The organism is Paenibacillus sp. oral taxon 786 str. D14 (assembly GCF_000159955.1).
GTDB classification, from domain to species: domain Bacteria; phylum Bacillota; class Bacilli; order Paenibacillales; family Paenibacillaceae; genus Fontibacillus; species Fontibacillus phoenicis.
Map to the genome: position 1 here is coordinate 17,229 of NZ_GG695993.1, position 45,245 is coordinate 62,473.

The following is a 45,245-nucleotide window of genomic DNA, read 5'->3' on the forward strand; positions in this document are numbered from 1 at the left end:
AAGCCGGCTCGGCTGCTGCCGCCGCTCGCCCTCGCCTACATCGGCGACGCCGTCTACGAGGTCGCCGTCCGCCAGCACGTGATGGCCCGCCCGAACTTGCGACCCCATCACCTGCATGGCCAATCGACGAAGTACGTCTCGGCCAAGGCCCAGGCGCGGCTGCTGGAGCGAATCGAGCCGCTGCTCACAGAAGAAGAGAAAGACGTTGTCCGCCAAGGGCGCAACGCCAAATCCGGCACGGTGCCGAAGAACGCCAACGTGCAGGATTACCGCCTTGCCACCGCTTTTGAGAGCTTGGTCGGTTATCTGTATTACACCGGAGCGCATGACCGCCTCCGCGAGTTGATCGCCCACGGGTTTGCCGATTTGGAGGACAATCGGGACCGTGACTAACAACGCGTTACCATTGCATAGGAGGATTCCGATGGAGGAACAAGAATGGATTGGCGGCAAGCATTCGCTGCTTGAAGCGCTGCATGCCGGCCGCACAATCAATAAAATATGGGTAGCCGAAGGCGCCCAGAAGCATCTCACCCAGCCGATCGTGGCTGAAGCGAAAAAACACGGCATTGTCGTGCAATTTGTGGACAAGCGCAAGCTGGACCAAATGGCGCCGGGCTTGCAGCATCAGGGCGTGGTCGCTCAAGTTGCCCCTTACGCCTACGCGGAAGTGGACGATTTGCTAGCCCGTGCGCAGGAACGCGGGGAACCGCCTTTCTTGCTGATTCTGGACGAGATCGAAGACCCGCATAATCTGGGCTCGATTCTCCGGACGGCAGAGTGTACCGGGGTGCATGGAGTGATCATTCCTAAACGCCGCTCGGCGGCGGTGACTGCCACCGTATCGAAAACCTCGGCAGGAGCGGTGGAGTACGTTCCCGTGGCACGAGTAACGAATTTGGTTCAGACCATGGAGCAATTGAAGGAAGCAGGCGTATGGATCGTTGGTACAGACGTAGGCGCAAAAGAAGAGATGTACCGCAGCGGCAACGTGCTGACTGGGCCGGTGGCGATCGTCATCGGCAATGAGAACAAAGGTATGGGACGCCTCGTTCGGGAAACGTGCGACGTCCTGGTCAAGCTCCCGATGAACGGACGGCTCAATTCCCTGAACGCCTCGGTTGCCGCCGGGGTCATTATGTACGAAGTGCTGCGCAGACGACGCGCTGAAGGATAAAGGCATGCGCGATGTGCGCGATGTGCTATTGGTTGACGGATACAATATGATCGGCGGCTGGCCCGAGCTGGCGGAACTGTCCAAGCAGGATCTGCAAGCCGCAAGGGACAGGCTGCTTGAGCGGCTCGCCGATTATCAAGCTTTTTCCGGGAGAAAGGTGATCGTCGTCTTTGATGCTTATCGGGTTCCGGGGCTGGGAAAGTCCTATACCCAAAACAAGGTGGAGCTGGTATTCACCAAGGAGAAGGAAACGGCGGACGAATGCATTGAACGTCTGGTCGGCGAGCTGAGCCACCGTCGCCGGCAAATCTATGTTGCCACGAGCGATATGGTGGAGCAGCATGTGATTTTTGGACAGGGCGCACTGCGGATTTCGGCCAGGGAACTCTTGATCCAGGTGGAGCAAAGCGAGAAGGAAATCCAGGCCAAAATCGCTGAGCGCAGCGCCAATTCCAGCCGCAATACGCTGGATGCCAAGCTAAGTCCGGAGCTGAGACAGTTGTTTGAACGATGGCGTAGGGAATGAAAGGGCATTCTCGAGTTCTACTACCATATACCCTTGACAAAGTTCGACTTTACATCTTTTGGTACTTTTGCGGTTGACGCTAGTATGCACCTTCATATATACTGTTCGTATTACTTGAATGAGTGACGGGGAACCGTGCGTTGCGGCCGGAGGGATTTGTGGTGAGTGTCAAACTCGATACATGGGTAAGGTTTGACTATGAGATCCAAAGTGACGAAGACATTGTCGAGGCGGTTCGGGAAGGCGACAGTGAAGCGTTGGAATACTTGATCAACAAGTATCGGAGCTTCGTGCGTGCTAAGGCTAGGTCTTATTTTCTCATCGGTGCCGACCGCGAAGATATCATACAGGAAGGCATGATCGGACTCTACAAATCGATCCGGGACTTTCGGGGGGATAAGCTTGCTTCGTTCAAAGCGTTCGCGGAGCTGTGCATTACGCGCCAGATCATTACCGCGATCAAGACGGCAACGAGGCAGAAGCATATTCCGCTGAATTCGTACGTTTCCTTGGACAAGCCGATCTACGATGAGGAATCGGACCGAACGTTGCTCGACGTCATTTGCGGCTCTCAGGTGAGCGATCCGGAAGAATTGATCATCAATCAGGAAGAGTTTACCGGCCTGGAGGACAAGATGTCCGAGATCCTCAGCGATTTGGAGCGCAAAGTGCTGATGCTCTATTTGGACGGAAGGTCCTATCAGGAGATCGCGGTGGATTTGAATCGCCACGTCAAATCGATCGACAACGCCCTGCAGCGCGTCAAGCGCAAGCTGGAGCGTTATCTGGAAGTTCGCGACGGCGGTATCTGAACTTATTCTTTTCATCGTAACGCTACATACCATTCAATAAGCAGACCCAAGGGTGACCTGGTTGCAGGGAACCCTTTTTTTACCACGACGACACGGTTCTTTACTTCCCCCACCAGAGGCGAAGCCGCACGGATTCGCTTGATACATCTGCTTTTTCTCCTTCACTTTGCTGAAGGGTTGTCCCCATCGATTTCTCTCCCCAGGGTTTATCTTCCAAAATCGTGAGCTATACTGTAAATAATCGTAGAGCATTAGCAGGATGCCTCGTTGACACGGGTTGTGCCATATGATAAAGTGTTTTAGGTAGGCCTAATTTTGTGTTTCCCTTTTTTAGGTGGCGAACATTCGATTTTAGGTCAATATAGAGACAGCTCATTAAAGAATGTCTTCGGGAGGTGCACATCATGCGGGTAATAATTACGTTGGCTTGTACGAATTGCAAACAAAGAAACTACACGACAACGAAAAACAAGCGTAACCACCCCGACCGCATGGAGATGAAGAAGTATTGCAAGTTCTGCAACGAGCAAGTTCCTCATCGCGAAACCAGATAGTCCTTGGAGGTGTAGTCGCGCATGAAACGTAGTTTCAAGTCGTTGTTTTCTTTTTTCTCTGAGAGCTGGGCTGAGCTTAAAAAGGTTCGCTGGCCTAATCGTAAAGAGCTGACTAATTATACGCTGATTGTGCTCGGTACAATTACCGTTGTCGCGATTTATTTTTGGGTTCTGGACATCGGCATTTCTGCTGTGATCGAAGCGATAATTTAAGAAGGGTCCCTAGGTGGCTTGATATGGAAAAAAGATGGTACGTCGTTCATACCTACTCTGGGTATGAGAACAAAGTCAAAGCCAATTTGGAAAAACGCGTCGAGTCCATGGGCATGGAAGACAAGATATTCCGCGTTCTTGTTCCGATGGAAGAAGAAGTGGTGAACAAAGACGGTAAGAAGAAGACTGTCATGCGTAAAGTTTACCCCGGTTACGTCTTGGTGGAAATGATCCAAACCGACGATTCTTGGTATGTTGTTCGCAACACGCCGGGAGTCACCGGGTTCGTCGGCTCTACGGGTTCCGGTTCCAAGCCAACGCCGTTGCTCCCTGAAGAAGTGGATCAGATTCTGGCGCATATGGGCATGGAGGAACCAAAGCCGGTCATCGAATTTGAGCTCAAGGAAAATGTGCGCATCAAAGTTGGTCCATTTGCCAATTTTGTAGGCTCAATTGAGGAAATTCTGACCGACAAGAGCAAGGTTAAGGTTCACGTCAACATGTTTGGACGAGAAACCCCGCTTGAGCTGGATTACTCTCAGGTGGAGAAGATATAATTTTGCAGCTTCTAAAGGTTTCTTAGGGTTTCAAAGTGGGAGGGGCCGCAAGGCTTCCGTTTACCACTATTAGGGCAAGGAGGTGTTTTACATGGCGAAAAAAGTTATCAAAGTGGTAAAACTGCAAATTCCTGCGGGGAAAGCGAACCCTGCACCTCCGGTAGGTCCGGCGCTGGGTCAAGCAGGTGTCAACATCATGGCATTCTGTAAGGAATTCAACGCACGTACTGCCGATCAAGCAGGTTTGATCATTCCGGTTGAAATTTCGGTGTTTGAAGACCGCTCTTTTACATTCATCACCAAAACTCCACCGGCGGCCGTTCTGCTTCGTGTTGCAGCGAAGATCGAGAAAGGTTCTGGCGAACCGAACAAGAAGAAAGTGGCTACCGTGAAACGCGACACCGTTCGTCAAATCGCGGAGCAAAAAATGCCTGATCTTAACGCAGCATCCGTTGAAGCGGCTATGCGTATGGTTGAAGGTACTGCCCGCAGCATGGGCATCGCGATCCAAGACTAATCTTGGTCGAATGGATGAAATTTCTTAATCTGAATTCACGTGATTAAATTTCATCCTCGGATGGAGTTTTATAGATGAGCGAAGCTTGTTTATATGACCCATCAACAGTGGGAGGAATTTCCGCTAATACCACATAGGAGGACGAATTCATGGCTAAACACGGTAAGAAATACCTGGAAGCCGCTAAGCTGATTGACAGCGAAGCGACGTATGAGCCTTTGGAAGCCGTTGAACTGGTGAAGAAGGCAGCGACTGCAAAATTCGACGAAACCGTTGAAGCTGCAGTTCGTTTGGGCGTAGACCCTCGTAAACAAGACCAAGCCGTTCGTGGTGTCGTTGTTCTGCCGCATGGCACGGGCAAAACCCAACGCGTATTGGTATTCGCCAAAGGCGACAAAGCGAAGGAAGCAGAAGCAGCCGGAGCAGATTTCGTCGGCGATCAAGACATGATCAACAAAATCCAACAAGGCTGGTTCGAGTTCGATGTCTGCGTAGCTACACCGGACATGATGAGCGAAGTTGGTAAACTCGGCCGTCTGCTCGGTGGTAAAGGCCTTATGCCTAACCCGAAAGCAGGCACAGTTACATTTGACGTAGCGAAAGCCGTTCAAGAAATCAAAGCCGGTAAAATCGAGTACCGTCTGGACAAAGCGGGTCAAATTCATGCGCCAATCGGTAAAGTATCCTTTACTGCCGAACAATTGAATGAGAACCTCAAGGCTCTCATCGACGCATTGAACCGGGCTAAACCGGCCGCTGCGAAGGGCGTTTACTTGAAGAATATCGCGATTTCTTCGACCATGGGCCCAAGCGCTCGCGTAAATACAGCTGCTTACAGATAATACCTTTCGTTCTTGACGGAACGGGGATTGACACCACGGTGTCGCCTTGGTATACTGAAACAGTTGTTTTGAAGTGAGACTTAAATATGAATATGCTTACCGTAGACAGTAGGTGCCGTGAGGCTTAATTTCCTACCGAGGTGTTGTGATAGAACGTCGCTGTACACAGCTGGGCTGTGTGCGGATGATCCATCAAAGCCTTCGTGATTCTGCGGAGGCTTTTTTCAATGCCTTGCGGAAGTAGCAAGAGGCTCATGAATCTAATAGGAGGTGTGCAGTTTGGCAAACGCAAAAGTCATTCAAGCAAAACAAGAAGCCGTTGAAGCTGTAACGTCCAAATTGCGCGAAAGCGCAACGACCGTCGTTGCGGATTATCGCGGATTGAATGTTGCTCAAGTTACCGAACTCCGCAAACAGCTTCGTGAAGCTGGCGTGGAATTCCAAGTGCTGAAGAACACGCTCATTCGCCGCGCTACGGCTGCTGCGGAATTGACCGAGCTGGACGAAGTGTTGACCGGTCCTACGGCCATCGCGTTCAGTAAGGAAGATGCAGTAGCTCCAGCGAAAATCTTGAGCGAATTCGCCAAGAAGAACGATGCTCTGAAAGTGAAAGGTGGCGTGGTTGAAGGCCGTGTAGTTGGCGTCGACCAAATCAAAGCGCTCGCGGATCTTCCTTCCCGCGAAGGTCTGCTTTCGATGCTCCTCAGCGTACTTCAAGCACCTGTTCGCAACTTCGCACTGGCTGTCAAAGCCGTTGCCGAGAAAGAAGAAGCAAGCGCGTAAGTTAGCCTTGCGGATGCAAGTTATCTGATTCGCAACAAACAAACTATTATATAATGGAGGTTCTACCATGAGTAAAGAAGCAATCTTGGAAGCAATCAAAGGTATGACCGTTCTTGAACTGAACGATCTCGTTAAAGCAATCGAAGAAGAATTCGGCGTAACTGCAGCAGCTCCGGTTGTTGTAGCTGGCGGCGGTGCAGCTGGCGGCGGCGCAGCTGAAGAACAATCCGAATTCGACGTAATCCTGACTAACGCTGGTGCTTCCAAAATCAACGTTATCAAAGTGGTTCGCGAAATCACTGGCCTCGGCTTGAAAGAAGCCAAAGACCTGGTTGACAACGCTCCAAAACCGCTGAAAGAAAAAGTAGGCAAAGAAGAAGCAGACAGCATCAAAGCAAAACTGGAAGAAGCAGGCGCAACTGTAGAACTGAAGTAGTAGCTTGTTTCTCGATCACAAACCCCTTGAATTTGATTCAAGGGGTTTGTTGCCTTTCTCCCCTTACATGAATATGTGGAAATGGATATAATAGGGGACGAGTACAGATAGATGACTAGATGCTAATGGAGGGAAACAAGAAAACATGGCGGATCACTACTACGCAAGCCAACCGACTGCGGCGCATGATCGGAAAACCTGGGATACAGTGTTGCGGGGGCAAAGCTACCGCTTCGTCAGCGATGCCGGCGTTTTTGCTAAGGGAGGCGTTGACTTCGGCAGTCGTACCTTAATTGAAGCCATGGATATTCCAGAGGATGCGGAGGTACTGGATGTAGGCTGCGGATATGGACCGATCGGACTGGCAGCGGCGAGGCTGGCGACCAAGGGTCATGTGACGATGATCGATGTGAACTCCCGAGCTGTTGAATTAGCGAAAGAGAATGCTGCTGCGAACGGTGTGAACAACGTCACCGTGTTGGAAAGCGATTTGTTCTCGGCGATAGAGAATCGGAAGTTCGACGTGGTGTTGACCAATCCGCCGATTCGGGCTGGTAAAGCTACGGTGCATGCCATTTTTGAAGGTGCCTATGAACGGTTGCGTTCTGGAGGATCGTTATGGGTGGTTATTCAGAAGAAACAAGGGGCGCCGTCGGCGAAGGAGAAGTTGGAGTCGCTGTTTTCCCGAGTGGTGGAAGTGACCAAGGACAAGGGGTACCGCATTTATCGGGCGGTTAAAGACGAAGGTTGACTTGACAAATCCGATATGTTATTATTATAAAATGTCAGCATTAGGATGCCCTCTGTGGCTTTAGTTTGCTGAAATGTCAATAGTTTTACGGGAACAATGCATAAAAATGTGTCGTTCTACGTATAATATGCACATTTTGGATAAACTAATGATTATGAGGACATCAGAGCAGAAACAGACACGGATAAATGATGCTCTTTTTTCGAAAGCATTCGATAAGGGCTTTTCTTTATTTGTGGATGAATCCGTATGGGTCTATTATAAGGGCACAAACACGGGTTCGCAATGTATTTTTAAGTGAGTAGACATGAGGGGTGAGTTTAAGTTGGCAGGACATCTTGTTCAATATGGTCGACGCACTCGGCGTAGTTATGCGCGAATTAACGAGATACTCGAAGTACCGAACCTGATCGAAATCCAACAGAAATCCTATGAGTGGTTCTTGGAAGAAGGTCTTCGGGAAATGTTCCAAGATATCTCGCCAATTCAGGATTTCACCGGAAATCTGGTGTTGGAGTTTATCGATTACAGCCTGGGCGAACCGAAGTATACGGTGGATGACGCGAAAGAACGCGACGTTACCTATGCGGCGCCGCTTCGGGTAAAAGTCCGGCTCATTAATAAGGAAACCGGCGAAGTCAAAGAGCAGGAAGTGTTCATGGGAGATTTCCCGCTGATGACCGAAACCGGTACGTTTATTATTAACGGTGCGGAACGGGTTATTGTCAGCCAGTTGGTTCGCTCTCCTAGCGTCTATTTCAGTACGAAAGTGGATAAGAACGGTAAGAAAATGTACACCGCAACCGTTATCCCTAACCGCGGCGCTTGGCTCGAGTTGGAGACGGATGCGAAAGATATTATCTACGTGCGGATCGACCGCACCCGCAAAATTCCGGTAACCGTGTTGCTGCGTGCGCTTGGCTTCGGAACCGATGCGGAAATTTTGGATTTGCTCGGCAACGACGAGTATATCCGCAATACGCTGGATAAAGACAATACGGATTCGACAGAGAAAGCCTTGATCGAGATCTATGAACGTTTGCGTCCGGGTGAACCGCCGACGCTTGAGAATGCGAAGAGCTTGCTGGTAGCGCGCTTCTTCGATCCAAAACGTTACGATCTGGCGAATGTCGGTCGTTATAAAATCAATAAAAAGCTGCACATCAAGAATCGCTTATTCAACCAACGTCTTGCTGAGACGCTGATTGATACGACGACGGGTGAAATTATCGCCGAAGCCGGTCAAATGGTTGACCGCCGCTTGCTGGATGAAATTTTACCGTACCTTGAGAACGGCGTTGGCTTCAAGAACTACCATGTTGCCGGCGGCGTCCTTGACGTAGATGATGTGCCGCTGCAAACTATCGACGTATTCTCCCCGATTGAAGACGGTAAAGTGGTTAAGGTAATCGCGAACCGCAATATCGATAAATCGGTGAAGCATATTACACCTGCTGATATTATTTCTTCGATCAGCTATTTTATCAATCTGCTGCACGGCATCGGCAGCACGGACGATATCGATCATCTGGGTAACCGTCGTCTGCGCTCCGTTGGTGAGCTTCTGCAGAACCAATTCCGCATCGGCTTGTCCCGGATGGAACGTGTCGTGCGCGAAAGAATGTCGATTCAGGATGCGAACGTGATTACGCCGCAGGCGCTCATAAATATCCGTCCTGTCATCGCATCGATCAAAGAGTTCTTCGGCAGCTCGCAGCTGTCTCAGTTTATGGACCAAACGAACCCGCTCGCTGAACTGACGCACAAACGCCGTTTGTCTGCGCTCGGTCCAGGCGGTTTGACTCGGGAACGTGCCGGCATGGAAGTGCGTGACGTTCACCCGTCCCACTATGGCCGGATGTGTCCGATCGAAACGCCGGAAGGTCCGAACATCGGTTTGATCAACTCCCTGTCTACTTATGCGCGAATCAATGAGTATGGCTTCATCGAAGCGCCGTATCGATGGGTTGATCCGAAGACGGGAACCGTTACGGATCAAGTGACCTACCTGACGGCCGACGAAGAAGACAACTATGTCATTGCGCAAGCGAACGCGAAGCTGACGCCAGACAACAAGTTCGAAGACGAATTCGTCATCGTTCGTTACAACAAGCAATCGGATAACATCTTGACGATGCCAAGCAGCCGCGTAGACTACATGGATATTTCGCCGAAACAGGTTGTATCCGTCGCTACAGCGCTGATTCCATTCTTGGAGAACGACGACTCTAACCGTGCGCTCATGGGTTCGAACATGCAGCGTCAAGCGGTGCCGTTGCTTGTTCCTAAAGCTCCGCTTGTTGGTACGGGGATGGAACACAAGGCTGCGAAAGACTCCGGCGTCTGCATCGTGTCGAAATATGACGGGATCATCGAACGGTCGGAAGCGAACCAAATTTGGCTTCGCCGTATCGAAGTCGTAGACGGGAAAGAAGTCAAAGGCGACCTTGTGAAATATAAGTTGCACAAATTTATGCGTTCTAACCAAGGAACCTGTATTAACCAACGTCCGATCGTCAAACGGGGCGACATTGTTAAGAAGGGTGACATCCTGGCGGACGGTCCATCGACGGAACTGGGCGAATTGGCACTGGGCCGCAACGTGGTCGTTGCCTTTATGACTTGGGAAGGTTACAACTACGAGGATGCGATCCTGCTGAGCGAGAAGCTGGTGAAGGAAGACGTATATACTTCGATCCATATCGAGGAATACGAATCCGAAGCCCGCGACACGAAGCTGGGACCGGAAGAAATTACTCGCGACATCCCGAACGTCGGCGAAGAAGCGCTGCGTAATCTGGATGAACGCGGTATTATCCGCGTTGGTGCGGAAATTGCTGCCGGCGACATCCTGGTTGGTAAAGTAACGCCTAAGGGCGTAACGGAACTGACGGCTGAAGAGCGCTTGCTGCACGCCATCTTTGGTGAGAAAGCTCGCGAAGTTCGTGATACTTCCCTGCGTGTACCTCACGGTACCGACGGGATTGTTGTTGACGTGAAGGTGTTTACCCGCGAGAACGGCGACGAATTGCCGCCAGGCGTTAATCAGCTCGTTCGGGTGTACATTGCGCAGAAACGGAAAATCTCCGAAGGCGACAAGATGGCCGGACGCCATGGTAACAAAGGGGTCGTGGCTCGGATTTTGCCGGAAGAAGATATGCCATTTATGCCAGACGGAACGCCGGTACAGGTTGTCCTGAATCCGCTGGGCGTACCTTCGCGGATGAACATCGGGCAGGTGCTGGAGATTCACTTGGGTATGGCCGCCCTGCAGATGGGGATTCACGTGGCAACGCCAGTATTCGACGGCGCCAATGAAGAAGACGTATTCGATACGATGGAAGAAGCCGGCATGCAGCGGAACGGTAAAACGATCCTGTACGATGGCCGCACAGGTGAACCGTTTGAACGTGAAGTTACCGTTGGTGTCATGCACATGATCAAGCTGGCGCACATGGTTGACGATAAGATCCATGCTCGCTCGACGGGTCCTTACTCGCTCGTTACGCAGCAACCGCTGGGTGGTAAAGCTCAGTTCGGTGGTCAGCGTTTCGGGGAGATGGAAGTATGGGCGCTGGAAGCTTATGGTGCTGCTTATACGCTGCAAGAGATTCTTACCGTCAAATCGGATGACGTGGTGGGTCGGGTGAAAACCTACGAATCCATCGTTAAAGGGGAAAACGTGCCTGAACCGGGCGTGCCTGAATCGTTTAAGGTCTTGATCAAAGAGCTGCAAAGCTTGGGTATGGACGTCAAGATCTTGACCGAAAACGAAGAAGAGATCGAGATGAAAGAAATCGACGACGAGGACGATGCGTCGGGCGACAAGCTCAGTCTCAATCTGGAAGGCGCAGAAGTCGGCGTAGAATAGAGCGTTATACAGTCAAATCAGGACTTGGTTAAGGAGGGATGCTCCTTGTTGGACGTCAACAACTTCGAGTTTATGAAAATTGGGCTTGCTTCCCCAGATAAAATTCGTTCTTGGTCCCGCGGAGAAGTAAAGAAACCGGAAACGATCAACTACCGCACGTTGAAGCCAGAGAAGGAAGGGCTGTTCTGCGAAAAGATTTTTGGTCCGACCAAAGACTGGGAATGTCATTGCGGTAAATATAAACGCGTTCGCTACAAAGGCGTTGTCTGCGATCGCTGCGGCGTTGAGGTCACTCGCGCGAAAGTACGCCGCGAACGGATGGGGCATATCGAGTTGGCTGCTCCGGTATCCCACATTTGGTATTTCAAAGGGATTCCGAGCCGGATGGGTCTTGCGCTCGACATGTCGCCGCGTTCCCTGGAAGAGATTATTTATTTTGCATCTTATGTCGTAACCGATCCAGGCGAAACGCCGCTGGAGAAAAAGCAGCTTTTGTCCGAGAAAGAATATCGCAGCTACCGTGAGAAATACGGATACGGATTCCAAGCCGGTATGGGTGCGGAAGCCGTGAAGAAGCTGCTTCAGGATCTCGATATCGACAAAGAGCTGGAATTCCTGAAAGAAGAATTGCGCACGGCTCAAGGTCAACGCCGCAACCGTGCAATCAAACGTTTGGAAGTCATCGAAGCGTTCAAAAGCTCCGGCAACCAGCCGGAGTGGATGATCCTCGACGTGCTTCCGGTTATTCCGCCGGAATTGCGTCCGATGGTTCAACTCGATGGCGGCCGTTTCGCGACGTCCGACTTGAACGATCTGTACCGCCGCGTCATCAACCGGAACAACCGGTTGAAACGTCTGCTTGACCTTGGCGCGCCGGACATCATCGTACAGAACGAGAAACGGATGCTTCAGGAAGCCGTTGACGCCTTGATCGACAACGGTCGCCGCGGTCGTCCCGTAACAGGTCCGGGTAACCGTCCGCTGAAATCTTTGAGCCACATGCTCAAAGGGAAACAAGGTCGTTTCCGGCAGAACCTGCTCGGTAAACGGGTTGACTACTCCGGTCGTTCCGTTATCGTCGTAGGTCCATATTTGAAAATGTACCAATGCGGTTTGCCAAAAGAAATGGCGCTGGAACTGTTCAAGCCTTTCGTTATGAAAGAACTGGTTAACAAAGGTCTGGCCCATAACATTAAGAGTGCAAAACGCAAAGTAGAACGTGTAAGCCCAGAAGTTTGGGATGTTCTTGAGGAAGTTATTAAAGAGCATCCGGTTCTGTTGAACCGTGCTCCTACGCTTCACCGTCTCGGGATTCAGGCGTTCGAACCGATCCTGGTGGAAGGTCGCGCTATCCGTCTGCATCCACTCGTATGTACGGCGTACAACGCTGACTTCGACGGTGACCAGATGGCCGTGCACGTACCGTTGTCCGCGGAAGCTCAGGCGGAAGCCCGCATCCTGATGCTGGCGTCCGGTAACATCCTGAACCCGAAAGACGGTAAACCGGTCGTTACGCCTTCACAGGATATGGTCCTCGGCTCCTACTATCTGACCATGGATAACAAGGAAGCCAAAGGTACCGGTATGATCCTGTCTTCGGTTAATGAAGCCGTATCGGCTTATCAACGCGGCACCGCTTCGTTGCATGCACGGGTAGCCATTCCGGCGAAAGCGCTGGGCAAAACCAGCTTTACGGAAGCACAGCAAAACGCTTTGCTGATTACGACCGTTGGTAAAATTATTTTCAACGAGATTTTCCCGGCCAGCTTCCCATATATTAATGAACCAACACGTGCGAACCTGTTCCAAGGCACTCCGGATCATTACTTTATTTATGAGAAGGGCGCCAATGTTGTGGAACGGATCATGGCTGCACCGCAACCAGGCGGTGTGGGCAAAGAATACCTCGGCGAAATCATCGGCCGCTGCTTCGAAATCTACCAAACGACGGAAACCTCCGTTATTCTGGACAGAATCAAGCAAACCGGCTTTACTTACTCCACGCGTGCCGGCGTAAGTATTGCGGTGGCGGACGTTATTGTTCCGAAGGAAAAGCAAGAAATCCTTCGGGAATCCGAGGAGAAGGTACGGGTTGTTACCAACCAATACCGCCGCGGTCTGATCACCAACGAAGAGCGTTACGACCGCGTTATCGATATCTGGTCCAAGTGTAAGGATCAAATTACCGACATCCTGATGAAGTCGATGGATCGCTACAATTCCATCATGATGATGGTCGACTCTAAAGCGCGGGGTAACAAATCGCAGATCACCCAGCTGGGCGGTATGCGCGGCCTGATGGCGAACCCGGCGGGCCGGATCATCGAATTGCCGATCAAATCGAACTTCCGCGAAGGCCTCACGGTCTTGGAATACTTTATTTCGACGCACGGTGCCCGGAAAGGTCTGGCGGATACCGCGTTGCGGACTGCGGACTCCGGTTACTTGACCCGTCGTCTCGTCGACGTGGCCCAAGACGTCATCGTACGCGAAGAGGATTGCGGTACGGATAAAGGCTTTACCGTTGGCGTTATCCAAGACGGTAAAGAAGTGATCGAAAATCTGTACGACCGGATTGAAGGCCGTTACTCGTTCGAAACGGTGCGCCATCCGGAAACCGGCGAGATCATCATTCACCGGAACGAGCTGATCGATTCCGACAAAGCGCATGAAATCGTCAACGCAGGAATTACGAAGCTGCAAATCCGCTCCGTGCTCAGCTGCCGCGCCCGTCATGGCGTGTGCAAGAAGTGCTACGGACGCAACCTGGCTACGGGTAAACACGTGGAGATTGGGGAAGCTGTCGGTATCATCGCAGCTCAATCGATCGGTGAACCAGGGACCCAGCTCACCATGCGTACGTTCCATACCGGGGGCGTTGCGGGTGACGATATTACCCAAGGTCTTCCGCGGATTCAGGAGCTCTTCGAAGCTCGGAATCCGAAAGGTCAAGCAACGATCAGTGAGATTGACGGCGTAATCAAAGAAATCCGCGAAGCGAAGGACCGTCGCGAAATCGAGGTTCAAGGCGAAGCGGAAACGAAAGTATACTCCGTCACTTACGGTTCTCGTCTGCGCGTTAGCGAAGGCGACGAGATCGAGGCCGGCGATGAACTGACGGATGGTTCCATCGACCCGAAAGAAATTTTGCGCATCAAAGGGATTCGCGGTGTACAGAACTATATTTTGCAGGAAGTACAACGCGTATACCGGAACCAAGGCGTAGAAATCAACGACAAGCACGTTGAGGTTATGATTCGTCAAATGCTGCGCAAGATCCGGATCGTGGATGCCGGCGATACACCGCTTCTGCCAGGATCATTCGTCGACTTGCATGAGTATGAAACGGCCAACAAAGAAGCGATTCTGTCTGGCAAAGAGCCGGCAGTGGCTAAACCGGTCCTGCTCGGGATTACGAAAGCGTCGCTGGAAACCGACTCCTTCTTGTCCGCCGCTTCCTTCCAGGAAACAACGCGGGTGCTTACCGACGCTGCGATCAAAGGCAAAGTCGACAAGCTGCTCGGCTTGAAAGAGAATGTCATCATCGGTAAGCTGATTCCGGCCGGTACCGGCATGAGTCGCTACCGCAACATTCAATTCGAAGAGCCGGAACAAGACGAAGTTACGGAAGAAAGCTTGGAGCCTGTTTCGATCGAATAACGACGAAGGTGAAGATAAGCCGGCGCGACCCTGAAGCGAGTTTGATCCGGGGCGCGCCGGACTTGTTTTTTCTATGAAAATTCCGCTGAATATTTCGCTTGACACCTACTATAGCGGAGTGATACTATATCATAGTGCGTGAGTACGGATAACCCTGTGCTTTGGAGGACGTTATGATGTCTAATGATAAAGGACTACGGGACGCACCAATTAAGGTCGGCACCAAGCAGACCATGCGAATGGTTGAACTTGGACGGGCCGAGGAAGTTTATGTTGCTGAGAATGCAGATCCACGCCTTACGTCAAGGATCGTCGCCTTATGCAACCAACATGCCGTGAAAGTCACCTTTGTAGATACGATGGCGAATCTCGGCAAGGCTTGTGGGATTGAAGTAGGAGCGGCGATGGCTGTGATCGTAAAGTCATAGTTGATCGAAAATGTTTTTGCTAATGAGGAGGACTCTTTGGCAAAAACATTTCCTTTGTTCTTTTATGAGCCGCCTGGGTCTGTGGGCTTAAACAAGTGGTTTGTAAATGGATTTGAACTCTGAGGAAGGGGGTGGCAACAACATGCCAACAATTAACCAATTAGTACGTAAAGGACGCCAAGATAAGGTGTACAAATCCAAATCGCCAGCGCTGCAAAGAGGGTTTAACGCTCTGAAACGCGAAGCTACGGATTTGAGCTCTCCGCAAAAACGCGGCGTCTGCACTCGTGTAGGTACGATGACTCCGAAGAAACCGAACTCCGCGCTTCGTAAATATGCCCGTGTTCGCTTGACGAACCGTGTAGAGGTGACGGCTTACATTCCGGGTATCGGACACAACCTGCAAGAGCACAGCGTTGTACTGATTCGCGGCGGCCGGGTCAAAGACCTTCCGGGTGTCCGTTACCATATCGTGCGCGGAGCATTGGATACGGCTGGGGTTAACAACCGGATGCAAGCTCGTTCCAAATACGGCGCGAAACGTCCAAAAGCGAAGAAATAAGATCGCTTGGAATTTTAAATGGGAGTTCAAAAATCGGGTTTTCAGCACCGAGGAGGTTGGATAAAGCTAGGGACTGAGTAGCGGAGCGTAGACAGTTCTACGTGAGCAACGGAAGGTCCGGCTGAATTCAAGATTCGAAGTCGAACCAGCATCATGATGTGCATGGTGATCAAAAGACGGTTTTTGAACAACTACTACTAGGATTGAATTTTTACTGAAAGGGGGATAACAAACTATGCCACGCAAAGGTCCAGTTGCTAAGAGAGACGTGTTGCCAGATCCAGTGTATAACAGCAAATTGGTTACTCGCTTGATCAACCGCATCATGCTCGACGGTAAACGCGGCGTTGCTCAAAGCATCCTTTATAATGCGTTCGACATCATCCGTGAACGTACGGGGAATGACCCAATGGAAGTATTTGAAGCAGCGATCAAAAATATTATGCCTGTACTGGAAGTTAAAGCTCGTCGTGTCGGCGGTGCAAACTACCAAGTTCCGATCGAGGTTAAACCAGAGAGACGTACATCCTTGGGATTACGTTGGCTCGTAAACTATTCCCGCACTCGCGGTGAGAAGACAATGGAAGAACGTTTGGCTGCCGAGATCATCGACGCATCCAACAACACAGGCGCTTCCGTTAAGAAACGTGAAGATACGCATAAAATGGCGGAAGCGAACAAAGCGTTCGCGCACTACCGTTGGTAGGATAACGCCCGTATTTCAAAATTTATATTTTGAAGGGAGACAGATTCATGGCAAGAGAGTTCTCCTTGAAAAATACACGTAATATCGGGATCATGGCGCATATTGACGCCGGTAAGACAACCACGACGGAACGGATCTTGTTCTACACAGGTCGTACGCACAAAATCGGGGAAGTTCACGAAGGTGCGGCAACGATGGACTGGATGGAACAAGAACAAGAGCGCGGAATCACGATTACATCCGCTGCGACGACCGCTCAATGGAAAGGTCACCGCGTAAATATCATCGATACCCCGGGACACGTCGACTTCACTGTTGAAGTCGAACGTTCCCTGCGTGTATTGGACGGGGCTGTAGGCGTGTTTAGTGCGAAGGAAGGCGTTGAGCCGCAGTCTGAAACCGTTTGGAGACAGGCTGACCGCTATGGTGTTCCTCGGATTGCCTACGTCAACAAAATGGATATCATCGGTGCGGATTTCCTGAACGTCGTTAAAGATATGCGCGATCGTCTGCAAGCGAATGCAGTGGCTATCCAACTGCCAATCGGTGCGGAAAATGATTTTGTCGGGATTATCGACATCATCTCTCAAAAAGCGTATATCTACAGAGACGATCTGGGACAACAAATCGATGAAGTAGAAATTCCTGCTGAATATGCTGCACAAGTTGAAGAACTTCGTGCGGAATTGGTAGAGAAGGTTGCTGAACTGGACGAAGACTTGACGATGAAATACCTCGAAGGCGAGGAAATCACCGTTGAAGAACTGAAAGCAGCGCTTCGTAAGGGCGTTTGTGAAGTTAAAATCTTCCCGGTTATCTGCGGTTCTTCCTACCGTAACAAAGGGGTTCAGCTGATGCTGGATGCCGTCATCGATTACTTGCCATCCCCAGTTGATGTACCAAGCATCAAAGGTCATCTGGAAGATGGTACAGAAGTTGAACGTCACTCTTCTGACGAAGAGCCGTTCGCGGCACTGGCATTTAAAATCATGACCGACCCTTACGTGGGTAAACTGACGTTCTTCCGCGTATACTCCGGTATTCTGCAATCCGGTTCCTACGTGCTGAATGCAACGAAAGGTAAACGCGAACGGATCGGCCGGATCCTGCAAATGCACGCAAACCACCGTCAAGAAATCAACGAAGTTTACGCCGGTGACATTGCTGCAGCTGTAGGTTTGAAAGACACCGGGACAGGTGATACACTGTGTGATGAGAAGGCACCGGTTATTCTTGAATCGATGAACTTCCCAGAACCAGTTATCGAAATCGCGGTTGAACCGAAGACAAAAGCCGACCAAGACAAAATGGGCGTTGCACTTGCGAAGCTGACGGAAGAAGACCCAACGCTTCGTGCACATACAGATGAAGAAACGGGACAAACGATCCTTGCAGGTATGGGTGAGCTTCACCTGGATATCATTATCGATCGGATGCGCCGTGAATTCAAAGTAGACACGAACGTAGGTAAACCTCAGGTTGCTTATCGTGAAACGTTCCGCGTTCCGGCTCGCGTTGAAGGTAAGTTCGTACGTCAGTCCGGCGGTCGTGGTCAATACGGTCATGTCTGGGTTGAATTTGAACCGCTCGAACCAGGTTCAGGCAACCAATTCGACAGCAAAATCGTCGGCGGTGCTGTTCCAAAAGAATACATCGGACCTGCTCAACAAGGTATCGAAGAAGCAATGCAGAACGGTGTTCTAGCAGGCTTCCCGGTTGTTGACGTTAAAGCGACGATCGTCGATGGTTCCTACCATGACGTCGACTCCAGTGAAATGGCGTTTAAGATCGCTGGTTCGATGGCTCTGAAAGCAGCAAAAGACAAATGTCAACCTGTTCTGCTTGAGCCAATCATGAAAGTTGAAGTAACGGTTCCTGAGGAGTACATGGGTGACGTTATGGGTATGCTGAACTCTCGCCGTGGCCGTATCGAAGGTATGGATTCCCGTGGTGGTGCGCAAATTATCCGTGCGAAAGTGCCTCTCTCCGAAATGTTCGGTTACTCGACGACCCTTCGCTCCGGTACACAAGGGCGCGGCGTGTTCTCGATGGAACTCTCCCACTATGAAGAAGTTCCGAAGAACATCGCTGAAGAAATCGTGGCCAAGCATAGAGGGGCCGAATAATTTAATGTAATTGCCGGTCGAAGGGCTTGTTTCTTTGATCGGTCACACATAACAATCCATATTTTAAGGAGGAACTGTTTAAAATGGCAAAGGCTAAATACGAACGTACAAAACCGCACGTTAATATCGGTACGATTGGTCACGTCGACCATGGTAAAACAACTCTGACTGCAGCCATCACGACTGTATTGTCCAAAAAATACGGCGGTGCTGCTGTAGCTTTCGATCAAATCGACAAAGCTCCAGAAGAACGCGAACGCGGTATCACCATCTCGACGGCACACGTTGAGTACGAAACAAACAACCGCCACTACGCACACGTTGACTGCCCAGGGCACGCCGACTATGTTAAAAACATGATCACCGGTGCTGCTCAAATGGACGGCGCAATCCTGGTTGTATCCGCAGCTGACGGCCCAATGCCGCAAACTCGCGAACACATCCTGTTGTCCCGTAACGTAGGCGTTCCTTACATCGTTGTATTCTTGAACAAATGCGACATGGTTGAAGACGAAGAGTTGCTTGAACTGGTTGAAATGGAAGTTCGCGACCTACTGAACGAATATGAGTTCCCAGGCGATGACACTCCAATCATCCGCGGTTCCGCTCGTGAAGCTCTGCAAAACCCAGAGGGCGAATGGGCTCAAAAAATCGTTGAGATGTTCGAAATCATCGACGAGTACATTCCGTTGCCTGAACGCCCAATCGACAAACCGTTCCTGATGCCAGTCGAGGACGTATTCTCGATCACTGGCCGCGGTACAGTTGCTACTGGCCGTGTAGAACGCGGTACGGTTAAAGTCGGTGATGAAGTTGAAATCGTGGGTATCGTTGAAGAAACGAAAAAATCCGTCGTTACCGGCGTTGAAATGTTCCGTAAATTGCTCGACTCCGCTCAAGCGGGCGACAACATCGGTGCACTGCTTCGCGGTATTGACCGTAAAGAAATTGAACGCGGTCAAGTATTGGCTAAACCAGGTTCCGTTAACCCGCATACTGAGTTCACCGCTCAAGTATACGTATTGACGAAAGAAGAAGGCGGGCGCCATAAACCGTTCTTCTCCGGCTACCGTCCTCAGTTCTACTTCCGTACAACGGACGTAACTGGCATCATCAACCTGCCAGAAGGAACTGAAATGGTTATGCCTGGCGACAACATCGAAGTTACCGTTCAACTGATCTCCCCAATCGCGATCGAAGAAGGTACTCGCTTCTCCATCCGTGAAGGCGGCCGTACAGTTGGATCCGGTGCCGTTGTTTCCATCAACAAATAATTAGGCTTAACCGCCTGATCGAAAGAGCTGCTCTCCGATTTCGGAGCGCAGCTCTTTTACTTTATTTAGGGAATGAAAAATTACGAATTATACTTGCATTCTGCCTACCTTTTCTATATAATTGTGAATGTTGTTCTGTGACGTTGCGATGATGTGGGAGGTTACTGACACACCCGGCCCCTTTGCCATGGGAGGGTGGCCAGAAAATTTCCACGGAGTATGTCCGATACTAAATTGGGCGATAGAAGGAGGGACTAAAATGGCAAAGCAAAAAATTCGTATTCGTTTGAAAGCTTACGACCACAGAATTCTTGATCAATCCGCAGAGAAAATCGTTGAAACGGCAAAACGTTCGGGTGCAGGCGTATCCGGGCCGATCCCGTTGCCAACTGAGAAACAAGTGATTACTATTCTCCGTGCGGTGCACAAGTACAAGGATTCACGGGAACAATTCGAACAACGTACGCATAAGCGTCTGATCGACATTGTGAACCCGACTCCACAAACTGTGGATGCCTTGATGCGCTTGGACCTGCCGTCCGGTGTAGATATCGAAATCAAATTGTAATACCTACTATTGTAAGGTAACCAGGAAAGGAAAAGAGGTGTCAACATGAAAGGTATCTTAGGGAAGAAACTTGGTATGACTCAAGTGTTTACTCCGGAAGGGAATGTCATTCCTGTAACGGTGATTGAGGCTAGCTCTAACGTAGTTCTGCAGAAGAAAGACCTGGAGAACGACGGTTACGAAGCGATTCAGCTTGGCTACTCCGATAAGAAGGAAGCTAGAGCGAATAAGCCTGAAGTTGGGCATGCAAAGAAAGCAGGCACAACGCCTAAGCGCTACGTTCGCGAAATTCGCGGTGTTGATTTGGCAGGATACGAGGTTGGCCAAGAGGTCAAAGTCGATATTTTTGCTGAAGGCGAATTTGTTGACGTAACAGGTATTTCGAAAGGTAAAGGGTTCCAAGGCGTAATCAAACGCTGGGGACAAAGCCGCGGCCCGATGGCTCACGGTTCCCGTTACCATCGCAGACCAGGTTCTATGGGTTCCATCGCAGCAAACCGCGTATTTAAAGGTAAAAACCTGCCTGGACATATGGGACATGAAACTGTAACGATTCAAAACCTTGAAGTTGTTAAAGTCGATGCAGAACGCAACGTCTTGCTCGTGAAAGGTTCCATTCCTGGACCGAAAAACAGCTTCGTTAAAGTAAAACAAACTACTAAGAAATAATTAACCCTCAGGAAAGGAGGAACAACAAATGCCAAAAGTAGCACTTTTCAATATTAGCGGTAGCCAAGTGGGCGAAGTAGAATTGAACGATGCCGTATTCGGGATTGAGCCGAACACTCATGTTCTTCATGAAGCTGTAGTAATGCAGCGCGCTTCCCTGCGTTTCGGTACGCACAAAGTTAAAGGACGCTCCGAAGTTCGTGGCGGCGGCCGTAAACCTTGGAAACAAAAAGGAACAGGTCGTGCGCGCCAAGGTTCGATCCGCGCTCCTCAATGGAAAGGCGGCGGTACAGTATTCGGACCAACTCCGCGCAGCTATTCCTATAAACTGCCTAAGAAAGTTCGTCGTTTGGCGATCAAATCGGCGCTTTCGTCGAAAGTAATCGATCAGGACATCATCGTATTGGATGCACTTGCGATGAACGCTCCGAAGACGAAAGAATTTGCAGCGATCTTGAACAACCTGAAAGTGGAACGTAAAGCTCTGGTTGTAGCTCCTGACTATGACGACAACATTGCGCTTTCCGCTCGTAACATTCCAGGCGTGAAGTTCGTGGCAGCCGACGGCATTAATGTTCTTGATGTGCTGACGCACGACAAACTGATCATTACGAAAGAAGCAGTTCAGAAGGTAGAGGAGGTGCTCGCGTAATGAAGAATCCTCGCGATATTATCAAACGCCCGGTGATTACGGAACGTTCCACGGAATATATGAACGACCTGAAATATGTCTTTGAAGTAGACATTCGCGCGAACAAAACGGAAATCAAACAAGCTGTTGAGTCCATTTTTGGCGTGAAGGTGAAGAACGTAAACACCCTGCGTGTTCCTGGGAAGCTGAAACGTTACGGACGCTACTCCGGATACACTCCAGAATGGAAAAAAGCGTTTGTTACATTAACACCTGAAAGCAAACCGCTCCAATTTTTTGAATCGGTATAAAATCGCTTGAAGTAAGGAGGGAAATCTCGTGCCAATCAAAAAGTATAAACCGACTTCCCCGGCAAGACGTGCGATGAGCGTGTCGACCTTCGAAGAAATTACGACGGATAAGCCGGAGAAATCTTTGCTTGCGCCGCTGAGCAAAACGGCCGGCCGCAACAACCAAGGTAAAATCACTGTTCGTCACCATGGCGGCGGACATAAACGTAAATATCGGATCATCGACTTCAAACGGAACAAAGATGGAATTCCAGGCCGCGTTGCTACGATCGAATACGATCCAAACCGGACTTCCAACATCGCTTTGATCCACTATGCCGATGGTGAGAAACGCTACATCATCGCTCCTAAAGGCTTGAAAGTGGGCGATGTGATCGAATCTGGCGCAGGTTCCGACATCAAAATCGGTAACGCATTGCCGCTGGAGAACATCCCGGTAGGTACCGTGATCCACAACATCGAGCTGAAACCAGGTAAAGGCGGACAATTGGTTCGCGCTGCTGGTACAGAAGCTCAGTTGCTCGGTAAAGAAGACAAATACGTAACGATCCGCCTGTCTTCCGGCGAAGTTCGTAAAGTTCTGAAAGTTTGCCGCGCTACGATCGGTTCCGTAGGTAACGGTGACCACGAGCTTGTGAAAATCGGTAAAGCCGGACGCAGCCGCTGGCTGGGCAAACGTCCAGAAGTCCGCGGTGTCGTCATGAACCCGAACGATCACCCGCACGGTGGTGGTGAAGGTCGCGCTCCGATCGGCCGTAAATCTCCGTTGTCTCCTTGGGGCAAACCAACCCTTGGTTACAAAACGCGTAAAAAAGGCAAAGCTTCTGATAAATATATCGTTCGCCGTCGCACGAAGTAATCCGCATCCTGCGGATCACTTCGCGGCATGAACGAAGCGTAACTTGCAGCGCATTGTGAAGGGAGGATAAATGAATGAGTCGCAGTCTGAAAAAGGGACCTTTTGTCGATGGGTACCTGCTTAAGAAAGTGGAAGAAGCGAGCGCTTCGAACAAGAAGGTCGTGATCAAAACTTGGTCCCGTCGCTCCACGATCTATCCGCAATTCATTGGTCATACGTTTGGTGTCTATGACGGCCGCAAGCACGTACCGGTGTACGTAACCGAGGATATGGTCGGACATAAACTGGGCGAATTTGCTCCAACCCGGACCTACAAAGGTCATACGGATGACGATAAGAAAACGAGACGTTAATAACGATAAGTTCTTCGTTTGAGAGGAGGTAATACTACATGGAAGCTAAAGCACATGCAAGATCGATTCGTATTGCTCCCCGCAAAGCTCAACTCGTGGTTGATCTGATCCGCGGTAAGCAAGTTGGCGACGCGATTGCAATTCTGCGCCATACGCCAAAAGCAGCATCCCCGATCGTGGAGAAGCTGTTGAACTCGGCGATTGCCAATGCTGAACATAACTATTCTATGGATGTAAATAAATTGGTGATTACGCAAGCCTACGTTAACCAAGGCCCGACGATGAAACGTTTCCGTCCGCGGGCAATGGGACGTGCTAGCCGGATCAACAAACGCACCAGCCACATTACTTTGGTGGTATCCGAAAAATAAGGAGGGAAAACGTGTGGGCCAAAAGGTAAATCCGGTCGGATTACGAGTAGGGATTATCCGTGATTGGGAATCCAAATGGTACGCAGGCAAAGATTTCGGTGATCTTTTGCTGGAAGACGTAAAAATTCGTGAACACCTGAAAAATAAACTGAAAGACTCCGCGGTATCTCGGATTGAGATCGAGAGAGCGGCAAATCGTGTGAACGTGACGATCCACACTGCTAAACCGGGCATGGTTATCGGTAAAGGCGGTTCGGAAGTTGAAAACCTGCGCGGTGAAATTACGAAAATCGCAGGCGGCAAAAAGGTTCACATCAACATTTCTGAAATCAAACACCCTGATCTTGACGCAATCTTGGTTGCTGAAAGCATTGCACAACAATTGGAACGTCGTGTTTCTTTCCGTCGTGCGTTGAAACAAGCAATTCAAAGAACGATGCGTTCGGGAGCGAAAGGGATTAAAACGGCAGTCAGCGGTCGTCTCGGCGGTGCTGAAATTGCTCGTACGGAAGGCTACAGTGAAGGAACTGTTCCACTTCATACGCTCCGCGCCGACATCGATTACGGTACGGCAGAAGCGCATACGACTTATGGCCGCATCGGCGTAAAAGTATGGATTTATCGTGGAGAGGTTCTTCCTACGGCTAAGAAACAACAAGCTGCTCAGGAAGGAGGCAACTAATCATGTTGGTACCAAAACGCGTAAAACACCGCAAGCAACAACGCGGTAATATGAGAGGCCAAGCAAAAGGCGGCACCGAACTGAACTTCGGTGAATACGGCCTGCAGGCTCTGGAGCCGACTTGGATCACGAACCGTCAAATCGAAGCAGCGCGTATCGCGATGACTCGTTACATCAAACGTGGCGGTAAAGTATGGATTAAGATTTTCCCTGACAAGCCGATTACTCAGAAGCCTCTTGAAGTCCGGATGGGTAGCGGTAAAGGTAACGTAGAAAAATGGGTCGCAGTTGTGAAGCCGGGCAAAATCATGTTTGAGCTTGCCGGGGTATCGGAGGAAGTTGCACGCGAAGCTATGCGTCTTGCTGCCCACAAACTGCCGATCAAAACGAAGTTTGTGAAACGTGAAGAATTGGGTGGTGAAGCAAATGAAAGCTAATGAACTTCGCAACTTAACCACTGCAGAAATCGAACAAAAAATCGCAGGTTTTAAAGAAGAACTCTTTAACCTCCGTTTTCAGTTGGCTACCGGCCAACTCGATAATCCGACTCGGATCCGCGATGTGCGTAAGGAAATAGCTCGTGCTAAAACCGTTATCCGTGAAAGAGAACTTGGGATTACTAGTTAAGAAGCGCTGAGCGAATCTAGCAAAGCGCCTAAGTCCAGGAAGGAGGCAAACCATGAGCGAACGTAACAGCCGTAAAGTGCAAATTGGTAAAGTTGTCAGCGACAAGATGGACAAAACGATCGTTGTAGCTGTTGAAACTTACAAGAAGCATGACTTGTACCATAAGCGCATTAAATACACGAAGAAATTTAAAGCGCATGATGAGAACAACACCGCGAAAATCGGTGACATCGTTAAAATCGCCGAAACTCGCCCGCTGTCCAAAGACAAACGCTGGAGACTCGTTGAAGTCGTTGAAGAAGCGGTTATCATTTAATAGCACGGTAGCTTAGACCGAAAGGAGGAAATATCCATGATTCAACCATTTACACGTTTGCAGGTTGCTGACAACTCCGGCGCGAAGGAACTGATGTGTATCCGCGTTTTGGGTGGTACGGGTCGTCGTACGGCACAAATCGGAGATCTGATCGTTTGCTCCGTCAAACAAGCAACACCAGGCGGCGTTGTCAAAAAAGGGGATGTCGTTAGAGCGGTAGTCGTTCGTACGAAACGTTCCGTTCGTCGTAAAGACGGTTCCTACATCGCATTCGACGAAAACGCAGCAGTTGTTGTTAAAGAAGATAAGAGCCCACGCGGAACGCGTATCTTCGGACCTGTTGCCCGTGAACTTCGCGACAAGGACTTTATGAAGATCGTTTCCTTGGCTCCGGAAGTTATCTAAGAACACCCCATAACCCAACGGGGAGCCCGATTTAACAGGAGGTGTAAACCAAGTGCCTAGACTGAAGAAGATTCTTGAATCTCATAACAATAAGCTGCACGTCAAAAAAGACGACACGGTGATCGTGATTTCCGGTAAAGACAAAGGCAAAAAAGGCCGCGTCATCGCCGCATATCCTCGTGAAAACCGCGTGCTTGTGGAAGGCGTGAACATGGTTAAGAAACATCAAAAACCTAACCAACTGAACCCACAAGGCGGCATCATCGAGAAGGAAGCTCCGATTCACGTTTCGAACGTTATGCACGTTGATCCGAAGAGCGGAAAAGTAACCCGTATCGGTTACAAAGTATTGGACAACGGCAAAAAAGTTCGCGTAGCGAAGAGATCTGGAGAAGTAATCGACTAATCGAGAAACGTTAAGAAAGGAGGTCCATGATTCATGGCAGCAAGATTGAAAGAACGCTTTTTGAACGAAGTAACACCTGCTTTGATTCAAAAATTCAACTATACAACGGTAATGCAAGTGCCGAAGATCGAGAAAGTGGTTATCAACATGGGTGTTGGTGACGCTGTAGCGAACTCCAAAGTACTTGATTCCGCAGTGAACGATATGCAACTGATCGCTGGTCAAAAGCCAGTTATCACTCGCGCGAAGAAATCCATCGCTGGTTTCAAACTGCGTGAGAACATGCCGATCGGTGTGAAGGTAACTCTTCGCGGTGACCGCATGTATCATTTCCTTGACAAACTGTTTAACGTAACGCTTCCGCGTGTCCGTGACTTCCACGGGGTATCGACGAAAGCATTTGACGGTCGCGGTAACTATACGCTGGGCCTGAAAGAGCAACTGATCTTCCCTGAGATCGAATACGATCAAGTGGATAAAGTACGCGGTATGGATATCGTCATCGTAACGACGGCTAAAACCGACGAAGAATCCCGCGAGCTCTTGAGCGGGCTCGGCATGCCGTTTGCTAAGTAATTCGTCTATTTTCTCCGAAACTATTTAGGAGGTGTCAGGCTAAGTGGCTAAAACTTCGATGAAAGTTAAACAACAACGTACACCTAAATTCAAAGTTCGGGCTTATACCCGGTGTGAACGTTGTGGTCGCCCACATTCGGTATTGCAAAAGTACAAAATTTGCAGAATTTGCTTCCGTGAATTAGCTTATAAAGGCCAGATTCCTGGCGTGAAAAAAGCAAGCTGGTAATTAATCAACAACGGGAAGGAGGTTTACACGTATGACTATGTCAGATCCAATTGCAGATATGCTTACTCGTATTCGTAACGCCAACACGGTGCGTCACGAGACGGTTGAACTGCCTGCGTCCACGATCAAGAAACAAATCGCTGAGATCCTGAAGCGTGAAGGCTTCATCCGTGACGCTGAATATATCGATGATAACAAACAAGGGATCATCCGTATTTTCCTGAAATACGGCCCGAACAACGAACGCGTTATCTCTGGACTTAAGAGAATCAGTAAACCAGGCCTTCGCGTGTACACGAAAAGCAACGAAATTCCTCGTGTCCTCGGCGGCTTGGGTATCGCGATTATCTCCACTTCCAAAGGTGTCATGACTGACAAGGAAGCTCGTCAGTCCAAAGCCGGCGGCGAAGTCCTCTGCTACGTTTGGTAATTTACGTCTTATAACAAGGAGGTGCAATACATGTCTCGTATTGGTCGCAAACCAATCACAGTACCAAGTGGTGTGGATGTCACACTTGATAATAGCGTCATTACAGTTAAAGGTCCGAAAGGTACTTTGACTCGTGAGCTTCACAAGGACATCAAGGTAACGGTTGAAGGTAACGTTATTACCGTTGAACGTCCTTCTGACAATAAATTACATCGTTCCCTGCATGGCACGACCCGTTCCGTTGTCAGCAACATGGTCAGCGGGGTAACGGAAGGTTTCTCCAAATCGCTCGAGCTGGTTGGTGTCGGTTACCGCGCAAGCTTGTCCGGCAAAAAACTGGTTCTGAACGTTGGTTACTCCCATCCGGTAGAAATTACGCCGGAAGAGGGCATCGAATTCGAAGTACCTTCGAATACGAAGATCATCGTTAAAGGGATCAATAAAGAACGCGTAGGCGAATATGCCGCTAAAATTCGTTCTGTCCGTGAGCCTGAGCCATATAAAGGCAAAGGGATCAAGTATGAAGGCGAACGCATTATTCGCAAGGAAGGTAAAGCCGGTAAGAAGAAATAAGTTTCTTCTTAACGTGCCTAGCCTTCTGGCGTCTTGAAACGAAATGTCCGATAGCGGTAAACCGAAGGGAGTGAAATGGAAGTCATGATTACAAAAGCTGATAAGAACAAAGCACGTCTGAAAAGACATCTGCGTGTACGTAAGAAAGTCCAAGGAACGGCAGCTCGTCCAAGACTGAACGTATACCGTTCTTCCAAACATATCTACGCTCAACTGATCGACGACGTAGCAGGCGTAACGGTGGCTAGCGCATCGACGGTCGATAAAGAACTGAGCGGTTCGATCGGTAACGGCGGCAACGTGGAATCCGCTCGTAAAGTGGGCGAATTGATCGCAAAACGCGCACAAGCGAAAGGATACAAGAGCGTTGTTTTTGACCGTGGAGGATATCTGTACCATGGACGGATTCAGGCGCTGGCTGACGCAGCCCGCGAAGCAGGCCTGGAATTCTAAAAATCATCACTAAAAGGAGGTTAACGACTTGCGTGTAGATCCGAACACTTTAGAACTGACAGAAAGAGTTGTAAACATTAACCGCGTAGCTAAAGTAGTTAAAGGCGGACGCCGTTTCAGCTTCAGTGCACTCGTGGTTGTCGGCGACGGCAAAGGCTGGGTTGGCGCTGGGATCGGTAAGGCAGGCGAAGTACCTGACGCGATCCGTAAAGGCATTGAAGATGCGAAGAAAAATCTTGTGCATGTTCCGCTCGTAGGTACTACGATCCCTCACCAAGTAATCGGGCATTTCGGAGCTGGCCGCGTTCTGTTGAAACCGGCATCCGAAGGTACCGGGGTTATCGCCGGCGGTCCAGTTCGTGCGGTTCTTGAACTGGCTGGCGTAGGCGACATTTTGACTAAATCTTTGGGTTCTTCGAATTCCATCAACATGGTCAACGCGACTTTGGAGGGCTTGTCCCGTCTGAAACGTGCTGAGGATGTTGCGAAATTGCGCGGTAAAACCGTCGAAGAACTTCTCGGTTAAGGAGGGAATCTCATGGCTAAACTGCAAATTACCCTCGTGCGTAGTTTGATCGGTCGTCCGGAGAACCAACGTACTACCGTGAAAACCTTGGGTCTTCGCAAAATTAACCAATCCGTTGTTCACAACGATAACCCAGCCATTCGCGGCATGGTGAATCAAGTGAGCCACCTGGTTTCGGTTAAAGAAATCGAAGGCTAAGGATAGCGTAAGCTTATTAATTGCCAACAATAAATAAGGAGGTGCAACGAACGATGAAGTTACATGAGCTTTCCCCAGCTCCTGGTTCCCGCCACACGCGCAAACGTGTCGGCCGCGGTACAGGCAGCGGTATGGGTAAAACATCTACTCGCGGTCACAAAGGTCAAAACGCTCGTTCCGGCGGTGGTGTGCGTCCGGGCTTCGAAGGCGGTCAAAACCCGCTGTATCGTCGCTTGCCAAAACGCGGGTTCATCAATCCGACGCGGAAAGAGTATGCGATTGTGAACATCGAAGATTTGAACAACTTTGCGGCGGATACGGAAGTAACTCCTGAGCTGTTGTTTGAACAAGGAATCGTGAAAGACGCGAAGAGCGGCATCAAGATTCTCGGCAACGGTGAAGTTACTGTCAAACTGACAGTTAAAGCGAATAAGTTCTCCCAATCTGCGGTAGAGAAAATCGAGGCTGCCGGCGGTAAAACCGAGGTGATCTAATGTTTAAAACCATTAAGAACATATGGCATGTTCAAGACCTTCGCAACCGCATCTTGTTTACGTTGTTTATCTTCCTCATTTACCGGATCGGTTCCTTCGTTCCGGTTCCGGGCGTTAATAAAGAGGTCTTTGAGGCGACAAACAACGCAGCAGGAAACAACTTGTTAGGGCTCTTGAACACCTTCTCGGGCGGCGCCCTGAAGAACTTCTCGATCTTTGCCCTCGGGATCATGCCTTATATCACGGCTTCCATCATCGTACAGCTCTTGTCGATGGACGTCATTCCGAAATTTGCGGAATGGGCTAAGCAAGGGGAACACGGTAAGAAGAAAATGGCCCAAGTGACCCGTTACGGAACGGTCATTTTGGCCCTCATTCAGGCGTTTGCTACGTCGATTGGTTTTAACCGTTTGTACGGAACGGAAATGGTGCCGAACGCAACCTTTGGCGACTATCTCGTGATCGCCATCGTGTTGACAGCCGGTACTTCTTTCCTGATGTGGTTAGGTGAGCAGATTACCGAAAGAGGGATTGGTAACGGGATCTCGCTGATTATCTTTGCCGGGATCGTTGCCTCCATCCCTACGCACATTACGACGATTGCGCAATCGGATTTTATCATTGAAGGCCAGCCTTTCATCAATGTGGTGAAATCCATCGCGATTCTCTTGGTGTGCATCTTGATCGTCATCGGTGTTATCTACGTACAACAAGCGATCCGGAAAATCCCGGTCCAATACGCAAAGCGTGTGGTAGGTAACAAAATGTATGGCGGGCAGAATACGCATATTCCGCTCAAGATCAACGCTGCCGGCGTGATTCCGGTCATTTTTGCAGTTTCCTTGCTGCAATTCCCGGTCGTGATCGCCAGCTTCTGGTCGACGCACGCTTGGGCGCAGTGGATTACGACCCATTTGTCTACCAACCGTCCGCTTGGGATGGTGCTTTATGTGATCATGATCATCGGCTTTACGTTCTTCTATACGTTCGTGCAGATGAACCCGCAGCAGATGGCTGAGAACATGAAGAAAAACGGCGGCTACATTCCAGGGATCCGTCCTGGTAAAGCGACGGAAACCTATTTGACTCGGGTGTTAACCCGTTTGACGATGACCGGTGCGCTTTTCCTTGCTGCCATCTCCATTCTCCCTATGGGATTGGGGGCTATCGCAGGGTTGCCAAGCACGGTCTTGATCGGCGGTACATCGATCCTCATCGTGATCGGCGTTGCGCTGGATACGATGAAGACGATTGAAGGCCAATTGATCAAACGTCACTATAAAGGTTTTATCAATAAATAGTCGGTAGGTACCAGGAACAGAGGACGTGCAAACGTCCTTGCCTGGCACCTAACTGAGCTATTTCTTGTTGTAGAGAAGTGTTGGAGGGAGTGAGAAACATGAACCTACTATTCATGGGGCCTCCCGGAGCAGGAAAAGGAACACAAGCCGAGACAATCGTTAACGAATTCGGTATTCCTCATATCTCTACCGGCGACGCATTTCGCCTGGCAATCAAACAGGGAACACCTGTGGGGATGAAAGCGAAGGAATATATGGATCAGGGACTGCTCGTGCCTGATGATGTGACAGTGGGGATCGTTCGCGAACGCTTGCAGCAGCCCGATTGCGAAAAAGGTTTCTTATTGGACGGTTTTCCAAGAACCCTTTCGCAAGCGGAATCGCTGGATGAGCTGCTTGATAGCATGGGTCGCAAGCTGGACCACGTCATCAACCTGAAAGTGGACCGGAACAAGCTGCTGGCGCGGCTGACGGGACGCCGGATTTGCAAATCCTGCGGCGCCACTTATCATGTGATCTTTAATCCTCCGGGGCAGGAAGGTGTTTGTGATAAATGCGGCGGCGAGTTATACCAACGCTCGGATGATAACGAAGAGAGCGTAGGAACTCGTTTGGACGAATATATCAACAAAACCGCACCGCTTCTGAAGTTCTATGAAGATAAAGGCCTGTTGCGTCAGGTAGATGGTGAACAGGAAATCGATGCGGTTTCGAAGGAAATCGTGTCACTACTGCGAGGTTAGGTGTAATGATCATTTGTAAATCCGAAACGGAACTAGGCTTTATGCGAGAAGCTGGGCGGATCGTCGCGGAAACGCACAGGCTCATGGCCCAAGCGATTGAGCCTGGAATTACGACGGGAGAACTCGATCAACTCGCCGATAAATACATTCGCAGTCAGGGCGCCGTGCCGTCCTTTAAAGGTTACAACGGTTTTCCTTACAGCATTTGCGCTTCGGTCAACGAAGAATTGGTACACGGATTTCCCGGCAAACGCAAATTGAACGAAGGCGATATCATTACATTGGATATCGGCGCGGAGTACCGTGGTTTCCATGGGGACTCGGCGTGGACGTATCCGGTAGGTAAAATTTCGGAGGAAGCCAAGCGACTCTTGGAGGTCACCGAAGGTTCCTTGTATGCGGGCCTTGCGCTCGTTAAACCGGATGTTCGATTGTACACGATCTCGCATGCAATTCAGCAATTCATCGAAGCTGCCGGTTTTTCCGTCGTTCGGGAATATGTGGGGCATGGCATTGGCGCGAGCTTACATGAAGAACCGCAAATTCCGAATTATGGCTTGCCCGACCGGGGCCCGCGGCTTAAGCCGGGGATGGTCCTGGCGATCGAACCGATGGTTAACATGGGGAAGCGATATGTAAAAACGCTGGAAGACAACTGGACAGTGGTTACGGTGGATGGCTCGTTGTGCGCTCACTTTGAGCATACGGTAGCTGTTACACCGGACGGGATGGAAATTTTCACGAAGCTGGATGCGTAGGTGATGAACGTGAAAGAGCGCTCAGCGCCGCAAATCGGTCAGTTGGTGAAAGTTCTCAAAGGCAGGGATGCCGGTGCGATTTATGTGATTGTCGGGATTCTGGACGACAAATTCGTCTGGATCGCGGACGGAAACAAACGGAAGTTTGATGGACCCAAACGTAAAAATGCCCAGCATCTTGAACTACTGCCCATAGTTAGCAGCGAGGTTGTTCATAGTTTGCAGGAAAGCGGACGGGTGACGAACGGGAAACTGCGGCATGCAGTTCTTGCTTATCAGAAGTCCGCCAATTCTATGGCTGAAGAGAAAGGAGACTGACTGTGGCTAAAGAAGATGTCATTGAAGTCGAAGGTACGGTCATTGAACCGTTGCCGAATGCAACCTTTAGAGTAGAGTTGGAGAATGGTCATCAAATTCTCGCTCACGTTTCCGGGAAGTTGCGGATGCACTTTATCCGCATTTTGACGGGAGACAAAGTGGTCGTTCAGCTTTCGCCATATGATTTGACGAAAGGCCGGATCACTTACCGCAAATAGACTATACCCATTACGGTAAAGTTGTGGTACAATATTCAGGTTGAGTTGTTTCAGAGAGTAGTTTATGATTAGAATGCGTGCGATTGGATTTTTGCTTTCGCAAAATAAGAACGTATGCTTTCGATCCCAGTTTTACTTCTGTAAAACTTTTAGGAGGTAATCAGCATGAAGGTAAGACCTTCTGTAAAGCCGATTTGCGAAAAATGCAAAGTCATTCGTCGCAAAGGCAATGTCATGGTGATTTGCGAAAATCCGAAACACAAACAAAAACAAGGTTAATTGAAGGGGGTGTAGCGTAAAATGGCACGTATTGCTGGTGTGGATTTGCCACGTGATAAACGCGTTGAGATCGCCTTAACTTACATTTTCGGAATCGGTAAAACGACTTCCCAGAAAATCCTGAAAACAACAGGCATCAATCCGGACACTCGTGTTCGTGATTTGACGGAAGATGAGGTTAGCAAACTACGCGAAACGATCGACAAAACGGTCAAGGTTGAAGGTGACCTGCGTCGTGAAATTTCCTTAAATATTAAACGTTTGATCGAAATTGGCTGCTACCGCGGAGTGCGTCATCGTCGCGGCTTGCCGGTTCGCGGACAACGTACGAAAACGAATGCCCGTACTCGTAAGGGTCCTCGTCGTACTGTAGCGAACAAGAAGAAATAAGAAGGGGGGATAACAGACAATGGCTAAACCAAAGAAAGTCGTACGTACGAAACGTCGTGACCGGAAAAATATTGAATCTGGTGTGGCTCATATCCGCTCCACGTTCAATAACACGATCGTCACCATTACGGATCCACACGGTAACGCGATTTCCTGGGCGAGCTCCGGCGGTCTTGGATTCAAAGGTTCCCGTAAGTCGACTCCGTTTGCTGCGCAAATGGCTGCTGAATCTGCTGCCAAAGCTGCGATGGAACATGGCATGAAAACCGTTGAGGTTATGGTTAAAGGCCCTGGTGCCGGCCGTGAGGCCGCTATCCGCTCCTTGCAAGCGGCAGGCCTTGAAGTCAACATGATCAAAGACGTTACTCCAATTCCTCATAACGGCTGCCGTCCTCCAAAACGCCGCCGCGTTTAATGAAGCCGCGCTGAAGCCGTGGTATAACACCAGCGTCAATTGGGAACAATGGATGTTTAGGCATACTACGTTACGAACTTCAGCATCTTAGGCAGATTGAAAGGAACGACGTTTTGAAGGAGGGGTACTTTCGTGATAGAAATCGAAAAGCCAAAAATCGAGACCGTAGAAGTTAACGATGAAGGCACCTATGGGAAATTTGTAGTAGAACCACTTGAACGTGGGTATGGCACCACACTGGGCAACTCGCTTCGCCGGATTTTGCTCTCTTCTCTGCCGGGTGCTGCGGTAACCTCGGTCCAAATCGATGGAGTTCTGCATGAATTCGCAACCGTACCGGGCGTTATGGAGGACGTTACGGAGATCATCCTGAACCTGAAAGCACTCTCGCTGAAAATTCATTCGGATGAGGAGAAGATCCTCGAAATCGATGCAGAAGGCGAAGGCGTTGTTACGGCAGGAGATATCCGTGCGGACAGCGATGTGGAAATTTTGAATACGGATCTGCATATTGCTACGCTTGAACCGGGTTCGAGACTTCACATGCGCATCTACGCAGGCCGCGGACGTGGTTACGTTCAGGCAGATCGAAATAAACGAGATGATCAACCGATCGGTGTCATTCCCGTCGATTCGATCTATACCCCGATTACTCGGGTCAATTACGTGGTAGAGAATACCCGGGTTGGCCAAGTGACCAACTACGACAAGCTTACGCTTGAAGTGTGGACCGATGGCAGTATCAGACCTGAAGAAGCGGTAAGCCTCGGCGCGAAAATTTTGACCGAGCATCTCTTCTTGTTCGTAGGCCTTACGGACGAAGCGAAAGACGCGGAAATCATGGTCGAGAAGGAAGAAGACAAGAAAGAAAAAGTGCTTGAAATGACGATTGAAGAGCTTGATCTCTCCGTTCGTTCCTATAACTGCCTCAAACGTGCCGGTATCAATACGGTACAAGAGCTTACGACGAAAACCGAAGAAGATATGATGAAGGTACGTAACCTTGGTCGCAAATCTTTGGAGGAAGTTCAAGAGAAGCTCCAAGAGTTAGGTTTGGGATTGCGCACTGAAGAATAAGTTGACTTGAATCGTTCTAGCGAAGGAGGGAAAACTCATGGCATACCAAAAGTTGGGCCGCGATTCCAGCGCACGTAAAGCATTGTTCCGTGACCTGGTAACCGACCTGTTCTTATACGAACGCATCCAAACGACGGAAGCGAAGGCGAAAGAAGTTCGTTCGATCGCTGAGAAGCTGATCACCAAGGCAAAACGTGGTGACCTGCATGCCCGTCGTCAAGTGGCAGCTTACGTTCGTCGCGAATCGATCGATGGCGAGCAGGATGCAATCCAAAAGCTGTTCACCGAACTGGCAACTCGTTATTCCAGCCGTCCAGGCGGATACACTCGTATCCTGAAGCTGGGACCTCGCCGCGGCGACGCTGCTCCTATGGTTTATCTGGAACTGGTAGATCGCGCGTAATTCGGGGATTCCCCAATCTAGCGTGTAAAACTCTCTGTCGGCTCGCCTTACGGCTAAGCTTTCGGAGAGTTTTTTTATTGAGAAAATGTGTGGCCTTGAGAAAGGAAGGGACCGATGCGCAACTTGCTGATGACCGTCAGCTATGACGGAACCAACTATTTCGGCTTTCAGACCCAACCGGGCGGAAATACGGTTCAGGATCATATTGAGGGAGCCATCCGCCAATTAACGGGAGAAACGGTGAAAATCCATGGCTCTGGACGAACCGACGCCGGGGTGCATGCCAGGCAGCAGCCATTTCACTTTCACACCGATTCGCGTATTCCCGTGGAACGTTGGTGTTTGGCGCTTAATGCGCGTCTTCCTTCCGATATCCGCGTGTTGACGGCTCGGGAGGTCCCTCTGACCTTCCATTCACGGCATTCGGCCAAGCGGAAAACCTACCGCTACACCATTAATACCAACCGATTCCCGGATGTGTTCCAACGGAACTATCAGTTTCATCATCCCGGACAACTCAATGTTGATGCTATGCAGGCAAGTCTGCCGTATTTGGTTGGTACCCACGACTTCACTTCGTTCGCCTCGCGTCAGTCCACGAAGCTAAGCCATGTTCGTACGATATATGATGCCCGGATCGTGGTGGATTCATTAGCAAAAATACCTGGAACAACGGGCCAGGGGATCGTCCATTTTTATGTCACGGGGAGCGGATTCCTGCAGCATATGGTCCGAATCATCGTTGGCACCTTAATCGAGATCGGTGAAGGCAAACGTACGCCTGAATCGATCCAGGCGATTTTGGAGGCGAAAGACCGGACTGCCGCAGGCCCAACGGCCGAGAGCAAAGGGCTGATGCTCTGGAGTGTGGAATACGAAGAAGAAGATTTGTGTGATTGAAGCGGTTGCGGCTGGAAGCTTGATTTTTTCGGGATAACCTTTGAAAAAGGCTTGCGTATTAACTTGGCTTCCTGTAAAATAAAAGTTGTGTTTTCTTGATGGCTATCCCACAGCCCCCAGTCAAGAAAGCCGCTTAAACAAGAATTTTATGCTTGCTAAACATGAATGAAACGATCGAAGATAAATCTGCTGACTTTGGTCAAGCGACCCGAAGAGCATGATCGTGTTCAGCAGGATGAACCATTTCGGACGAATTTGAAGGAGGATCTTTACATGCGTACCACTTATATGGCGAAGCCAGGCGAAGTAGAGCGCAAATGGCACATCATCGATGCCGAAGGCAAAACGCTGGGCCGCTTGGCTAGCGAAGCTGCAGCTCTTATCCGCGGTAAACACAAACCACAATTTACTCCACATGTTGACTGCGGCGACTTTGTGATCGTCATCAACGCGGAGAAAATCGCCCTGACCGGCAAAAAGCTCGATAACAAAAAATATTATCGTCATTCCCTGCATCCGGGCGGTTTGAAAGTGACTGTTGCCAAGGATTTGCTGAGAACGAAACCTGAACGTGTAATTGAGTCCGCCGTTCACGGCATGCTGCCTAAAACTCGCCTTGGCGAGAAAATGAAGCTGAGACTGAAAGCTTACGCGGGCACTGAGCATCCACATGCGGCACAAAAACCTGAAGTTTACGAACTTCGCGGATAATTAAAAGGGAGGACAGTTTCATGGCACAAGTACAATACTATGGGACAGGTCGTCGTAAACATTCGGTAGCTCGTGTTCGCCTTGTACCGGGTGAAGGACGCATTGTCATCAATAAACGCGACATCAACGATTATTTTGGTCTGGAAACGCTGAAGCTGATCGTAAAACAACCGCTGACTTTGACGGAAACGCTGGGTAACTACGACGTTATCGTCATCGCTCATGGCGGCGGTATCTCCGGTCAAGCTGGCGCAATCCGCCACGGGATTTCCCGTGCACTGCTCAAAGCAGATCCGGAACTCCGCCCTGCATTGAAGAAAGCAGGCTTCTTGACGCGTGACCCACGGATGAAAGAACGGAAGAAATACGGCCTCAAAGCAGCTCGCCGTGCTCCTCAGTTCTCGAAACGTTAATCTTTATATTGCATACGAAAGTCCCTTTCCGTTTTGGAAAGGGGCTTTTTTGCGTTTATATTGAAGGTTTCTTCGGACTTTTTTTCATTTTGGATTTTTTAGTATTGACTTCTAGGGGGAATGCCATATACTTTTAAATATAATTCAAATCTGATTAGTTGGAATAATCGTATGCCTTGTTTAACCTGATGCGGGAGGTCTGAAGAAAAGTGAATTTATTGGAAAAAGAGCAGTTAATTGCGGCCAGGGCCGAGGAATTTGAGTCGTTATCCCCCCAAGAAATCCTCGCCTGGGCGGTAGAGACGTTTCCGAATATCGCCTTTGCCTGCAGCTTTGGGGCTGAGGATGTCGTTTTGGTCGATATGCTGCAGCAAATCAGCCCGTCTACCGACATTTTTTACTTAGACACGGATTTTCATTTTAAAGAGACTTATGAGACGCGGGACGCGATTGCGGCCAAATACGGACTGGAATTTGTACGGGTATCCCCTACGTTAACGCCGGAGGAACAGGCGCAGAAGTATGGGGAGGAACTGTGGAAGTCGGATCCTAACGCTTGCTGCAACCTGCGTAAGGTTGAGCCGCTGACGCGGGTGTTGGGCCGCTACGAGGCATGGATCACAGGGATTCGCCGCGACCAGGCGCCAACCCGGGCAAATGCGAAGAAAATTGAATACGACACTAAGTTTGGTCTGGTGAAGTTTAATCCTATCGCCAATTGGACCTCGGACGATGTATGGAACTACATTCGCGAGCATCAGCTCATTTATAATCCTTTGCACGACCGCAATTATCCTAGCATTGGCTGCGAACATTGTACCCGTCCGGTAATGCCAGGAGAAGATCCACGCGCAGGACGCTGGTCTGGAACGGAAAAGACGGAATGCGGACTACATCAATAAACGGTGAGGAGAAAAAAATCAGAAGTGGGGGAGATACGGGTGACGTCAATATTACCGCATGGTGGGAGCCTGATTAACCGGGTTGTGACCGGACCACAACGAGAAAGCCTCCTGGAACAGGCGAAGGGCCTTCCGGCCATTCTCATTAATAACTGGACGATTTCGGACCTGGACCTCATTGGGGTGGGGGCATTTTCGCCATTAACCGGGTTTATGAACGAAGACGATTATCGGTCGGTTGTCGATCGCATGAGGCTGGCTGACGGAACGGTATGGAGCATCCCGATTACCCTCTCCGTAGCCCGGGAACAAGCGGAAAGCCTGGAAATTGGAGAACAGGTCGCGTTGGTTGGTGAGCAGGACGGCGTTGTTTACGGTCTGCTTGAGATTGGCAGTATCTATTCCGTTGATCAGGCAGAGGAAGCACGCAAAGTGTTCAAAACCGATGATCCTGCACATCCCGGAGTGAAGAAGCTGCTGGAACGTTCGCCTTACTACGTTGGCGGTTCGATTCAGGTGTTGAACCGGCCCGAACCGGCGCGGTTTAAGGAGTTTTATTTTGATCCGGTGGAGACGCGGCGGATCTTTGCTGAGAAGGGTTGGAGAACGGTGGTAGGGTTCCAGACCCGCAATCCGGTTCACCGGGCACATGAATATATTCAGAAGAGTGCGATGGAAATCGTGGATGCGTTATTCCTGAATCCGCTGGTTGGCGAGACAAAATCGGACGACGTACCGGCAGATGTTCGGATGAAGAGCTATTTGACTCTGCTGAAACACTACTATCCCGCAAATCGCACGTTTTTAGGGGTGTTCCCGGCAGCCATGCGGTATGCCGGACCACGTGAAGCGATTTTCCATGCGATGGTTCGCAAAAATTACGGATGTACGCATTTTATCGTAGGCCGCGATCATGCGGGGGTTGGCGATTACTACGGCACGTATGAGGCCCAAGAAATTTTCTCGAACTTCACGCCCGAGGAGCTGGGCATCACGCCGCTGTTCTTTGAACACAGCTTCTTCTGTACGAAATGCGGGAATATGGCTTCCAGCAAGACCTGCCCGCATCCGAAAGAGGATCATCTGACCTTGTCCGGCACGAAGGTTCGCGGCTTGTTGCGCGATGGGATTTGTCCGCCGCCGGAATTTACCCGGCCGGAGGTTGCCGAGGTCCTGATCGAAGGGATGAAGCAGCAGGTTCAACCAACTTAATTCACGGGGGTTAGCTTAGCCCTGCATGAGTCATATTTGTCCACCTTGTCCCATATCATGAGTAATGTCATGAAGGGAGAAAGGTGGCTTTTTTATGCGCGATCGAGATAAGGTGACGTTATGGATTTCTCTGAACCACATCAAAATAGCGCTGATCGGCGTGGGTCTGGCTGCCGTGATCCTTGGGTTGGCCTTCTACCGAGTGCCGGCGCAGAAAGCCTGGAATTATTGGAGCCTCCCGCTGGCGGGTCAAGTGATCGCCCTGGATGCTGGCCATGGCGGACCGGATGGCGGAGCCAGCAGTAAACAGGGGCTGATCGAGAAAGACATCAATCTCGCCGTCTCTTTATATCTGCGCGATTATTTGCAGCAGGCGGGTGCGGTTGTCGTCATGACCCGCGAGGAGGACAAGGACTTGGCAGCGGCGGACACGAAGGGCTACAGCAAACGGAAGACCGAGGATTTAATGACCCGGGTCCGTTTTATTGAGGAACAGCAGGCCGATCTGCTCGTGAGTATACACATGAACAGCATTCCTTCTCCGCGCTGGCGAGGCGCGCAAACGTTCTATTACCCTAATCATGCGGATAACGCAAATCTGGCTGCGCTCGTACAGGAAGAGCTTCGACGGAATCTGGAGAACACTGACCGGGTTGCGAACCGTGCGGATAAGAAGGTGTATCTGATTGAAGCGATGAAGATTCCAGCTGTCCTGGTGGAGGTGGGGTTCTTGTCGAATCCAGAGGAAGCGGGGCTGCTTGGGATGGAATCGTACCAGCGGAAAGTAGCCGCTTCCATTTATCAGGGGATCTTGCGATATTATTCTGGAGAAAAAGTACAAACCCCGGCAGAGGATGTCAGGTAATGTTATAATAGACCTAACTATCTGATGAAGTCGAGGTGCTGTCAGTGATTACGAAGGAGCAGCTTCAGGCAACGTTACGCCCGGTTGCAGAACCAACCACAGGTCTCAGTCTAGTCGACCTCCAGTGGATTCGCGATATCATGATTAAGGAAGACCGCGTCTCATTAACCGTTGTCGGCTTTGAGAAAGGCAGTGCGGCACAGGTGGAAGCCGAACGGGAGATCCGCTTCCGCTTATCCGAAGCGGGGGTGAAGGATGTTCATCTTCGCTTCCGTGAAGCTTCGGAGCAGGAACGCGAGGCAGCGTTTAGCGCGGCTCGTCAACCTTCGGATTCATCCCATAGTGAACGCAGCGAACTGAAGGGGCATGGGGCAGGTCTGGAAGGGGTGCCGATTCTTGACCCTAGATCTGGCGTTCAATTTATTGCTGTTGCCAGCGGCAAGGGCGGAGTGGGCAAATCTACCGTCACGGTAAATTTGGCGGCGGCCCTGGCGCGTCAAGGCAAGAAGGTTGGCTTAATTGATGCCGACATCTATGGCTTTAGCGTTCCCGATATGATGGGGATCGAAGAGGCACCGCTGGTAGAGAACGGCCAAATCTTGCCCGTAGAACGCTTTGGTGTCAAGGTCATGTCGATGGGCTTCTTTATCCAGGACAATAACCCTGTGATTTGGCGGGGACCGATGCTGGGGAAAATGCTTCGGCAATTTTTCAGCGATGTCCAGTGGGGCGATTTGGATTATATGCTGCTTGATTTTCCGCCGGGTACAGGGGATATCGCTCTAGACGTACACCAGATGATTCCGCATAGCAAGGAGATTATCGTCACCACCCCGCATGCCACTGCAGCTTTTGTTGCTGCCCGGGCCGGGGCAATGGCGCTGCGCACGGAACATGAAGTGCTGGGCGTCGTCGAAAACATGGCTTACTACGAGTGCTCCAAATGCGGCGAGAAGGATTATGTCTTCGGACGCGGCGGCGGCGCTCGTTTGGCGGAGTCCTTACATACCGAATTGCTGGCGCAATTCCCGCTGGGAGCGCCGGATAACCATCCGTCCGAGCCGGACTTTTCTCCGTCGGTGTACAAAGCGGAGACCCCGGTTGGTCGGCTGTATGACGAGCTGGCACAGCGCATCGTGCTGAAATGCAAAAAAGACTGACCCTTAACGGGTCGGTCTTTTTTTGGGGGGGATGAGCGTTAGCTTGCGGCTTAAGAAGATCCACCGCTGCCTTCGCCCTCTTTGCTTTGGCCGCCTTCATCGCCGCTGCCTTCGTCACCGCCGCCTTCGTCCTGCTTAGGCTCTTTTTCCACCTTCGGCTGCAGTTGCTCTTGAACGACGGTTTTCAACAGCTCAAGCACTTCCAATTTGAACAACGGACTTTGCATCGCTTCCTGCATGACCGTCATGGATTGCTTGCGGTAATCCGGCGTCTTGGTTAAATCGAGGAACATCTTCATGACTTCCGGCGATTTCAGGATTTCGCTGATCGATTTCTGATAAGTAGGGTCTTTGATCAGCTGCATATGGAGCTCTTTGCTTTGGGCGTTGATCGCCTTCGCAAAATCCCCGGCAAACTGCGGATCGGTCATGATCTTCTCGATTTCCTTCTTGTATTCCGGGGAAGTAATCGTCTCCTTGACAGCCATACGCACCTCATTGGAGGTTTGGGACGGGAGAATCATCTTCACCCCAAACGTTCCGCCTCCGCTGCTTCCTCCGGATCCGCCCGACCCGGAACCGGAATCAGAACCGGACTCCGAACCGGATTCTGAGCCGCTGCTTCCGCTTCCACTTTCGCTGCTGCTTGGAGGATTGCTTAACGCCTCATATATAGCCTTTTTACCTTCGTCAGTCTTAAGAATATCGATAACCATCGATTTCGTTTCTTTATATCCCCCACCCTGGGAAGAGGAGGGGGAGCTTTGTTCAGAACCGCAGGCTGCAAGCGGAAGAGTGAATGTACATAAGAAGCATAAAATCCAACGGGTACCCCGCCATTTCATGGTTCCCTTCCTCCTTATCATCATTGCTAAAGTTAGTATGCGGCTTAAAAACGGAAATATCCCAACGAAAAGCTTAAAAACAATGGTTTTTTACCGGGATCGTTGGTAAAATATTTCGTTAGTGGAGGTGGAAGGGGCTTGAACTTAAAAAAGTGGCTTTACTTATTTGGGACAACCTTAGCCGTAGGGGCGGCGGGGTCGCTGATGGTCGGGCTGTTGCTGCAATGGACCGATACCCTGCAATATAAAGGCCTGACCGATATTTTGGTCAATGTCGGGATATTACTTGGCGTTGGCATTATGGTTAGCGTGTATTCCCAAATGGGCTTTTTCGCATATTTAATGATCAATTATATGGGGAACGGTGTCTTCTCCAGAAGAACATGGCAATATGTGCAGCTGGTCTTAACCGCTTTAGCGCTGCTGGAGCTGATGTTCCTGCGGATATTCGTGGGCGGCGAGAAGAACGGGTTTTCCGACCTGATCCTTGGCATTATCATTCTTATTGTGGCTGTGGGAACTGCGTTTTATAAGGCCAAATTGACGAATGCAACCGCCTGGATTCCCACGTTGTTCTTTATGATTGCAGTTACGATCGTGGAAACTGTCGGCGTATTGAAGATTGGTGTCAATTCCGCGACGGCTTGGATTGTTGCGCCATTAATCGCATGTAATGCTTACCAGATCTTAATTCTACAGCGAGTGTTGAACTCTGGAAATTCAGAAACACAAAAAAGCCCAGCCTAAACTGGGCTTTTTTGCTACAAATTCACAAACCGACAGCGTATTCCAACTGCTTCTTCAGCCACGCTTGATCGCGGACTTCGTTGCCTTGAACGCTGGCTTCCTGCAGCAGATCCGTTACGGTCACAAACTCATAGCCTTGCTTCCGCAGCTCATCGATGATGATCGGCAACGCCTCGTGCGTCTGCTTCACCGAATCGCTGGCATGCAGGAGAACGATATCTCCGGGATGGGCTTTCTTAACGACGCGGTCAACGATGGTTTGAACCCCTTTGTTCATCCAATCCTGGGAGTCAGTATCCCATTGGATGACTTTGTAGCCTTGGCTTGCAGCAATTCTAAGCACGCGCTTATCGAAGTCGCCGTTCGGAAGCCGCAGCAGCTTGGGAGGTTGGCCTGTCACTTCGGTCAAAATCGTATGAGAGGTAGAAATTTGACGGGCAATTTCCTCGTCACTCAGGCTGCTGTAATTCGTGTGTTTATGCCCGTGGCTTCCAATTTCATAGCCTTGCTTCTGAATCGCCTTGACGATGTCCGGATGGGTCTTGCTCCAGGGAGAAGACAGGAAGAAGGTTGCTTTCTGCACATTCTTCTCCTTCAGCACGTTGAGAATCGGCTCGGCCCGCGTATCGCCCCAACTGATATCGAAGGTAAGGGCTATGACTTTTTTGTTCGTGGACACGCTATAAATAGCGGACGGAGCGCTTTCCTCTGAGAATACCGTGACATGGCCCTGCTCCACGTAGATGACGCCGGCAGCAAAAAGGGCCGCAGCGAAGACAAAGAAAAAGCGTTTGATTTTCTTCCCGTTAAGGACATAGAAGAAGTTGTTCATGAACCTTTAAGCCCCTCTCGTTATCAGAATGAAATGATCTGAACTGATCCGCTTGTACAAATGTATGCTTGTTCCACAGCTTTATGACGCTTGGCCGATCATAATTTGAAGGAGATTTGATGCGATGTTCTCGATTCGGAGATTTATCTGCGACTTACGCAAATATAAGAAAGCGATGCTGCTTTCAATCCTGATTTTTGCGGCGGGACTTGCTCTGGGGGCGGCGAACGCCGACACGTTAACCCGCATCGTAATGCCTGACCTCGAACGGCTTAGTCGGGTCAGCCGGGATTTGGCGCAGTCGGATCATCCGGAGTGGAGCTTTTTCCTGTTTATCTTTTTTAATAATGTGACTAAAAGTATCGGTGTGATGCTGCTGGGCGCCATTCTTGGGATCTTACCGGCTTTCTTCTTGCTGATGAACGGCTTGGCATTGGGGTTTGTGGTGATGGCGGCTGGCGGCCGAGGTGAAAATTTGATGGATCTGATCGTTCGTGGTCTGCTTCCCCATGGGATCATTGAAATTCCCGCGATTCTGATCGCCGCAGGCTTTGGGATGCAATTCGGCTACTTGGCACTAAAGAGCTTGGGAGAGGCCGGTTCCAGAGATGCCTCGGAGCGTACGGTGGATTGGAGGGGCTTTCTTGTTTCTGCCGGGCGGGGGGCGGTCTGGATCGTTGTTATGCTGCTGGTTGCTGCGGTGATTGAGAGCACGGTAACTTTTTATCTCGTCGGTGGAGCAGCAAGTTAGGCATTTGAAAGTTAAGCGATCAATGATTTTCGCAAGCATTCATAAATTTCCCAAAAAGTGAGCATAACATTAAAGCATCTATAAATAGACCGATACCTTATAACATGGGTTGAACAAGGAGTGTTGTGCATGCTGGGAATGTTGTTCAGTGATAAGGAATGCAAGGAACTGGATTATGTGCTGCGAAAAGAATTGGATGAAATGCTGCTCGATCTGAACGATACGCGTCTGGATCAAGAGATTCGCCATGCGATCGCCAACCGCTACAAAACGATTTTCCGGATGTATGCTCGCTTTGCTCCCTCCAAAGAATTATCGAAATATGCCCGGCGGGCCCGCTTTCCACAAGCCAAACAATAGGCTAAGATATAGTTGACGGCAGGGCTGTTCTTATGGTAAATTAGCAATCGTCCTTGTTTTACAGGACAAGCAGTTAAGGGCAGGAAAACATTAGCAAGAAAAAAGTTTAAAAAAACTCTTGCAAAAACCTGACTGACTGTGATATATTATAAAAGTCGCCGCTGAAACACAGC

General features: G+C 50.1%; 62 protein-coding genes and 1 other annotated feature. Of the genes, 60 read left to right on the forward strand and 2 right to left on the reverse strand.

Features of this window, described 5'->3' with window-relative positions:
- The 57 genes from POTG_RS19810 to POTG_RS20080 all read left to right on the forward strand — a co-directional run.
- A partial coding sequence (locus POTG_RS19810; RefSeq protein ID WP_083791532.1) for a Mini-ribonuclease 3 occupies positions 1 to 393 on the forward strand: 393 nt, incomplete at its 5' end.
- Between the two features lie 31 nt (positions 394 to 424).
- Positions 425 to 1,177, forward strand: a complete 753-nt coding sequence (rlmB, locus tag POTG_RS19815) for a 23S rRNA (guanosine(2251)-2'-O)-methyltransferase RlmB (RefSeq protein WP_009226619.1) — start codon at positions 425 to 427, stop codon at positions 1,175 to 1,177.
- A 4-nt stretch (positions 1,178 to 1,181) separates the two neighbouring features.
- Complete coding sequence (locus tag POTG_RS19820) at positions 1,182 to 1,703, forward strand: NYN domain-containing protein (protein ID WP_009226620.1); 522 nt, start codon at positions 1,182 to 1,184, stop codon at positions 1,701 to 1,703.
- Positions 1,704 to 1,861: 158 nt separating this feature from the next.
- Positions 1,862 to 2,515, forward strand: coding sequence for an RNA polymerase sporulation sigma factor SigH (gene sigH / locus POTG_RS19825; protein WP_009226621.1), 654 nt, complete (start codon positions 1,862 to 1,864; stop codon positions 2,513 to 2,515).
- Positions 2,516 to 2,919: 404 nt separating this feature from the next.
- Positions 2,920 to 3,069, forward strand: coding sequence for a 50S ribosomal protein L33 (rpmG, locus tag POTG_RS23360; protein ID WP_009226622.1), 150 nt, complete (start codon positions 2,920 to 2,922; stop codon positions 3,067 to 3,069).
- Positions 3,070 to 3,090: 21 nt separating this feature from the next.
- Positions 3,091 to 3,282, forward strand: coding sequence for a preprotein translocase subunit SecE (gene secE / locus POTG_RS19830; RefSeq protein ID WP_009226623.1), 192 nt, complete (start codon positions 3,091 to 3,093; stop codon positions 3,280 to 3,282).
- 23 nt (positions 3,283 to 3,305) lie between these two features.
- Positions 3,306 to 3,839, forward strand: a complete 534-nt coding sequence (nusG, locus tag POTG_RS19835; protein ID WP_009226624.1) for a transcription termination/antitermination protein NusG — start codon at positions 3,306 to 3,308, stop codon at positions 3,837 to 3,839.
- A gap of 91 nt (positions 3,840 to 3,930) precedes the next feature.
- Positions 3,931 to 4,356: a 50S ribosomal protein L11 gene (gene rplK / locus POTG_RS19840; protein WP_036646403.1), complete on the forward strand. Its 426-nt coding sequence runs from the start codon at positions 3,931 to 3,933 to the stop codon at positions 4,354 to 4,356.
- A 149-nt stretch (positions 4,357 to 4,505) separates the two neighbouring features.
- Positions 4,506 to 5,198 (forward strand): 50S ribosomal protein L1, encoded by a 693-nt coding sequence (gene rplA / locus POTG_RS19845; RefSeq protein WP_009226626.1) that lies wholly within the window; start codon positions 4,506 to 4,508, stop codon positions 5,196 to 5,198.
- Positions 5,199 to 5,279: 81 nt separating this feature from the next.
- Positions 5,280 to 5,433, forward strand: a sequence feature (ribosomal protein L10 leader region).
- Positions 5,434 to 5,477: 44 nt separating this feature from the next.
- The gene (gene rplJ / locus POTG_RS19850; protein WP_016310706.1) at positions 5,478 to 5,981 is read left to right on the forward strand and encodes a 50S ribosomal protein L10; all 504 of its coding nucleotides are present in this window, start codon (positions 5,478 to 5,480) and stop codon (positions 5,979 to 5,981) included.
- 67 nt (positions 5,982 to 6,048) lie between these two features.
- Positions 6,049 to 6,417 (forward strand): 50S ribosomal protein L7/L12, encoded by a 369-nt coding sequence (rplL, locus tag POTG_RS19855; RefSeq protein ID WP_009226628.1) that lies wholly within the window; start codon positions 6,049 to 6,051, stop codon positions 6,415 to 6,417.
- 145 nt (positions 6,418 to 6,562) lie between these two features.
- Entirely contained in the window at positions 6,563 to 7,168 is a 606-nt protein-coding gene (locus tag POTG_RS19860; RefSeq protein ID WP_009226629.1) for a class I SAM-dependent methyltransferase, read from the forward strand.
- 325 nt (positions 7,169 to 7,493) lie between these two features.
- On the forward strand, positions 7,494 to 11,039 hold the full coding sequence (gene rpoB / locus POTG_RS19865; RefSeq protein WP_036646406.1) for a DNA-directed RNA polymerase subunit beta: 3,546 nt from the start codon (positions 7,494 to 7,496) through the stop codon (positions 11,037 to 11,039).
- Between the two features lie 45 nt (positions 11,040 to 11,084).
- Positions 11,085 to 14,699: a DNA-directed RNA polymerase subunit beta' gene (gene rpoC / locus POTG_RS19870; RefSeq protein ID WP_036646409.1), complete on the forward strand. Its 3,615-nt coding sequence runs from the start codon at positions 11,085 to 11,087 to the stop codon at positions 14,697 to 14,699.
- Between the two features lie 176 nt (positions 14,700 to 14,875).
- On the forward strand, positions 14,876 to 15,127 hold the full coding sequence (locus POTG_RS19875; protein WP_028539488.1) for a ribosomal L7Ae/L30e/S12e/Gadd45 family protein: 252 nt from the start codon (positions 14,876 to 14,878) through the stop codon (positions 15,125 to 15,127).
- 142 nt (positions 15,128 to 15,269) lie between these two features.
- A complete protein-coding gene (gene rpsL / locus POTG_RS19880) occupies positions 15,270 to 15,689 on the forward strand; it encodes a 30S ribosomal protein S12 (RefSeq protein ID WP_009226633.1) in 420 nt (139 codons plus the stop codon).
- A gap of 235 nt (positions 15,690 to 15,924) precedes the next feature.
- Entirely contained in the window at positions 15,925 to 16,395 is a 471-nt protein-coding gene (rpsG, locus tag POTG_RS19885) for a 30S ribosomal protein S7 (protein WP_009226634.1), read from the forward strand.
- A gap of 47 nt (positions 16,396 to 16,442) precedes the next feature.
- Positions 16,443 to 18,521, forward strand: coding sequence for an elongation factor G (gene fusA / locus POTG_RS19890; RefSeq protein ID WP_009226635.1), 2,079 nt, complete (start codon positions 16,443 to 16,445; stop codon positions 18,519 to 18,521).
- Positions 18,522 to 18,604: 83 nt separating this feature from the next.
- Positions 18,605 to 19,795 (forward strand): elongation factor Tu, encoded by a 1,191-nt coding sequence (tuf, locus tag POTG_RS19895; protein WP_009226636.1) that lies wholly within the window; start codon positions 18,605 to 18,607, stop codon positions 19,793 to 19,795.
- A gap of 259 nt (positions 19,796 to 20,054) precedes the next feature.
- Positions 20,055 to 20,363, forward strand: a complete 309-nt coding sequence (gene rpsJ / locus POTG_RS19900; protein WP_009226637.1) for a 30S ribosomal protein S10 — start codon at positions 20,055 to 20,057, stop codon at positions 20,361 to 20,363.
- Positions 20,364 to 20,408: 45 nt separating this feature from the next.
- Positions 20,409 to 21,032 (forward strand): 50S ribosomal protein L3, encoded by a 624-nt coding sequence (gene rplC, locus POTG_RS19905; RefSeq protein WP_009226638.1) that lies wholly within the window; start codon positions 20,409 to 20,411, stop codon positions 21,030 to 21,032.
- Between the two features lie 28 nt (positions 21,033 to 21,060).
- A complete protein-coding gene (gene rplD, locus POTG_RS19910; RefSeq protein ID WP_009226639.1) occupies positions 21,061 to 21,684 on the forward strand; it encodes a 50S ribosomal protein L4 in 624 nt (207 codons plus the stop codon).
- Positions 21,684 to 21,974 (forward strand): 50S ribosomal protein L23, encoded by a 291-nt coding sequence (gene rplW, locus POTG_RS19915; RefSeq protein ID WP_009226640.1) that lies wholly within the window; start codon positions 21,684 to 21,686, stop codon positions 21,972 to 21,974. Before rplD ends, rplW begins: the two co-directional genes overlap by 1 nt.
- A 28-nt stretch (positions 21,975 to 22,002) precedes the next feature.
- Positions 22,003 to 22,833: a 50S ribosomal protein L2 gene (gene rplB / locus POTG_RS19920; protein ID WP_009226641.1), complete on the forward strand. Its 831-nt coding sequence runs from the start codon at positions 22,003 to 22,005 to the stop codon at positions 22,831 to 22,833.
- A gap of 74 nt (positions 22,834 to 22,907) precedes the next feature.
- Positions 22,908 to 23,186, forward strand: a complete 279-nt coding sequence (gene rpsS, locus POTG_RS19925; protein WP_009226642.1) for a 30S ribosomal protein S19 — start codon at positions 22,908 to 22,910, stop codon at positions 23,184 to 23,186.
- A 38-nt stretch (positions 23,187 to 23,224) separates the two neighbouring features.
- Positions 23,225 to 23,557: a 50S ribosomal protein L22 gene (gene rplV / locus POTG_RS19930; protein WP_009226643.1), complete on the forward strand. Its 333-nt coding sequence runs from the start codon at positions 23,225 to 23,227 to the stop codon at positions 23,555 to 23,557.
- Between the two features lie 13 nt (positions 23,558 to 23,570).
- The gene (gene rpsC, locus POTG_RS19935; RefSeq protein ID WP_009226644.1) at positions 23,571 to 24,239 is read left to right on the forward strand and encodes a 30S ribosomal protein S3; all 669 of its coding nucleotides are present in this window, start codon (positions 23,571 to 23,573) and stop codon (positions 24,237 to 24,239) included.
- Positions 24,240 to 24,241: 2 nt separating this feature from the next.
- Positions 24,242 to 24,676: a 50S ribosomal protein L16 gene (gene rplP / locus POTG_RS19940; RefSeq protein WP_009226645.1), complete on the forward strand. Its 435-nt coding sequence runs from the start codon at positions 24,242 to 24,244 to the stop codon at positions 24,674 to 24,676.
- Positions 24,666 to 24,866, forward strand: coding sequence for a 50S ribosomal protein L29 (rpmC, locus tag POTG_RS19945; RefSeq protein WP_009226646.1), 201 nt, complete (start codon positions 24,666 to 24,668; stop codon positions 24,864 to 24,866). The genes rplP and rpmC overlap by 11 nt, the downstream gene beginning before the upstream one ends.
- Positions 24,867 to 24,918: 52 nt before the next feature.
- On the forward strand, positions 24,919 to 25,182 hold the full coding sequence (rpsQ, locus tag POTG_RS19950; RefSeq protein WP_009226647.1) for a 30S ribosomal protein S17: 264 nt from the start codon (positions 24,919 to 24,921) through the stop codon (positions 25,180 to 25,182).
- A 36-nt stretch (positions 25,183 to 25,218) separates the two neighbouring features.
- The gene (gene rplN, locus POTG_RS19955) at positions 25,219 to 25,587 is read left to right on the forward strand and encodes a 50S ribosomal protein L14 (protein ID WP_009226648.1); all 369 of its coding nucleotides are present in this window, start codon (positions 25,219 to 25,221) and stop codon (positions 25,585 to 25,587) included.
- A gap of 52 nt (positions 25,588 to 25,639) precedes the next feature.
- A complete protein-coding gene (gene rplX, locus POTG_RS19960; protein ID WP_009226649.1) occupies positions 25,640 to 25,993 on the forward strand; it encodes a 50S ribosomal protein L24 in 354 nt (117 codons plus the stop codon).
- Between the two features lie 33 nt (positions 25,994 to 26,026).
- Entirely contained in the window at positions 26,027 to 26,569 is a 543-nt protein-coding gene (gene rplE / locus POTG_RS19965; protein WP_009226650.1) for a 50S ribosomal protein L5, read from the forward strand.
- 43 nt (positions 26,570 to 26,612) lie between these two features.
- Positions 26,613 to 26,798: a type Z 30S ribosomal protein S14 gene (locus POTG_RS23365; RefSeq protein WP_009226651.1), complete on the forward strand. Its 186-nt coding sequence runs from the start codon at positions 26,613 to 26,615 to the stop codon at positions 26,796 to 26,798.
- A 31-nt stretch (positions 26,799 to 26,829) separates the two neighbouring features.
- The gene (rpsH, locus tag POTG_RS19970) at positions 26,830 to 27,228 is read left to right on the forward strand and encodes a 30S ribosomal protein S8 (protein ID WP_009226652.1); all 399 of its coding nucleotides are present in this window, start codon (positions 26,830 to 26,832) and stop codon (positions 27,226 to 27,228) included.
- 30 nt (positions 27,229 to 27,258) lie between these two features.
- Positions 27,259 to 27,801: a 50S ribosomal protein L6 gene (gene rplF / locus POTG_RS19975; protein WP_009226653.1), complete on the forward strand. Its 543-nt coding sequence runs from the start codon at positions 27,259 to 27,261 to the stop codon at positions 27,799 to 27,801.
- An 84-nt stretch (positions 27,802 to 27,885) separates the two neighbouring features.
- Entirely contained in the window at positions 27,886 to 28,254 is a 369-nt protein-coding gene (gene rplR, locus POTG_RS19980) for a 50S ribosomal protein L18 (RefSeq protein ID WP_028539490.1), read from the forward strand.
- 28 nt (positions 28,255 to 28,282) lie between these two features.
- A complete protein-coding gene (gene rpsE, locus POTG_RS19985; RefSeq protein WP_009226655.1) occupies positions 28,283 to 28,780 on the forward strand; it encodes a 30S ribosomal protein S5 in 498 nt (165 codons plus the stop codon).
- 12 nt (positions 28,781 to 28,792) lie between these two features.
- Positions 28,793 to 28,978, forward strand: a complete 186-nt coding sequence (rpmD, locus tag POTG_RS19990; protein ID WP_009226656.1) for a 50S ribosomal protein L30 — start codon at positions 28,793 to 28,795, stop codon at positions 28,976 to 28,978.
- A 53-nt stretch (positions 28,979 to 29,031) separates the two neighbouring features.
- Positions 29,032 to 29,472 carry a 50S ribosomal protein L15 gene (rplO, locus tag POTG_RS19995; RefSeq protein ID WP_009226657.1) on the forward strand — a complete coding sequence of 147 codons (441 nt, stop codon included), beginning with the start codon at positions 29,032 to 29,034 and terminating at the stop codon, positions 29,470 to 29,472.
- On the forward strand, positions 29,472 to 30,773 hold the full coding sequence (gene secY / locus POTG_RS20000; RefSeq protein WP_009226658.1) for a preprotein translocase subunit SecY: 1,302 nt from the start codon (positions 29,472 to 29,474) through the stop codon (positions 30,771 to 30,773). Before rplO ends, secY begins: the two co-directional genes overlap by 1 nt.
- 98 nt (positions 30,774 to 30,871) lie before the next feature.
- Positions 30,872 to 31,516, forward strand: coding sequence for an adenylate kinase (locus POTG_RS20005; protein ID WP_016310721.1), 645 nt, complete (start codon positions 30,872 to 30,874; stop codon positions 31,514 to 31,516).
- Between the two features lie 5 nt (positions 31,517 to 31,521).
- Entirely contained in the window at positions 31,522 to 32,274 is a 753-nt protein-coding gene (map, locus tag POTG_RS20010; protein ID WP_009226660.1) for a type I methionyl aminopeptidase, read from the forward strand.
- Positions 32,275 to 32,277: 3 nt separating this feature from the next.
- Positions 32,278 to 32,592, forward strand: coding sequence for a KOW domain-containing RNA-binding protein (locus tag POTG_RS20015; protein ID WP_009226661.1), 315 nt, complete (start codon positions 32,278 to 32,280; stop codon positions 32,590 to 32,592).
- Between the two features lie 2 nt (positions 32,593 to 32,594).
- The gene (infA, locus tag POTG_RS20020; RefSeq protein WP_007132547.1) at positions 32,595 to 32,810 is read left to right on the forward strand and encodes a translation initiation factor IF-1; all 216 of its coding nucleotides are present in this window, start codon (positions 32,595 to 32,597) and stop codon (positions 32,808 to 32,810) included.
- Between the two features lie 165 nt (positions 32,811 to 32,975).
- A complete protein-coding gene (gene rpmJ / locus POTG_RS20025; RefSeq protein ID WP_003333770.1) occupies positions 32,976 to 33,089 on the forward strand; it encodes a 50S ribosomal protein L36 in 114 nt (37 codons plus the stop codon).
- A gap of 21 nt (positions 33,090 to 33,110) precedes the next feature.
- Complete coding sequence (gene rpsM, locus POTG_RS20030; RefSeq protein ID WP_009226662.1) at positions 33,111 to 33,479, forward strand: 30S ribosomal protein S13; 369 nt, start codon at positions 33,111 to 33,113, stop codon at positions 33,477 to 33,479.
- Between the two features lie 19 nt (positions 33,480 to 33,498).
- Complete coding sequence (gene rpsK, locus POTG_RS20035; RefSeq protein WP_009226663.1) at positions 33,499 to 33,894, forward strand: 30S ribosomal protein S11; 396 nt, start codon at positions 33,499 to 33,501, stop codon at positions 33,892 to 33,894.
- 132 nt (positions 33,895 to 34,026) lie between these two features.
- A complete protein-coding gene (locus tag POTG_RS20040; RefSeq protein WP_009226664.1) occupies positions 34,027 to 34,971 on the forward strand; it encodes a DNA-directed RNA polymerase subunit alpha in 945 nt (314 codons plus the stop codon).
- 37 nt (positions 34,972 to 35,008) lie between these two features.
- Entirely contained in the window at positions 35,009 to 35,374 is a 366-nt protein-coding gene (gene rplQ / locus POTG_RS20045) for a 50S ribosomal protein L17 (RefSeq protein WP_009226665.1), read from the forward strand.
- A 114-nt stretch (positions 35,375 to 35,488) separates the two neighbouring features.
- Positions 35,489 to 36,274, forward strand: coding sequence for a tRNA pseudouridine(38-40) synthase TruA (gene truA / locus POTG_RS20050; RefSeq protein ID WP_009226666.1), 786 nt, complete (start codon positions 35,489 to 35,491; stop codon positions 36,272 to 36,274).
- 273 nt (positions 36,275 to 36,547) lie between these two features.
- Positions 36,548 to 36,985 carry a 50S ribosomal protein L13 gene (gene rplM, locus POTG_RS20055; protein WP_009226667.1) on the forward strand — a complete coding sequence of 146 codons (438 nt, stop codon included), beginning with the start codon at positions 36,548 to 36,550 and terminating at the stop codon, positions 36,983 to 36,985.
- A gap of 20 nt (positions 36,986 to 37,005) precedes the next feature.
- Positions 37,006 to 37,398 (forward strand): 30S ribosomal protein S9, encoded by a 393-nt coding sequence (rpsI, locus tag POTG_RS20060; RefSeq protein WP_009226668.1) that lies wholly within the window; start codon positions 37,006 to 37,008, stop codon positions 37,396 to 37,398.
- Between the two features lie 209 nt (positions 37,399 to 37,607).
- Positions 37,608 to 38,300 (forward strand): phosphoadenylyl-sulfate reductase, encoded by a 693-nt coding sequence (locus tag POTG_RS20065; RefSeq protein WP_009226669.1) that lies wholly within the window; start codon positions 37,608 to 37,610, stop codon positions 38,298 to 38,300.
- A gap of 39 nt (positions 38,301 to 38,339) precedes the next feature.
- A complete protein-coding gene (gene sat / locus POTG_RS20070) occupies positions 38,340 to 39,512 on the forward strand; it encodes a sulfate adenylyltransferase (RefSeq protein WP_009226670.1) in 1,173 nt (390 codons plus the stop codon).
- Between the two features lie 94 nt (positions 39,513 to 39,606).
- Positions 39,607 to 40,377 (forward strand): N-acetylmuramoyl-L-alanine amidase CwlD, encoded by a 771-nt coding sequence (gene cwlD, locus POTG_RS20075; protein WP_009226671.1) that lies wholly within the window; start codon positions 39,607 to 39,609, stop codon positions 40,375 to 40,377.
- 44 nt (positions 40,378 to 40,421) lie between these two features.
- Complete coding sequence (locus tag POTG_RS20080; protein ID WP_009226672.1) at positions 40,422 to 41,537, forward strand: Mrp/NBP35 family ATP-binding protein; 1,116 nt, start codon at positions 40,422 to 40,424, stop codon at positions 41,535 to 41,537.
- 50 nt (positions 41,538 to 41,587) lie between these two features.
- On the opposite strand, the gene gerD is transcribed toward POTG_RS20080, so the two are convergent.
- Positions 41,588 to 42,382: a spore germination lipoprotein GerD gene (gene gerD, locus POTG_RS20085; RefSeq protein ID WP_009226673.1), complete on the reverse strand. Its 795-nt coding sequence runs from the start codon at positions 42,380 to 42,382 to the stop codon at positions 41,588 to 41,590.
- Positions 42,383 to 42,520: 138 nt separating this feature from the next.
- Between gerD and POTG_RS20090 the strand changes: the two genes are divergently transcribed.
- A complete protein-coding gene (locus POTG_RS20090; RefSeq protein ID WP_009226674.1) occupies positions 42,521 to 43,129 on the forward strand; it encodes a KinB-signaling pathway activation protein in 609 nt (202 codons plus the stop codon).
- 22 nt (positions 43,130 to 43,151) lie between these two features.
- Here POTG_RS20090 and pdaB read toward each other — a convergent pair whose 3' ends face one another.
- Positions 43,152 to 43,961: a polysaccharide deacetylase family sporulation protein PdaB gene (gene pdaB / locus POTG_RS20095; protein ID WP_009226675.1), complete on the reverse strand. Its 810-nt coding sequence runs from the start codon at positions 43,959 to 43,961 to the stop codon at positions 43,152 to 43,154.
- Between the two features lie 124 nt (positions 43,962 to 44,085).
- Here pdaB and POTG_RS20100 point away from each other — a divergent pair, with 124 nt between their 5' ends.
- Both POTG_RS20100 and POTG_RS20105 read left to right on the forward strand, forming a co-directional pair.
- Positions 44,086 to 44,712 (forward strand): stage II sporulation protein M, encoded by a 627-nt coding sequence (locus POTG_RS20100; protein ID WP_009226676.1) that lies wholly within the window; start codon positions 44,086 to 44,088, stop codon positions 44,710 to 44,712.
- 129 nt (positions 44,713 to 44,841) lie between these two features.
- Entirely contained in the window at positions 44,842 to 45,072 is a 231-nt protein-coding gene (locus POTG_RS20105) for a hypothetical protein (protein WP_009226677.1), read from the forward strand.
- Positions 45,073 to 45,245 lie beyond the last annotated feature (173 nt).

Bases quoted from the DNA above. Each gene is read 5' to 3' on its own strand.
- gerD (WP_009226673.1), bottom strand. From the start codon at position 42,382: ATGAAATGGCGGGGTACCCGTTGGATTTTATGCTTCTTATGTACATTC.
- secE (WP_009226623.1), top strand. From the start codon at position 3,091: ATGAAACGTAGTTTCAAGTCGTTGTTTTCTTTTTTCTCTGAGAGCTGG.
- rplW (WP_009226640.1), top strand. From the start codon at position 21,684: ATGAAGAATCCTCGCGATATTATCAAACGCCCGGTGATTACGGAACGT.
- POTG_RS20015 (WP_009226661.1), top strand. From the start codon at position 32,278: ATGAACGTGAAAGAGCGCTCAGCGCCGCAAATCGGTCAGTTGGTGAAA.
- rplF (WP_009226653.1), top strand. From the start codon at position 27,259: ATGTCTCGTATTGGTCGCAAACCAATCACAGTACCAAGTGGTGTGGAT.
- POTG_RS19860 (WP_009226629.1), top strand. From the start codon at position 6,563: ATGGCGGATCACTACTACGCAAGCCAACCGACTGCGGCGCATGATCGG.
- rlmB (WP_009226619.1), top strand. From the start codon at position 425: ATGGAGGAACAAGAATGGATTGGCGGCAAGCATTCGCTGCTTGAAGCG.
- rpsI (WP_009226668.1), top strand. From the start codon at position 37,006: ATGGCACAAGTACAATACTATGGGACAGGTCGTCGTAAACATTCGGTA.
- rpsL (WP_009226633.1), top strand. From the start codon at position 15,270: ATGCCAACAATTAACCAATTAGTACGTAAAGGACGCCAAGATAAGGTG.
- rpmC (WP_009226646.1), top strand. From the start codon at position 24,666: ATGAAAGCTAATGAACTTCGCAACTTAACCACTGCAGAAATCGAACAA.
- rplC (WP_009226638.1), top strand. From the start codon at position 20,409: ATGAAAGGTATCTTAGGGAAGAAACTTGGTATGACTCAAGTGTTTACT.
- rpmJ (WP_003333770.1), top strand. From the start codon at position 32,976: ATGAAGGTAAGACCTTCTGTAAAGCCGATTTGCGAAAAATGCAAAGTC.
- POTG_RS19875 (WP_028539488.1), top strand. From the start codon at position 14,876: ATGTCTAATGATAAAGGACTACGGGACGCACCAATTAAGGTCGGCACC.
- rpsQ (WP_009226647.1), top strand. From the start codon at position 24,919: ATGAGCGAACGTAACAGCCGTAAAGTGCAAATTGGTAAAGTTGTCAGC.
- rplV (WP_009226643.1), top strand. From the start codon at position 23,225: ATGGAAGCTAAAGCACATGCAAGATCGATTCGTATTGCTCCCCGCAAA.
- truA (WP_009226666.1), top strand. From the start codon at position 35,489: ATGCGCAACTTGCTGATGACCGTCAGCTATGACGGAACCAACTATTTC.
- rpmG (WP_009226622.1), top strand. From the start codon at position 2,920: ATGCGGGTAATAATTACGTTGGCTTGTACGAATTGCAAACAAAGAAAC.
- rplO (WP_009226657.1), top strand. From the start codon at position 29,032: ATGAAGTTACATGAGCTTTCCCCAGCTCCTGGTTCCCGCCACACGCGC.
- rplL (WP_009226628.1), top strand. From the start codon at position 6,049: ATGAGTAAAGAAGCAATCTTGGAAGCAATCAAAGGTATGACCGTTCTT.
- pdaB (WP_009226675.1), bottom strand. From the start codon at position 43,961: ATGAACAACTTCTTCTATGTCCTTAACGGGAAGAAAATCAAACGCTTT.
- rplD (WP_009226639.1), top strand. From the start codon at position 21,061: ATGCCAAAAGTAGCACTTTTCAATATTAGCGGTAGCCAAGTGGGCGAA.
- secY (WP_009226658.1), top strand. From the start codon at position 29,472: ATGTTTAAAACCATTAAGAACATATGGCATGTTCAAGACCTTCGCAAC.
- POTG_RS20105 (WP_009226677.1), top strand. From the start codon at position 44,842: ATGCTGGGAATGTTGTTCAGTGATAAGGAATGCAAGGAACTGGATTAT.
- rpmD (WP_009226656.1), top strand. From the start codon at position 28,793: ATGGCTAAACTGCAAATTACCCTCGTGCGTAGTTTGATCGGTCGTCCG.
- POTG_RS20005 (WP_016310721.1), top strand. From the start codon at position 30,872: ATGAACCTACTATTCATGGGGCCTCCCGGAGCAGGAAAAGGAACACAA.
- rpsH (WP_009226652.1), top strand. From the start codon at position 26,830: ATGACTATGTCAGATCCAATTGCAGATATGCTTACTCGTATTCGTAAC.
- cwlD (WP_009226671.1), top strand. From the start codon at position 39,607: ATGCGCGATCGAGATAAGGTGACGTTATGGATTTCTCTGAACCACATC.
- rplR (WP_028539490.1), top strand. From the start codon at position 27,886: ATGATTACAAAAGCTGATAAGAACAAAGCACGTCTGAAAAGACATCTG.
- rpsM (WP_009226662.1), top strand. From the start codon at position 33,111: ATGGCACGTATTGCTGGTGTGGATTTGCCACGTGATAAACGCGTTGAG.
- rpsS (WP_009226642.1), top strand. From the start codon at position 22,908: ATGAGTCGCAGTCTGAAAAAGGGACCTTTTGTCGATGGGTACCTGCTT.
- fusA (WP_009226635.1), top strand. From the start codon at position 16,443: ATGGCAAGAGAGTTCTCCTTGAAAAATACACGTAATATCGGGATCATG.
- rplA (WP_009226626.1), top strand. From the start codon at position 4,506: ATGGCTAAACACGGTAAGAAATACCTGGAAGCCGCTAAGCTGATTGAC.
- rplK (WP_036646403.1), top strand. From the start codon at position 3,931: ATGGCGAAAAAAGTTATCAAAGTGGTAAAACTGCAAATTCCTGCGGGG.
- rplE (WP_009226650.1), top strand. From the start codon at position 26,027: ATGGCAGCAAGATTGAAAGAACGCTTTTTGAACGAAGTAACACCTGCT.
- rpsG (WP_009226634.1), top strand. From the start codon at position 15,925: ATGCCACGCAAAGGTCCAGTTGCTAAGAGAGACGTGTTGCCAGATCCA.
- nusG (WP_009226624.1), top strand. From the start codon at position 3,306: ATGGAAAAAAGATGGTACGTCGTTCATACCTACTCTGGGTATGAGAAC.
- map (WP_009226660.1), top strand. From the start codon at position 31,522: ATGATCATTTGTAAATCCGAAACGGAACTAGGCTTTATGCGAGAAGCT.
- rplQ (WP_009226665.1), top strand. From the start codon at position 35,009: ATGGCATACCAAAAGTTGGGCCGCGATTCCAGCGCACGTAAAGCATTG.
- rpsK (WP_009226663.1), top strand. From the start codon at position 33,499: ATGGCTAAACCAAAGAAAGTCGTACGTACGAAACGTCGTGACCGGAAA.
- rplM (WP_009226667.1), top strand. From the start codon at position 36,548: ATGCGTACCACTTATATGGCGAAGCCAGGCGAAGTAGAGCGCAAATGG.
- rplP (WP_009226645.1), top strand. From the start codon at position 24,242: ATGTTGGTACCAAAACGCGTAAAACACCGCAAGCAACAACGCGGTAAT.
- rplN (WP_009226648.1), top strand. From the start codon at position 25,219: ATGATTCAACCATTTACACGTTTGCAGGTTGCTGACAACTCCGGCGCG.
- rpsJ (WP_009226637.1), top strand. From the start codon at position 20,055: ATGGCAAAGCAAAAAATTCGTATTCGTTTGAAAGCTTACGACCACAGA.
- POTG_RS19820 (WP_009226620.1), top strand. From the start codon at position 1,182: ATGCGCGATGTGCGCGATGTGCTATTGGTTGACGGATACAATATGATC.
- tuf (WP_009226636.1), top strand. From the start codon at position 18,605: ATGGCAAAGGCTAAATACGAACGTACAAAACCGCACGTTAATATCGGT.
- POTG_RS20100 (WP_009226676.1), top strand. From the start codon at position 44,086: ATGTTCTCGATTCGGAGATTTATCTGCGACTTACGCAAATATAAGAAA.